The sequence below is a fragment of the Vibrio sp. 10N.286.48.B8 genome (genome assembly GCF_003050085.1).
GTDB lineage: Bacteria > Pseudomonadota > Gammaproteobacteria > Enterobacterales > Vibrionaceae > Vibrio > Vibrio crassostreae.
Map to the genome: position 1 here is coordinate 173,015 of NZ_PIGD01000005.1, position 57,671 is coordinate 230,685.

General features: G+C 42.9%; 52 protein-coding genes and 6 tRNA genes (2 of these 58 running past the window's edge). 38 read left to right on the forward strand and 20 right to left on the reverse strand.

Annotated elements, in window-relative coordinates:
- Positions 1 to 107, forward strand: the end of a protein-coding gene (locus CWO08_RS08355) for a polysaccharide biosynthesis tyrosine autokinase (protein WP_108020249.1). Its footprint begins 2,065 nt before the window's first position; the window shows 107 of its 2,172 coding nt (coding positions 2,066-2,172); its start codon lies beyond the left edge, outside the window; the stop codon is at positions 105 to 107.
- A 210-nt stretch (positions 108 to 317) separates the two neighbouring features.
- Here CWO08_RS08355 and CWO08_RS08360 read toward each other — a convergent pair whose 3' ends face one another.
- The 3 genes from CWO08_RS08360 to CWO08_RS08370 all read right to left on the reverse strand — a co-directional run bounded on the left by CWO08_RS08360 (position 318) and on the right by CWO08_RS08370 (position 1,967).
- The gene (locus CWO08_RS08360) at positions 318 to 653 is read right to left on the reverse strand and encodes a hypothetical protein (RefSeq protein WP_108020250.1); all 336 of its coding nucleotides are present in this window, start codon (positions 651 to 653) and stop codon (positions 318 to 320) included.
- 247 nt (positions 654 to 900) lie between these two features.
- Positions 901 to 1,482, reverse strand: coding sequence for an N-acetylmuramoyl-L-alanine amidase (locus tag CWO08_RS08365; protein ID WP_375071282.1), 582 nt, complete (start codon positions 1,480 to 1,482; stop codon positions 901 to 903).
- An 11-nt stretch (positions 1,483 to 1,493) separates the two neighbouring features.
- Positions 1,494 to 1,967, reverse strand: a complete 474-nt coding sequence (locus CWO08_RS08370) for a hypothetical protein (RefSeq protein WP_108020252.1) — start codon at positions 1,965 to 1,967, stop codon at positions 1,494 to 1,496.
- 286 nt (positions 1,968 to 2,253) lie between these two features.
- Between CWO08_RS08370 and CWO08_RS08375 the strand changes: the two genes are divergently transcribed.
- The 14 genes from CWO08_RS08375 to wecA (CWO08_RS08440) all read left to right on the forward strand — a co-directional run bounded on the left by CWO08_RS08375 (position 2,254) and on the right by wecA (CWO08_RS08440) (position 17,817).
- Positions 2,254 to 3,270 carry a helix-turn-helix domain-containing protein gene (locus CWO08_RS08375; RefSeq protein ID WP_108020253.1) on the forward strand — a complete coding sequence of 339 codons (1,017 nt, stop codon included), beginning with the start codon at positions 2,254 to 2,256 and terminating at the stop codon, positions 3,268 to 3,270.
- Between the two features lie 79 nt (positions 3,271 to 3,349).
- Entirely contained in the window at positions 3,350 to 3,670 is a 321-nt protein-coding gene (locus CWO08_RS08380; protein ID WP_108020254.1) for a hypothetical protein, read from the forward strand.
- A gap of 877 nt (positions 3,671 to 4,547) precedes the next feature.
- The gene (locus tag CWO08_RS08385; protein WP_108020255.1) at positions 4,548 to 5,738 is read left to right on the forward strand and encodes an O-antigen polymerase; all 1,191 of its coding nucleotides are present in this window, start codon (positions 4,548 to 4,550) and stop codon (positions 5,736 to 5,738) included.
- Positions 5,731 to 6,624, forward strand: a complete 894-nt coding sequence (locus CWO08_RS08390) for a glycosyltransferase (protein WP_108020256.1) — start codon at positions 5,731 to 5,733, stop codon at positions 6,622 to 6,624. Before CWO08_RS08385 ends, CWO08_RS08390 begins: the two co-directional genes overlap by 8 nt.
- Positions 6,614 to 7,858, forward strand: coding sequence for a flippase (locus tag CWO08_RS08395; protein WP_108020257.1), 1,245 nt, complete (start codon positions 6,614 to 6,616; stop codon positions 7,856 to 7,858). Before CWO08_RS08390 ends, CWO08_RS08395 begins: the two co-directional genes overlap by 11 nt.
- Positions 7,852 to 9,672: an acyltransferase family protein gene (locus CWO08_RS08400; RefSeq protein ID WP_181360042.1), complete on the forward strand. Its 1,821-nt coding sequence runs from the start codon at positions 7,852 to 7,854 to the stop codon at positions 9,670 to 9,672. Before CWO08_RS08395 ends, CWO08_RS08400 begins: the two co-directional genes overlap by 7 nt.
- A complete protein-coding gene (locus tag CWO08_RS08405) occupies positions 9,659 to 10,705 on the forward strand; it encodes a glycosyltransferase (protein WP_108020259.1) in 1,047 nt (348 codons plus the stop codon). Before CWO08_RS08400 ends, CWO08_RS08405 begins: the two co-directional genes overlap by 14 nt.
- A gap of 38 nt (positions 10,706 to 10,743) precedes the next feature.
- Positions 10,744 to 11,499, forward strand: a complete 756-nt coding sequence (locus tag CWO08_RS08410) for a glycosyltransferase family 2 protein (RefSeq protein WP_108020260.1) — start codon at positions 10,744 to 10,746, stop codon at positions 11,497 to 11,499.
- Positions 11,496 to 12,587 carry an acyltransferase gene (locus CWO08_RS08415; RefSeq protein WP_108020261.1) on the forward strand — a complete coding sequence of 364 codons (1,092 nt, stop codon included), beginning with the start codon at positions 11,496 to 11,498 and terminating at the stop codon, positions 12,585 to 12,587. Before CWO08_RS08410 ends, CWO08_RS08415 begins: the two co-directional genes overlap by 4 nt.
- Before the next feature lie 15 nt (positions 12,588 to 12,602).
- Positions 12,603 to 13,235: a GDSL-type esterase/lipase family protein gene (locus CWO08_RS08420; protein ID WP_108020262.1), complete on the forward strand. Its 633-nt coding sequence runs from the start codon at positions 12,603 to 12,605 to the stop codon at positions 13,233 to 13,235.
- A gap of 166 nt (positions 13,236 to 13,401) precedes the next feature.
- Complete coding sequence (locus tag CWO08_RS08425; protein ID WP_108020263.1) at positions 13,402 to 14,568, forward strand: nucleotide sugar dehydrogenase; 1,167 nt, start codon at positions 13,402 to 13,404, stop codon at positions 14,566 to 14,568.
- Positions 14,569 to 14,578: 10 nt separating this feature from the next.
- Positions 14,579 to 15,583: an NAD-dependent epimerase gene (locus tag CWO08_RS08430; RefSeq protein ID WP_108020264.1), complete on the forward strand. Its 1,005-nt coding sequence runs from the start codon at positions 14,579 to 14,581 to the stop codon at positions 15,581 to 15,583.
- Between the two features lie 185 nt (positions 15,584 to 15,768).
- The gene (galU, locus tag CWO08_RS08435; protein ID WP_108020265.1) at positions 15,769 to 16,635 is read left to right on the forward strand and encodes a UTP--glucose-1-phosphate uridylyltransferase GalU; all 867 of its coding nucleotides are present in this window, start codon (positions 15,769 to 15,771) and stop codon (positions 16,633 to 16,635) included.
- Between the two features lie 102 nt (positions 16,636 to 16,737).
- On the forward strand, positions 16,738 to 17,817 hold the full coding sequence (wecA, locus tag CWO08_RS08440; protein ID WP_108020266.1) for a UDP-N-acetylglucosamine--undecaprenyl-phosphate N-acetylglucosaminephosphotransferase: 1,080 nt from the start codon (positions 16,738 to 16,740) through the stop codon (positions 17,815 to 17,817).
- Positions 17,818 to 18,072: 255 nt separating this feature from the next.
- Here the strand turns inward: wecA (CWO08_RS08440) and wecA (CWO08_RS08445) are convergent, their stop codons facing one another.
- Positions 18,073 to 19,137 carry a UDP-N-acetylglucosamine--undecaprenyl-phosphate N-acetylglucosaminephosphotransferase gene (wecA, locus tag CWO08_RS08445; RefSeq protein ID WP_108020267.1) on the reverse strand — a complete coding sequence of 355 codons (1,065 nt, stop codon included), beginning with the start codon at positions 19,135 to 19,137 and terminating at the stop codon, positions 18,073 to 18,075.
- Positions 19,138 to 19,487: 350 nt separating this feature from the next.
- Here wecA (CWO08_RS08445) and gpmM point away from each other — a divergent pair, with 350 nt between their 5' ends.
- Positions 19,488 to 21,020 carry a 2,3-bisphosphoglycerate-independent phosphoglycerate mutase gene (gene gpmM, locus CWO08_RS08450; protein ID WP_108020268.1) on the forward strand — a complete coding sequence of 511 codons (1,533 nt, stop codon included), beginning with the start codon at positions 19,488 to 19,490 and terminating at the stop codon, positions 21,018 to 21,020.
- A 143-nt stretch (positions 21,021 to 21,163) separates the two neighbouring features.
- On the opposite strand, the gene CWO08_RS08455 is transcribed toward gpmM, so the two are convergent.
- The 4 genes from CWO08_RS08455 to CWO08_RS08470 all read right to left on the reverse strand — a co-directional run bounded on the left by CWO08_RS08455 (position 21,164) and on the right by CWO08_RS08470 (position 23,894).
- A complete protein-coding gene (locus tag CWO08_RS08455; RefSeq protein WP_052880190.1) occupies positions 21,164 to 21,511 on the reverse strand; it encodes a type II toxin-antitoxin system RelE/ParE family toxin in 348 nt (115 codons plus the stop codon).
- A 1-nt stretch (position 21,512) separates the two neighbouring features.
- A complete protein-coding gene (locus tag CWO08_RS08460) occupies positions 21,513 to 21,764 on the reverse strand; it encodes a type II toxin-antitoxin system Phd/YefM family antitoxin (protein ID WP_052880189.1) in 252 nt (83 codons plus the stop codon).
- A gap of 93 nt (positions 21,765 to 21,857) precedes the next feature.
- Positions 21,858 to 22,358: a methylated-DNA--[protein]-cysteine S-methyltransferase gene (locus CWO08_RS08465; RefSeq protein ID WP_108020269.1), complete on the reverse strand. Its 501-nt coding sequence runs from the start codon at positions 22,356 to 22,358 to the stop codon at positions 21,858 to 21,860.
- A gap of 198 nt (positions 22,359 to 22,556) precedes the next feature.
- A complete protein-coding gene (locus CWO08_RS08470) occupies positions 22,557 to 23,894 on the reverse strand; it encodes an MATE family efflux transporter (protein ID WP_108020270.1) in 1,338 nt (445 codons plus the stop codon).
- Between the two features lie 502 nt (positions 23,895 to 24,396).
- On the opposite strand from CWO08_RS08470, the gene CWO08_RS08475 reads away from it, so the two are divergent.
- The 5 genes from CWO08_RS08475 (at position 24,397) to CWO08_RS08495 (ending at position 29,925) form a co-directional block, all read left to right on the forward strand.
- Positions 24,397 to 24,687 (forward strand): co-chaperone GroES, encoded by a 291-nt coding sequence (locus CWO08_RS08475; RefSeq protein ID WP_004741353.1) that lies wholly within the window; start codon positions 24,397 to 24,399, stop codon positions 24,685 to 24,687.
- Positions 24,688 to 24,738: 51 nt separating this feature from the next.
- Positions 24,739 to 26,385 (forward strand): chaperonin GroEL, encoded by a 1,647-nt coding sequence (groL, locus tag CWO08_RS08480; protein ID WP_048607778.1) that lies wholly within the window; start codon positions 24,739 to 24,741, stop codon positions 26,383 to 26,385.
- A 419-nt stretch (positions 26,386 to 26,804) separates the two neighbouring features.
- On the forward strand, positions 26,805 to 27,146 hold the full coding sequence (locus tag CWO08_RS08485; RefSeq protein WP_108020271.1) for a four helix bundle protein: 342 nt from the start codon (positions 26,805 to 26,807) through the stop codon (positions 27,144 to 27,146).
- A gap of 486 nt (positions 27,147 to 27,632) precedes the next feature.
- The gene (locus CWO08_RS08490) at positions 27,633 to 28,190 is read left to right on the forward strand and encodes a VC2662 family protein (RefSeq protein ID WP_017068001.1); all 558 of its coding nucleotides are present in this window, start codon (positions 27,633 to 27,635) and stop codon (positions 28,188 to 28,190) included.
- 256 nt (positions 28,191 to 28,446) lie between these two features.
- Complete coding sequence (locus CWO08_RS08495) at positions 28,447 to 29,925, forward strand: diguanylate cyclase (protein WP_108020272.1); 1,479 nt, start codon at positions 28,447 to 28,449, stop codon at positions 29,923 to 29,925.
- A gap of 106 nt (positions 29,926 to 30,031) precedes the next feature.
- Here CWO08_RS08495 and CWO08_RS08500 read toward each other — a convergent pair whose 3' ends face one another.
- Both CWO08_RS08500 and epmB read right to left on the reverse strand, forming a co-directional pair.
- A complete protein-coding gene (locus tag CWO08_RS08500) occupies positions 30,032 to 30,520 on the reverse strand; it encodes an MgtC/SapB family protein (protein ID WP_055320086.1) in 489 nt (162 codons plus the stop codon).
- Between the two features lie 195 nt (positions 30,521 to 30,715).
- Complete coding sequence (gene epmB / locus CWO08_RS08505) at positions 30,716 to 31,738, reverse strand: EF-P beta-lysylation protein EpmB (protein WP_108020273.1); 1,023 nt, start codon at positions 31,736 to 31,738, stop codon at positions 30,716 to 30,718.
- A 33-nt stretch (positions 31,739 to 31,771) separates the two neighbouring features.
- On the opposite strand from epmB, the gene efp reads away from it, so the two are divergent.
- The gene (gene efp, locus CWO08_RS08510) at positions 31,772 to 32,338 is read left to right on the forward strand and encodes an elongation factor P (RefSeq protein ID WP_048661402.1); all 567 of its coding nucleotides are present in this window, start codon (positions 31,772 to 31,774) and stop codon (positions 32,336 to 32,338) included.
- A gap of 663 nt (positions 32,339 to 33,001) precedes the next feature.
- Here the strand turns inward: efp and frdD are convergent.
- The 4 genes from frdD to frdA are packed head-to-tail and all read right to left on the reverse strand — an operon-like array spanning position 33,002 to position 36,373.
- Positions 33,002 to 33,388, reverse strand: coding sequence for a fumarate reductase subunit FrdD (frdD, locus tag CWO08_RS08520; protein WP_052880182.1), 387 nt, complete (start codon positions 33,386 to 33,388; stop codon positions 33,002 to 33,004).
- 12 nt (positions 33,389 to 33,400) lie between these two features.
- Complete coding sequence (frdC, locus tag CWO08_RS08525) at positions 33,401 to 33,784, reverse strand: fumarate reductase subunit FrdC (RefSeq protein ID WP_108020275.1); 384 nt, start codon at positions 33,782 to 33,784, stop codon at positions 33,401 to 33,403.
- A gap of 1 nt (position 33,785) precedes the next feature.
- Positions 33,786 to 34,550 carry a succinate dehydrogenase/fumarate reductase iron-sulfur subunit gene (locus CWO08_RS08530; protein WP_009847917.1) on the reverse strand — a complete coding sequence of 255 codons (765 nt, stop codon included), beginning with the start codon at positions 34,548 to 34,550 and terminating at the stop codon, positions 33,786 to 33,788.
- Positions 34,550 to 36,373 (reverse strand): fumarate reductase (quinol) flavoprotein subunit, encoded by a 1,824-nt coding sequence (frdA, locus tag CWO08_RS08535; protein WP_048661406.1) that lies wholly within the window; start codon positions 36,371 to 36,373, stop codon positions 34,550 to 34,552. Before frdA ends, CWO08_RS08530 begins: the two co-directional genes overlap by 1 nt.
- 451 nt (positions 36,374 to 36,824) lie before the next feature.
- Between frdA and epmA the strand changes: the two genes are divergently transcribed.
- On the forward strand, positions 36,825 to 37,796 hold the full coding sequence (gene epmA / locus CWO08_RS08540) for an elongation factor P--(R)-beta-lysine ligase (RefSeq protein WP_108020276.1): 972 nt from the start codon (positions 36,825 to 36,827) through the stop codon (positions 37,794 to 37,796).
- A gap of 42 nt (positions 37,797 to 37,838) precedes the next feature.
- Here epmA and CWO08_RS08545 read toward each other — a convergent pair whose 3' ends face one another.
- From CWO08_RS08545 to rsgA, 5 genes are all read right to left on the reverse strand, one after another.
- Positions 37,839 to 38,726 (reverse strand): DMT family transporter, encoded by an 888-nt coding sequence (locus CWO08_RS08545; RefSeq protein WP_108020277.1) that lies wholly within the window; start codon positions 38,724 to 38,726, stop codon positions 37,839 to 37,841.
- Positions 38,727 to 38,887: 161 nt separating this feature from the next.
- Complete coding sequence (locus CWO08_RS08550) at positions 38,888 to 40,768, reverse strand: methyl-accepting chemotaxis protein (RefSeq protein WP_107899581.1); 1,881 nt, start codon at positions 40,766 to 40,768, stop codon at positions 38,888 to 38,890.
- A gap of 527 nt (positions 40,769 to 41,295) precedes the next feature.
- Entirely contained in the window at positions 41,296 to 42,711 is a 1,416-nt protein-coding gene (locus tag CWO08_RS08560) for a DASS family sodium-coupled anion symporter (RefSeq protein ID WP_108020278.1), read from the reverse strand.
- 308 nt (positions 42,712 to 43,019) lie between these two features.
- Positions 43,020 to 43,931 carry an archaetidylserine decarboxylase gene (gene asd, locus CWO08_RS08570; protein ID WP_108020280.1) on the reverse strand — a complete coding sequence of 304 codons (912 nt, stop codon included), beginning with the start codon at positions 43,929 to 43,931 and terminating at the stop codon, positions 43,020 to 43,022.
- Between the two features lie 125 nt (positions 43,932 to 44,056).
- Positions 44,057 to 45,112, reverse strand: a complete 1,056-nt coding sequence (rsgA, locus tag CWO08_RS08575) for a small ribosomal subunit biogenesis GTPase RsgA (RefSeq protein WP_048663217.1) — start codon at positions 45,110 to 45,112, stop codon at positions 44,057 to 44,059.
- Positions 45,113 to 45,262: 150 nt separating this feature from the next.
- Here rsgA and orn point away from each other — a divergent pair, with 150 nt between their 5' ends.
- The 7 genes from orn to CWO08_RS08610 all read left to right on the forward strand — a co-directional run bounded on the left by orn (position 45,263) and on the right by CWO08_RS08610 (position 46,730).
- Positions 45,263 to 45,808 carry an oligoribonuclease gene (gene orn, locus CWO08_RS08580; protein WP_010434065.1) on the forward strand — a complete coding sequence of 182 codons (546 nt, stop codon included), beginning with the start codon at positions 45,263 to 45,265 and terminating at the stop codon, positions 45,806 to 45,808.
- A 180-nt stretch (positions 45,809 to 45,988) separates the two neighbouring features.
- Positions 45,989 to 46,064 (forward strand) — tRNA-Gly (locus CWO08_RS08585).
- A 53-nt stretch (positions 46,065 to 46,117) separates the two neighbouring features.
- Positions 46,118 to 46,193 (forward strand) — tRNA-Gly (locus CWO08_RS08590).
- Between the two features lie 49 nt (positions 46,194 to 46,242).
- Positions 46,243 to 46,319: transfer RNA gene (locus CWO08_RS08595), tRNA-Met, on the forward strand.
- A 56-nt stretch (positions 46,320 to 46,375) separates the two neighbouring features.
- A tRNA-Gly gene (locus CWO08_RS08600) sits at positions 46,376 to 46,451 on the forward strand.
- A gap of 70 nt (positions 46,452 to 46,521) precedes the next feature.
- Positions 46,522 to 46,598: transfer RNA gene (locus CWO08_RS08605), tRNA-Met, on the forward strand.
- 56 nt (positions 46,599 to 46,654) lie between these two features.
- A tRNA-Gly gene (locus tag CWO08_RS08610) sits at positions 46,655 to 46,730 on the forward strand.
- 632 nt (positions 46,731 to 47,362) lie between these two features.
- Here CWO08_RS08610 and queG read toward each other — a convergent pair.
- The gene (gene queG, locus CWO08_RS08615) at positions 47,363 to 48,523 is read right to left on the reverse strand and encodes a tRNA epoxyqueuosine(34) reductase QueG (RefSeq protein ID WP_048661594.1); all 1,161 of its coding nucleotides are present in this window, start codon (positions 48,521 to 48,523) and stop codon (positions 47,363 to 47,365) included.
- Positions 48,524 to 48,763: 240 nt separating this feature from the next.
- On the opposite strand from queG, the gene tsaE reads away from it, so the two are divergent.
- The 8 genes from tsaE to hflC all read left to right on the forward strand — a co-directional run.
- Positions 48,764 to 49,228 (forward strand): tRNA (adenosine(37)-N6)-threonylcarbamoyltransferase complex ATPase subunit type 1 TsaE, encoded by a 465-nt coding sequence (tsaE, locus tag CWO08_RS08620; RefSeq protein WP_004735870.1) that lies wholly within the window; start codon positions 48,764 to 48,766, stop codon positions 49,226 to 49,228.
- Positions 49,222 to 50,937: an N-acetylmuramoyl-L-alanine amidase gene (locus tag CWO08_RS08625; protein ID WP_102478976.1), complete on the forward strand. Its 1,716-nt coding sequence runs from the start codon at positions 49,222 to 49,224 to the stop codon at positions 50,935 to 50,937. Before tsaE ends, CWO08_RS08625 begins: the two co-directional genes overlap by 7 nt.
- Before the next feature lie 51 nt (positions 50,938 to 50,988).
- Positions 50,989 to 53,211 carry a DNA mismatch repair endonuclease MutL gene (gene mutL, locus CWO08_RS08630; RefSeq protein ID WP_102478975.1) on the forward strand — a complete coding sequence of 741 codons (2,223 nt, stop codon included), beginning with the start codon at positions 50,989 to 50,991 and terminating at the stop codon, positions 53,209 to 53,211.
- Between the two features lie 97 nt (positions 53,212 to 53,308).
- Positions 53,309 to 54,241, forward strand: a complete 933-nt coding sequence (gene miaA, locus CWO08_RS08635) for a tRNA (adenosine(37)-N6)-dimethylallyltransferase MiaA (protein ID WP_048661597.1) — start codon at positions 53,309 to 53,311, stop codon at positions 54,239 to 54,241.
- Between the two features lie 193 nt (positions 54,242 to 54,434).
- A complete protein-coding gene (hfq, locus tag CWO08_RS08640) occupies positions 54,435 to 54,698 on the forward strand; it encodes an RNA chaperone Hfq (protein ID WP_017059927.1) in 264 nt (87 codons plus the stop codon).
- 44 nt (positions 54,699 to 54,742) lie between these two features.
- Positions 54,743 to 56,050 carry a ribosome rescue GTPase HflX gene (hflX, locus tag CWO08_RS08645; RefSeq protein WP_017059928.1) on the forward strand — a complete coding sequence of 436 codons (1,308 nt, stop codon included), beginning with the start codon at positions 54,743 to 54,745 and terminating at the stop codon, positions 56,048 to 56,050.
- Between the two features lie 27 nt (positions 56,051 to 56,077).
- Positions 56,078 to 57,280, forward strand: coding sequence for an FtsH protease activity modulator HflK (gene hflK / locus CWO08_RS08650; RefSeq protein ID WP_048661598.1), 1,203 nt, complete (start codon positions 56,078 to 56,080; stop codon positions 57,278 to 57,280).
- A 2-nt stretch (positions 57,281 to 57,282) separates the two neighbouring features.
- Positions 57,283 to 57,671: the 5' portion of a protease modulator HflC gene (hflC, locus tag CWO08_RS08655; protein WP_102478974.1), read on the forward strand. It continues 589 nt past the right edge of the window; only the first 389 of its 978 coding nucleotides appear in the window; the start codon lies at positions 57,283 to 57,285; its stop codon lies beyond the right edge, outside the window.

A 57,671-nucleotide genomic window follows, 5' to 3' on the forward strand; every position in this document is an offset into this window, starting at 1 on the left:
CAGGCATCGAAGTGAAAGGCGTTATCTTCAACGCCATCGAGAAGAAAGCATCAAGTTCATACGGCTACGGTTACTACAACTACGCATATGCGAGCGACAAGAAGTAAAGGCTAAAGAGCAGTAACGAGATGCGAGTAATCGAGTATCGAAAAAATAAGAGCTAAAGAGCTGAAAGGCAGATACGAGATGAGAGTGGCGAGATACGAAAAGCGCCACTCGAATCCGCTCTTCATCTCTTTATCTTTTCGTTACTCGTTTACCCGCTACCCGCATCTATTCTTTTAAGCTCTTCGCATCCCGCTACCCGTCACTCGTATCTACTTTTTTATAACCCCTCCCGTTAAATACAATCCAATCGCCGCTAACACCGGATAGCCAAACGCCTCATTGGTCATTTCCCCTAATGGCTTCCAATCGTAACCGTGCATACAGCCCAGAATCACCATCACATGCAATGCCACATAAGGAATGGTGAACAACAACACAATGTATCGCTGTACCAACTTAAAAGGTTCATACGCTTTAAGCAGTGCCAGCTTGTGCTTCGCTTTTTCTTCATCAGTAAAAAACATCGCATCTCCTGTGTTGGTGATTGCATCTAACCCTTTGTTAATGGAAGACTGGCTCCCAAATATTCTTCCGAACAATGTCATACTGCTCCTTGGTTGATTGATTGGCTTTGACCGCATGTATAGCCTTTGACTGTATAACCCTCTCACTCTTCATCTCTGCTTTCCCGCTCTTCCTGCTTTTCGCATCTCGTTTACCCGAATCCCGCATCCGCTCTTAGTCTCTTCGCATCCCGCTTACTCGAATCCCGCATCCGCTCTTAGTCTCTTCGCATCTCGCTTACTCGAATCCCGAATCCGCTCTTTAAGCTCTTCGAATCTCGCTTACCCGTCACTCGCATCCGCTCTTAAGCCTTTCGCATCCCGCATCTGCTCTTATCTTCAAAACAGGACACGCTTTATTCACGCCCCAATCTTTATGCCCCTTAACATTCTCATCTGAAATTAAGAACTGCTCTTGCAGTGCAGTCATCAAACCAAACAGCGCCTTACGCTGCGCAAGTGTGAAGTTGTCTTCTGGTTGCAGCTCAGCATTACAGCCACCGACCAAACAAATCCCAATATTGCCCTTGTTGTGTCCTTTCACATGCGCGCCGGTTTGCGATAGCGGCCTGCCAAGTTCAACATCCCCATTACGACGAATAACAAAGTGATACCCCACATCGCGCCAGCCTTTCTTTTTATGCCATCGACGAATATCGGCTACGTCTACATCTTGCTGTGGTGGCGTGGCGCTGCAATGCACCGTAATAAATGAGAATGCCGGGCAATGAGGCAAACGGAGTAGAACCGAAACGAGACTGAAGGAATAGGGCGCGAGTGAAAAACAAGGCTCTAACGAAGGACTTCGCTCTTCCGTGCTAGCCCGCTCTTCCGAGTCAGCCAGTTCTTGTGAATCAGCAGACGCTTGCAAGCCAGGCGCTTCTAACGGCTGGTTTGGAACTCGATCAGTTGCTGGTGGAGTGTTTGACAAAATAAATCCTCGTGTTGTTGTAAATAGGCGATTAAAGACGTTGATAACGATTCTTTTAAATTAGGGTGCAGCGCGACGTGTTGTCGCAAACTGGTGGCTAAGGTTTTGGCATAACCAGAGTGGTGGCTTACATAGCGTAAATACATCACGCAATAACCTAATGGTTGGGCGCGCCGTGCTCGGCTGATCATCCAACAAATATCCTCATAGCTGGGGGCGTCACCGCATTCATCCTCATTTAAATAACAACCTTCCGTTTGGCTTTCTTTATAACCGCCGGCTTCATAGCTCAGTACTTGGCCAGACCCATCGCTATCACTAAAAAATAACGGCTGGCGCGACGGATTGAGGGGATCAGCTCGGCACTCGATGCTCGCCATGCGGGGTTGATACGCTGAAATAAAAAGAGAAACTATCGCCTTCATTAAGCACCTTATTGCTGTATGGGGAGGGCAATGTACTTCAACATTCTTGATTGGGGTTGGCGGTAATAGCGCGAAAACGGCGGAACACAGAAAAGTGAGAGGTGCTTCGAAAAGCCATTGCTTAATAAGGTTGATGTTGCATATCTATCCGAGGCGATTAACCAAACATCTTTTCTTACAACTTATCGCATAGGCCTTTCGCCCCTAAAGCGCCAAAAAGTGTTGTTAATGCCCTTTATATCAATGGATTTCTGTACGAATGATCATTTAACAAGGAGCGTTAACCATGTGTGTTTCTCTTATTCTTTCTTTTATCCCATTAAAAACCGGCTCGCCCATCAGCAAGTTGGTGCTATTAAAACTGGCTGACAATGCCGATGCGCGCGGCGTGTGTTTTCCTTCCCTAAATTACTTAGCGCAATATTGCGAAGTGTCGGTAAGAACCGTGAAACGACACGTTAACGAATTGGAAAAACAAGGGTTTGTGAAGCGGATAAAGCGCTTTGATGATTCAGGACGCCAGCGCAGCAATATCTATCAGCTGCGCCTACCCAGCGACAGTCACATTCAGCAGGCCGATTTAGGCCAAGCAGATAGAGATTTAGATCAAACTGACCATTCAGACACTCCCCTAGGTGACTCAAGATCCAACACGGGGAGTGATCATCCTGCACACATAATCTTTCATAAAGAACATAAAACAGAGTTGAGCTTGAAAAATGGCATCTTAGATGACACCGATGTACTTGATCCTCCAAGCGGTTCTGAACAACATGAGCTATCGACATCTGAAACCAAAAATGAAGCCGTGATTCACCTGCTCACCCAAGAGGGCAGCGCGCCGATTTATCATGAATTCACCACCATATTAGAGCGCACCTACCCCAAGTTAGATGTGCTGCAAGAACTGCATGCCATGCAAGCCTGGCTGTACATCAACCCCGATAAGCGCAAACCCTTTGAGCACATTGGTCATTTTGTGAATGGCTGGCTAAGAAGAAGCGCCCAAGCCAAGGCGAAGCGAGACTCATCACCAGTCTTTAAGCAAGCACAAGCGGTGAAACCCTCAAAGAAAGCTAAATCAAGAAAAGCCGTAGGATCAACAAAAGCAGATGCGCCCACAACTGCTTCAAACCAAGCGCAGCCTATCAAAAGCAATCAAGCCGAAAGCAAATCTCAAAACTCCACACCTGTTTCTCAAGCCCTAGCGGACTACAAAGCCAAAAGCACCACCAATCCGTTCGAAGCGCGTATCAAGGCCCTCGTTCAATCCAAATCGCCCGGCACGGATTCTAAAAAGTGACCATTCGATTTTTCACAGACCCAACGCGAATACAAACAAAAAACGTCAAGATACAAAAGTAGAATTAGGGAGAGGGCAAATGGACGATACCAGCCTAAAAACACTGACAACGGAAGAAAAAGTAACCATTTTAGAAAAAGAGATTGCGCGAGTGGAAGGGCGCATTGGCGAGTTCTTGAAACTGCTGGTTGACCACTACCCACAAGGCCTAACACGCACCGAGATTAAAGCGCTATTGGCGGTAAACAATAACCCGAGCTTCGTCTCGCTGTATAGAAACGGCAATATTTTCATTGATATAGAAAAGCGCTACTGCGACGCAGCACAAGAAAACCGATACCACATAGGGACTCAGTATCTACAAGACGTACAATGCTCCCGCTGGGTCAATGCTTTGTGAGGCACTTGTCAGAATGAGTTAAATTGCAAACTGGTCAATATGCACTTGATTTGCTAGACTACGCAGCAAATTAAAACCGTATGAAAACCGCATAAAGCGAACAAATTATGACTATTGCCTGTAGGAGCCAAACCTAAGGGCGGTAGCGTACCTAAATGCAAGGGTGGCAAGTTAGTTAAGTCAAAAGCGCTACAAGCCACAGAACGGCGGTTTTTTGCGGCCTATTGGGGCGGTTTAAGAAAGTAAGCAAAATCTAGGATTTATAAGAGACTGTCTCAAAATGAATAAAAAGTGTCTCAGCTGAAGCTTTATATCCTAGTCCAATCTGGCTAAATTTCATTTCGATTTTCAGAAAGTTGTGTTTTCAATTGAGTAGCATGATAATTATTCTCTACAAAGTTTCGTTTTTTCTTAAGCTCATCCTCCCTTAGATTCTATTAGGTAGGATAGCATTGAAAACTACGTTAGACACTAGTTTTGAAGGAGATTGTAGAGAGTAATTAAGTGAGAGTTTGATCGTGATAAGACACATGGCTTTAAATCTGCTGATGGGAGAAACTGACTTTAACGCTGAGATCGAAATAAATAAGAGAAAAGCGAACCCTAGTAATACCGAACTGTCGTAAGTTATTTTAGGGTAAAATGCTTCGTGATTTCGCTCCGATAATAAGAGGAGCATATAGAAATTTTTTTGAAATTAAGGTTAATGTGATCTAACAATGAAATCCCGTTAAGGTCGATAGTGAAATCTTGAATTTACCTTCGAATTATAAAATTCAATCAAATAAGGGAATTTGTGCTGTACACAATAAAAATATCATTATTAATATTGCTTTTTATCTTAACCTATTTATTAAGGTGTAATAAATCACGCCAAATGGTTGCGCCAATTTATTGGTTGCTATTTTGGTTTATGCTTGCAGTCGTAAATCCCTTGTCTTTGGTATATTCCCCCAACGAATCCTATCTGTATATCTATATGTCTATATTGCTATTTGTGGTTGGTAATATATCAAGCAAGAAACATCTTATACTATTAGATAGAAGTTACCTTTCTAGAGAAGAAGATAATTTAAATAGGATAGCAAGTAAACTAGTTCTAATTATTGGTCCTATTATTGGATATTTGAGTTTTAAAGCCGTACATCTTATAAGCACTATGCCTTTATATGCATACAGAAGAACTGTATATACTGAACCTGAACTATTAATGGGAATAAAGCAACTTTTCCCACTTTTTCAATTGTTTATTGAGGGTGGAATTCTGCTATTATTATTAATTGCTTTTCAACAGTTGTTTTATAGTAAAAATAAAAAGTTAATAATATACTGTTTTTTCTTTGCTTGTATATTTTCAATTATATTCCTTGGTCGATATTCAATATATAGAATTCTTGTGTTGTCACTAATTTTCTCATTGTCTTTTTCTAAGGATTTAAAAAGTATAGGGAAAACAGTATTAATATCATTTTTAGTTGGTTCAATGCTAATTGGTTTTTCTATTTATAGAAGTAATGGATTGTTTGGTATTACTCAGGTTTTTATAAAACATATTATCGGATATCATTCTTTCGGGTTTAGCTTATTTGAGTATTATTATACCAACTCTGCTGAATATATCAGTCGTACATGGTTGGGTGGTTCATTATTTGGAAGCATATCTTATATAATATTTAAACCAATAGATGCAATTTTTAATATTGGAAGTTATCTACAAAGTCAGGATTATATCTCACAGGATAATTTTATTTATCTCGGTACATATATGGTTGGTGAAATATCAGTTGATTTGTTGGCAAATGCTTTTTATACACTGTTTACCGATTTATATAGAGACTTTTCTTGGCTAGGGGTGTTTCTATTTTATCCTATTGGCCGTTTTACCACATACTTGCAAGATAGGGTCAGGTTAGAAGATCCAATTGCTATTTTAACGCTAATGTATTTGATATTCATATTAACCTTCATGATAATGAAAAACCCTTTTGTTAGACATGAAATATTTTTGCCGACTATATATGTTATATATAAAGTTATAATAACTAAGAAGAATTTTAAATATGTATGATTTTTGTTTCGTTTGTGCAGTCCTCAACAGAAAAAACGATATTGTAAGATATGTGAATAGCATGCTAAATCAATCTTATGATAGGAATAAGTATATAGTTGTCGTTGTAGACAATGGTTCGGATGATGGAACATTAGAGTTACTAAATAAATTTAAAAATGAGAAGAATTTTATAGTATTAGATGGAAGTAATGTTAAGGGGAGCCCGTATTCAGCTAGAAACTTGATAATTAAGAACTATACTGCCAAAAATTATTGTTTTATGGATGGGTACCCCGATAGTTCTTATTTGGAGAATGCAAGTAATCTTGAGCTAGAAAAATCACTAGTTGCTGGTGAAATAATTATTGAGGTCAATGAAAAATCTTCTACTTATGAGTTGTATGATTCTATTTTTAATTTAGATAATGAAAAGATCGTATCTAAGTTCAATAGAGCACCTACAGGTAACCTTATAGTCAATCAAATGGTTTTTGATTCTCTTGGACATTTTAATGAAAACATACGTTCAGGTGGAGATATGATTTATACATCTAAAGCTGTAAAAGAAGGCTTTAGATTAGAGTTCAATCCTAGTTTACGCTCATACTATTTTTCAAGAAATAAAGAACAGCTAATTAAGAAACAAAAACGAGTTGCTTTAGGGCAGGTTGGGATATGGATAAGTGAGCAAAAAGAATGGAAGTACTTTATTAAATCAATAATTAAAATGGTGCTGCCAAACAATATTATTACTACTTATCAATATATTGAAAAACGCTCAAGTATTACGTTGAGGAAAAGGCAAGTATTTAAACTGATTATCTTAAATGAGAATCTTAGAATATTGATGGCTTATCATAATATAAAAAATTTCTTGCTAAAGATAAGTAATAATGAAAAGTAAAACCATAAACACAGGCATATTTTTACTGGTCGAAAAGCTTACTAAAATTATATCGTCACTAATAATTATTTCTCTAGTTGCTAAATCCTACGAACTAAAAGAATTCGGTAATTATGCTTACCATATGGCAATATTCACAATATTTTCTATGGTGATAAACTTCGGTTCAGAACAAATGATAGTGTATGAATCGTCTAAATACAAAAAATTTCAATTGTCAGATTATTTCTTTTTGAGGCTATTTAGTGCCATAATTTGCTCTATAATATTAAAGATATTGGTGCTATTAGATTTTGTAAATGCTAGTTATTACACTATTTTTTGTATTTCGTTTTTATCACAAACCATTTATGTAATGATTCCTTATTATCAAGGATTAATGAACTATAGAAACACATCTATAGCTGTTTCTTTAGCTATAGTATTATCGCTCATTATGAAGTGTTACCTAGTAGTAGTAGATGATGCCCTTAATATAAGTTTGCTAATTACACTAGATACTTTATTCATATCAACAGGACTATCGTTAATATATTTTTTTGATAAAAATATAATTATTAGATTTTATTTTTTTAATTCAAGAAAAATAAAGAAAATAGCTATAAATTGTTTTCCATTATTTGTAAGTGCAATAGGTATTATTATCTACGCTCGATCAGACCAAGTGATAATTAAACATCTAATGGACGATGCATCTACAGGTTTATACTCATCTGTTATAAAATTGAGTGAAGTCTTTACATTTATTTTGCCTATCGGTGTTAATCTATCATTATCAATAGTCGCAAAGTATTTAAATAAAGATAAAGATAAAAGTAAACATTATTTAATGCTATTTAAAATTTCAAATATCTATGCGTTATCTTGTATAATATTTCTTTATTTTTTCAATGAAAGTATAATTTTATTGTTATATACAGAAGAGTTTTTACAGGCGGTTAATATTCTTTCAGTGTACTCTGTGTCATTGTTGTTTATGTCAATGGGCAGCATGTCTAATGTATGGTTAATAGACAAAGGCTTACAAAAATATAAAGTCTATAGGGTCATATTTGGGGTTGTACTTAATATTGCCTTGAATCTAGTATTGATACCTAATTACGGTTTGATCGGAGCGGCTATCGCTACCGTCATTTCTCAGTTTTTTTCTTCTTTTGTAGCAAATTCATTTACTAAAGAAACAAGAAGTTTGTTTTTCTTACAATTGAATTCTTTAAAGGTTTACAAGTGGTAAAGTTAATATATAGACCAGATATCGATGGTCTTCGTGCACTAGCTGTTTTATCTGTGGTAATTTATCACTTTGACCCAAATATTATACCGGGTGGTTTTCTAGGAGTTGATATATTCTTTGTTATCTCTGGATATTTGATAACAAAAATAATTAGTCATGAAGCTCAAAATAAATCCTTCAATTATAGAGATTTTTATTTGAGAAGAATTAAGCGCATTCTTCCATCTTTCTATACTGTTCTAATTATATGTTTAATTATTTCTGCATTTTTATATGAAGAATCTGATTTGAGAAGTGTGATAAAGGCAGCGCTATCTTCTGTCTTATTTATTTCAAATGTTAACTTTGCTATAGGATTAGACTATTTCTCCCCTAATGCTCTAGAACAACCACTATTGCATTTTTGGTCTTTATCTGTTGAAGAGCAATATTATTTCTTAATTCCTATTTTAATCACATACTTCATCGGAGTTAAAGGAAATTTAAGAAGTATATCAATTATTTTTTCCATTTTATTTATTGGTTCAATATTATTTGCAACCTATTTAACTCTTCAGTCTGAGTATGAATCCATTTCATATTATTTATTACCAACAAGGATGTATTCAATGCTTATTGGTAGTTTAGTTGTTTTTTGGCGATTAGATCAGATTACAATTAAAAAACCAGATATTGTTTGCTTATTAGCATTACTTTTTTTACTCGCCTCTCTTTTTCTAATTGATAAATCATTTTTATTTCCCGGGATTGGAGGACTAGTACCAATAGTTGCAACCGCTGTGTTAGTTTCTTTTGGTAATTGTAAGGGGCTGCATAGTTTATTACTTTCGTCGCGTATAGCTACAACAATTGGAAAAGTATCATTTACATTATATTTAGTTCACTGGCCGGTGATGAGTTTTGCGAGATATATTTTAATGCGAGATATATTTACCTTATATGAAGCCGTGATTCTAGCGTTAATAATTATATTCTTCACTTTTGTAGTATACTTTTTAGTAGAAGATAGAATTAGAAAATATAATATTAGCTTTAAAAGAGCGACTATTCTTTTATTTATACTGCCAAGCTTTATTGTAGTGTCAATGTGTTTTTCTATTTACTTTGGATGGTTCAAACAAAACGAAAATTTAGACATTACTACTTATGACAATGACATAAGCATTTGTCATAATAAAAAAATGGACACATGTATAATTGGTGATGGAAGTACTAATATCGCATTCGTTGGAGATTCTCATGCGGCACAATACGGTTACCTATTAAAAGAGAATACTTATTTATATGATTGGTCAATATATTTCCGTTCTTCTAGTTCATGTCCGGCAATATCGACGATGGATAGTAGTAGAATTAAAAATATAAATATTAGAAATCGCTGTGATGCTTTTAAAGCAGAGCTAAATGATATATATGATAAATATAATACAGTTTTTATCTCACAGAAATGGGATTCATACTTGGATACAACTATGGGAGTGACTGAATTAGATAATTATCTAAATACTAATAAAAGTAAAATAATTATATTAGTGACACAAGTTCCTGAATATGAGCATGATGTTTTACGTGCTCATAAGTTTGCCAAAGAGAATACTAAGACTGAAGGTTACTTGATCGCTAATAAAGAGCTTGAAAGACTTTCGAGAAAGTATTCCAATGTATATTTGTTAGATACAGCCAAATATTTTAATGGTATTTCAAATGGTATAAATAGAGGTGTTCCTCTTTACAGAGATTCTCATCATATTAATGTAGAAGGTGCAAAATATTTGTCATCTAAATTTAGAGGTCCTTTAAATGAAAGTTATTAGCGTTGATTTTAACCCGATACTTTATAAAGGAGGGATCGCAAGTTTTAATCAGAGACTTAGTGATGCATTTGGAGATGACATTTATTTTATCACTTACTTTAGTGGGAATCGAATCCTAAGAAATGAAACGAATTTCCACTTACCTAAAAAGATATTCAAATTCGTTAATGCATTATTTAGGTATAATTTTTCTTCTTTTTTACTATATATTAAACTTTTGACGATAAGCGAAAAGAGTCAAATTACACTTATATTAAATTCGCCTTCTTTTATTAAAATATTGCCAGGGGGATTTAAAAAAATAATACTGGTTCAACATCAAGACAGTCAAACTATGTGGGAGAACCGTTCCGGTTTTAATAAAAGTAAGCGCTTATTAGAGAAATGTAAGGCTCGATTGACATATTTAGTATCTCTTACTGAAAATGATAAAATAGAATTTCACTCTAGATATAATATCCCTTTTAATAATATCATAGTGATAAGTCATTGTGCTGGTATTGAAAAGTTATTATCTAGTAAAGAGAAAAGTAAAAACATTTTGATGATGTCAAGGCTAGATAATAATCAAAAAAGAATTGATCTAGCTATACAAGCTATGACCAAACTGCCTGACTGGACATTGAATATTTACGGTATTGGAGAGGATGAGGTACTTTTAAAGAAAATCGTATCTCAGTTAAGGTTGAATAATGTTAAATTCCATGGCCTTAGTGAAGATAAAATGTCTGCGTTTGATTCAAATGCTATACATATAATGACCAGTGATTTCGAAGGATTTGGTATTTCTAATATAGAAGCTCTTACAAGAGGACTACCTCTCATTATTCGGGATACTTTTCCTGCTTCTAGAGAAATAATCTCGAATAATAATGGTATTTTACTGCATGAAAACTGGGATGAAAATGAGTTTGTGAACTCTGTTAGAGAACTATACACCAATTATAGTGATTTTTCTGATAATGCTCTACGTAGCTCTGAAAAATATACTTTAGAAAAATTCAAAGCTAAGTGGATAGAAATTTGTAAATAATAGTACATGTATAATTTAAATGATTGGATGTGAAACCTATGGATACATTAGTATCAATTATAACGCCGACTTACAATGCAATTGAGTTTATCGAAGATACATACAACTCCATATTAAACCAGTCTCACACCGAGTGGGAGTGGTTAGTTACAGATGACTGCTCACATGATGGTACCTATGAATTACTTTTGAAATTATCAGGAAAGGATAATAGAGTTAAGGTTTTCCGAAATGAAAAAAATTCTGGTGCTGCTGTAAGTAGAAATAACAGTATTTCTCATATTCGGGGAGAATACTTTGCATTTATCGACTCCGATGACCTCTGGTCTACGACTAAGTTGGAAAAACAACTTAGTTTCATGATTAGTAATAATGTAGAATTCACATTCACAGCATTTGAGATGATCGATGAATCAGGCCTTTCTTTAAATAAGACAGTGGATACGCATTTAAACAAAGCTCTAGATTATCATGATATGTTGAAGAAAAAAGCAACACTAGGGTGTTCTACGGTTATGCTAAAGTCCTGTCTTTTTAAAGATCTTCGAATGCCTTTAATAAGAACGGGACAAGATTATGCGTTTTGGCTTAGTATCCTAAAGCTCGGGTATTCCGTTTACCCGATTAATGATGTGTTAACTAGCTATCGTATAGTTAAAAATTCAATATCTAGAAATAAAATAAATAAGGCACAAAGACAATGGCAAATATATAGATCACATGAGAACCTCAATTTAGTTAATTCATTATATTGCTTTTCATTTTATGCATATAGAGCGGTGTTTAGAAAATGAAAAGATTTGAAGTCTTGGATTCTTTTCGAGGATTGTGTGCAATTGCTGTAGTTTGTTTCCATATAAGAGTACTAGAAGGGTTTACAGAGCTGCCATTTTTTAGAGGTAGCGCGATTTTAGTCGACTTTTTCTTTGTGCTTAGCGGCTTTGTATTGACTCATGGTTATGCTTCGAAAGCTCAGATTACGTTTAAGAAGTTTCTCCTGTCACGTTTTTTCAGACTCTACCCGCTTCATTTTTTTACGTTAGTCACGATTATTTTATTTGAAGTGATTAAATACACGTTCTTTCACAAATTTGGCTGGAGTTTTAATTATGAACCTTTCACAGGAAAAACTTCGTTGAGTCAATTTATTCCAAACTTACTTTTGATTCAGTCTTGGTACCCTGGTTTTGAATCTTTAAGCTTTAATTATCCTTCTTGGAGTATTAGCGTCGAGTTTTACTTGTATATTATTTTTTATTGTACGCTTTTTTTTACCGGAATTAATAGAACAATACTTTGGGTTTTAATATCTTTGTTAGCCTTTGTGTCGATTTTTTACGCTATAGATTTTTTAACGATAAACTCGTTACGAGGACTAACTTCATTTTTTGGAGGGGCGTTAGTATATTTGATATACGAAAAATCCCCTCAACCTAACTTAAGTTATAGGTATGCAACTATTTTCGAGTTTATGTGTATTGTGTTGTCTATATTATTAGTTGGTTCAGAATTTAGCTTGCGACAACCCATAGCGATATTTATGTTTATTGTTGTTGTTTTTGTGTTCGCCCAAGAAAAAGGTGCAGTTTCAAATATATTGAGAAAGAAATTCTTTATTAATTTTGGTAAGCTGTCATATTCAATTTACATGATCCATGTCTGCTTACTTTTTATATTAAGCTATATTATGTTATTAATTAAAAAAATAATGGGTGTAGACTTTACTCAGACAATAGATGGCGTAAGATTTGTTAACTTTGGTGGTTGGATATCGAACTCAATATACGCGATTATGACTTTGTTTTTTGTTATCATTATGTCTAATTTTACTTACAAATATATAGAATTGAAGTTTAGTTCTATGGGGAAAAGGTTTTATTAATTGAGGGTTTAATAGGTGTTGTGGAAAAAATTATTAATTTTTATTATTTTACCGGTTTTTTTGCTGTCTAAAAATTATATTTCAGATATTTATAGAGCAATGAAAGTGTGCAAACATGATTTAGTTAAAAATTATAAATTTTTTCATGATAATGATGTTGTATTTCTAGGCGACAGTATTGTTTACCAAGGATGTTGGCATGATTTTTCTTCTGATTTAAGTCTGCACAATATGGGCTATCCTGGTGCCACATCAGATTTTTTGTTAACGGTGTTAGAACCGATTAAAAGAATTGGACCTTCAAAAGTAATTTTGATGTTTGGTATTAATGATATCGCGAATAATTTTGATATAGAGAACACGTTAGTAAATTATGAAAAAATCGTGCTTTCATTATTAGACATGGATATCGATGTTATAGTGGTTTCGACGTTATACACTGAGATAAAAGAATGGAACCTCCATGTATATAGTTTAAATGCTAGGCTCGAGAAAATGGTAAAAAAATTAAATTTAACTTATATTGATGCTAATAGGTCGTTATCTAAGAATAATAAGTTATTAGAATATTACTCTACAGATGGAGTTCATTTGAACTCAAAAGGGAATAAACTGATAATAAAATCAATTTCTAAAGTGATAATTTGATTTTCATAGGATTATATATAGCGAGTGTCTAGAATTCACTCAGTTATTTAAATGGTACAATAAATTATTTTAAATATTTAAAATATGTTTTTTTGAAATTTTTACTACAGTTAAGTATCGAGAGTTCAGGTCTCTTACTACTTTTAATTTTTAAGTTCGGATGATTATGAAAATTGCTATTGCTGGTACAGGCTATGTCGGTCTGTCTAATGCGATGCTGCTTGCTCAGCATCATGAAGTCGTTGCGGTAGATATCGTGGCTGAAAAAGTAGAGATGCTAAATAACAAGCAGTCTCCGATTGTGGATACGGAAATCACCGATTTCTTGACCAATAAATCGCTTAGCTTCACCGCGACGCTTGATAAAGAATTGGCTTACTCCAATGCGGAATACGTCATCATCGCTACACCGACAGATTACGACGTTGAAACAAACTATTTCAATACTTCATCTGTTGAAGCAGTAATTAAAGATGTGATGGCGATTAACCCAAATGCAGTGATGGTGATCAAGTCGACCGTTCCTGTGGGTTATACCGCGAGAATTAAACAAGAGCTAGAGTGTGAAAACCTGATGTTTTCACCTGAGTTCTTGCGTGAAGGCAAAGCGTTATACGATAACCTGCACCCGTCTCGTATTGTGGTGGGTGAACGCTCTGAGCGCGCGACAGTATTCGCGAACTTGTTGTTAGAAGGCGCGGTTAAAAAAGACGTTGAGATCCTGTACACCGATTCAACAGAAGCCGAAGCCGTAAAGCTGTTCTCTAATACATACTTGGCACTTCGCGTCGCTTACTTTAACGAGCTCGATACTTATGCTGAATCTCACGGTTTAGATACACGTCAAATTATCGATGGCGTCAGCTTAGACCCTCGCATTGGTTCGCACTACAACAACCCTTCATTTGGTTACGGTGGCTACTGCTTACCAAAAGATACCAAGCAACTGCGTGCAAATTACTCGGATGTGCCAAATAATATTATTGGTGCCATTGTTGACTCGAATACCACACGTAAAGATTTTATCGCCGATTCTATTATCAAAAGAAACCCAAGACGCGTTGGTATTTATCGATTAGTAATGAAATCAGGTTCTGACAATTTCCGCGCTTCAAGCATTCAAGGCATTATGAAACGCTTGAAAGCAAAAGGTATTGAAGTAGTAGTATTTGAACCTGAGTTTAAAGAGAAAGAGTTCTTCCGTTCGTTAGTGCTAACGGATTTCGAGCAGTTTAAGTCAAGCTGTGATGTAATTGTCTCAAACCGCATGGCGCAAGAGCTAGCGGATGTTAAAGACAAAGTGTATACGCGCGATCTATTCGGTTCAGATTAAGGAAGAAGTGATGAAATATTTGGTAACAGGCGCTGCGGGTTTTATTGGCAGCGCTGTGGTAGAACAGTTAACGGCGAAAGGACATCAGGTTGTTGGTGTAGATAACCTGAATGATTACTACGATGTCGCTTTGAAAGAAGCGCGTCTAGCGCGTATTCAGCATACCAATTTTAAATTGGTTCAGTTAGACATTGCCGATCGCGATGGTGTAGCTAGCTTGTTTGAAGCGGAGCAATTTGACCAAGTGATCCACTTAGCTGCGCAAGCGGGAGTTCGCTACTCTATTGAAAATCCACATGCTTACGCCGATTCAAATTTAGTCGGTCATTTGAACATTCTTGAAGGTTGTCGTCACAATAAAGTGAAGCACTTGGTTTATGCCTCTTCAAGTTCAGTATACGGGTTGAATGCTAAAACACCGTTTGCAACGTCAGATTCGGTGGATCACCCAGTTTCATTGTACGCAGCGACCAAGAAGTCGAATGAGCTGATGGCGCACAGCTATTCGCACTTATACGATATTCCAACCACAGGCTTACGCTTCTTTACCGTGTATGGTTCGTGGGGCCGTCCAGATATGGCACCGTTTATCTTCACTAAGAAGATTCTTGATGGTGATACCATTGATATTAACAACAACGGTGACATGTGGCGTGATTTTACCCACGTCAACGATATTGTTGAAGGCGTGGTGCGCATCGCTGATGTGGTACCAACACGTGATAATGATTGGACGGTAGAAGCGGGCTCTCCAGCAACCAGCTCTGCGCCTTATGCTGTTTATAATATTGGCCACGGTTCTCCGATCAGTTTGATGGATTTTGTTAAGGCGATTGAAGACGAGCTAGGTATTGAAGCGAAGAAAAACTTCAGAGAAATGCAGCCTGGTGATGTTTACCAAACCTATGCTGATACCCAAGACTTGTTTGCAGCAACGGGTTACACGCCTAAAGTTACCGTTAAAGAAGGCGTCGCTGAGTTTATTCAGTGGTACCGCGAGTTCTACAACAAGTAGAGTTTCAAGTCTCCACTTGTAAACGACTCGGTTTGTTCCAAGTAATACCCTGTCTACCAATAACACCTTCTGATACCTAAAGTGCCTCATTCCATACTGGTTTGAGGCACTTTTCTTCGTTATATCTGTTTTATCCGCAATATTTTTATATATACGTCAGTTAATAACACATAAGAATTTAAATAATGATCAAACACTGCTTATTCCCTGCAGCCGGTTATGGCACGCGCTTTTTACCTGCAACTAAATCCATGCCAAAAGAAATGATGCCTATCGTTAACAAGCCGCTTATTGAATACGGCGTTGACGAGGCGATTCAAGCGGGCATGACCAGCATGGCCGTTGTTACTGGCCGTGGTAAAAGCTCGTTAATGGATCACTTTGATAAGAACTACGAGCTTGAGCACCAAATCCAAGGCACCAATAAAGAGCCTTTATTGGATGATATTCGCTCTCTGATTGATTCGGCTCAGTATACGTTTATTCGCCAACGTGAAATGAAAGGGCTAGGGCATGCCATTTTAACCGGCAAAGAACTGGTGGGTGATAACCCATTTGCGGTTGTTCTGGCTGATGACCTTTGCATTAATGATGACAAAGGCGTGCTAGCACAAATGGCTGCGCTGTACCGTCAGTTCCGCTGCTCCATTGTCGCGGTAGAAGAAGTACCAGAATCTGAAACGCATAAGTACGGTGTGATTGCCGGCGAGCACCTAAGTGATGACCTGATTCGCATTACCGATATGGTCGAGAAGCCAGAGCAAGGTACAGCACCAAGTAACCTCGCGATCATTGGGCGCTACATCTTAACCCCAGACATCTTCGATATTTTGGAAGAAACGCAGCCGGGTAAAGGTGGCGAAATCCAAATTACGGATGCGCTGTTAGATCAAGCCAAAAATGGTTGTGTGATTGCGTACAAGTTTAAAGGTAAGCGTTTTGACTGTGGTAGCGTCGATGGCTATATCGAAGCGACGAACTACTGTTATAAAAATGTCTACCTGAAAGGCAGCAAAGCAGAAATGGATCAAACCGCTACTGAAAAGGTTTAGCGCATATAAATTCGATGAATTGCGATAGTTTTTATCTTTATTGCTGTCGCTTGATTGTTCCACTGAATCATCTTTTTCTAACAATCCCCAAGGCTTTAACCAATGTCACTGTTTGAATACTTTGTCGAACTTTCCCTGTTCTTCTTTCTCTCCTTTTCGGTGTTGTACTGCATGCGTAAAGTGGGCTATGCCGTTGGCTTAGTCGATAAACCGAATGCCAGAAAACATCATGAAGGTGTGGTTCCTCTGGTGGGCGGGCTCTCTCTCTGCATTACCGTGTTGTACTTCCTTTACGTGAATGCGGCCGAGTTCAAAAGGGTTGAGGTAGCGGCAGCGTGCTTAACGGTATTGGTATTGATTGGGGTAGCCGACGACCGTTTCGACATCAGTTTTAAGCTCCGAATGGGTGTGCAAGCCATCTTAGCTCTGATCATCATGAACTACACGGGGTTAACCCTTTCTCATGTCGGTAATGTGTTTGGATTGGGGGTGCTGGACTTCCCTGTGGTGCTCGATAGCATTATTACTGTCATCGCTGTGATCGGTGCCATTAACGCCTTTAACATGGTCGATGGTATTGATGGGCTACTGGGTGGTTTAAGCATGGTGGTATTTGCATCGTTAGGTGTGGTTTTCTTTGCCTATGAACTCGAGTTTTATACCTTTTTCATGGCAGTGATGGTGGTGATCTTATTGCCCTTTGTTCTGTTTAATTTGGGTTATTTGGGCAAGCTACGTAAAGTGTTTATGGGCGATGCCGGTAGCATGATGATCGGCTTCATTGTCATCTGGGTTTTAATTGGCGGAACGCAATCTGAAGAGGGGCCTTATGTCATCCGGCCTGTGACCGCCTTGTGGTTAATCGCAGTGCCTTTGATTGATATGATGGCCATTATGATCCGTCGGATTCGTAAAGGACATTCTCCGTTCCACCCTGACCGCGAGCATTTTCATCACATTATGCAACGCATCGGTTTTACGCCTCGAGAGTCTTTAGTGGTGATTTGCTTGGTGCAATTGGCCTATTCAACACTGGGATTACTAGGCGAATACTTCCAAGTACCAGAATACATTATGTTCTACATCATTGTGGCGTGTTTCTTATTGCATACTTACTGGATGACACACTCGTTTAAGATGGCCAAGATAGTAAGAAAGTGGAAGAAGTTAGAAGCGAAATAGTTTGATGTGTCGTTAACGGACAAGTCTACTATCGCAGTGCTTAGCTGGGTAAATTAGAGAGTTAGAGAGTTAGAGAGTTAGAGAGTTAGAGAGTTAAGTTACAATAGCTTAAGCTAAGGAAAATATAGAAAAGGGCCCAATCTCAATATGAGGTTGGGCCCTTTTTGCGTTTAGCTTGAGAAGTTTTAGACTTGAGTGCTTTTGCTCTTAATCATCTTCAATTGAAAACCTAAGCCATTAATGCACTTCTAATCACTAGTACACTTTTTCTGGAAGGTTACGCCAACTTCTAATCCAGCTTGTGATACGCCAAACATAGCTCATGGCTACAGTGTATGAAGCAAAACACATCATAAACAGGATGAACATGGTCGATTCAGCAATCTCTAGGAACTCGCCGTAGATACCGAGCCCTGCGAAGCTACTTGCGATAGCGCAAATGATGGCGAGTGTTTGGCGCGACGTAAAGCCAAGGCGTTGGAAAATGTGGTGTAGGTGTTCTCTGTCGGGTTTGAAAGGGGAGTCACCGCGGCGTACGCGTCTGAACATGATCGCAGCCATGTCCATTAGAGGAACTGCAATTAACCATAGTGCAGTTATTGGTCGCATCATGGCTTCTGATGGATCTTGGCTTGCGCCCAGCAGTAACCAAATCACAGTAAATCCAATCATCATGCTGCCAGCATCACCCATGAAAACTTTACGCTCGCGCCCCAGAATACCGAGATTCATTAAGATATAGGGAATGGTCGCGGCAATGAATACAGCACATAAGTAAGCTAAGCCGTGTTGACTGTCGATTTTAAGCAAAATTGCGATACCCGCAAAGGTTACAATAGCAAGCCCGCCTAATAAGCCATCAATGCCATCGACCATATTGAACGCATTGATAGCACCAATTACCGCGAGTACCGTGACTACAGGGCTCAGGAACCCTAAATGCAGCTCTCCGGTCCCAAGCAGGTTACCAATGTTCTCTAGTCGGATATCGGCGAAATACATCATGCAAATGGAGAGGAGCGCTTGAACTACAAGTCGTATCTTGAAGCTGATATCGAATTTGTCATCAAGAGCGCCGATAAAAATCAGGGCTGCGATAGAGGCCAAAAAGAGCTGGCTATGGGGGATTACATCGGGGTGCGTGACGATAAACTGGCCTATCGATAAACTGATAGCAATACCCCCGACAAGTGGGATTGCGCCCTTGTGCAGCTTTCTTTCATTGGGTTTATCTACTAAGCCGACGACTTTCGCTACTTTTCGCATCAAAAAGAGTGAGGAAAAGGAGAAAAAGCCAACAAATGATAGCTCTAATAACATGATGAACTCTAGCCAGTTTTTGTAAGAATTTTATTTGCGTGTATCTTACGTTAAAACTATCAATATGTACACTCAGTTGAGTATGTTTTGTTCGCTGTTTTTTGAGTGTGATATTGGGTTTTAGTATGTAATTCAGTGTTAATACAGAATTACGACAGCGGTATTTTCCCCAATACTATTGCTCAAGGTTTATACGATGCTTAAACATAAAATGACGCTTTTTTTCACATTCGATCATCCTACCTGCGCCCTTTCTTGATCTTCCACTACAGTTTTGACTGTAAACTGTAGTAAAATTACGCTAATTTGTTTTTATACCGATTTATTTTGAATTGAACGAGGTCAGTCCTATGTCAGCTAAGAAGCCAATGGCTCTAGTGATCCTTGACGGTTACGGTTACCGTGAAGACAACCAAGACAACGCTATCGCGAACGCTAAAACACCAGTATTAGACGGTCTTATTGCTAACCAACCTAACACGCTAATCTCGGCTTCTGGCTTAGATGTAGGCCTACCTGATGGCCAAATGGGTAACTCTGAAGTGGGTCACACCAACATTGGTGCGGGTCGTGTGGTATACCAAGATCTTACTCGTATTACTAAGTCAATTTCAGACGGCGAGTTCGGCCAAACTGAAACGCTGGTTAACGCTATCGACAAAGCGGTTAAAGCTGATAAAGCGGTTCACATCATGGGTCTTATGTCTCCAGGTGGCGTTCACTCTCATGAAGATCACATCTACGCGGCTGTTGAAATGGCAGCAGAGCGTGGCGCAGAGAAAATCTACCTACACGCTTTCCTAGACGGCCGTGATACGCCGCCACGTAGCGCAGAAAATACACTAGCACGTTTCCAAGCGTTGTTCGCTAAACTGGGCAAAGGCCGTGTTGCTTCGCTTATTGGTCGTTACTACGCAATGGACCGTGATAACAACTGGGATCGCGTTCAAGAGTCTTACGACCTACTGACTCAAGCAGAAGCTGAGTTCACATTCGACACAGCAGTAGCTGGCCTAGAAGCGGCTTACGCTCGTGACGAAAACGATGAGTTCGTAAAAGCGACTGAAATCAAAGCGGAAGGAGAAGAGTCTGCCGCTATCGTTGATGGCGATGCGGTTATCTTCATGAACTACCGTGCTGACCGTGCGCGTGAAATCACACGTGCGTTTGTGCCTAGCTTCGACGGTTTTGAGCGTAATGTATTCCCAGCGATCGATTTCGTGATGCTGACTCAATACGCTGCAGACATCCCACTTCTATGTGCATTCCCACCGGCTTCTCTAGAGAACACCTACGGTGAATGGCTATCGAAAGAAGGCAAAACGCAGCTACGTATCTCTGAAACAGAGAAGTACGCGCACGTGACGTTCTTCTTCAACGGCGGTAAAGAAGACGAGTTTGAAGGCGAAGAGCGTCAGCTTGTTGCTTCTCCAAAAGTCGCAACGTACGACCTACAACCAGAAATGAGCGCGCCAGAGCTAACTGAAAAGCTTGTTGCAGCGATCAAAGGCGGCAAATACGACGCTATCGTGTGTAATTTCCCTAACTGTGACATGGTTGGCCACACTGGCGTTTATGATGCAGCGGTTAAAGCGGTAGAGTCGCTAGACGAATGTCTGGGCAAAGTGGTTGAAGCAATCAAAGAAGCTGACGGCCAACTGCTAATCACAGCGGACCACGGTAACGCGGAAATGATGGTAAACCCAGAAACGGGCGGCATCCACACAGCGCACACTAACCTACCAGTGCCACTTATCTACGTAGGTAGCAAAGACGTTGAGTTCAAAGAAGGCGGTAAACTGTCTGACCTAGCACCAACGATGCTTTCTCTGTCTGGTATTGCTATCCCGGCTGAGATGTCTGGTGATGTGATCGTTAAATAGTTGTTTGGCTCAGCGGTTCACGTTGAGCTTTAACGATTTTGAAAGCCCGCACTTCAAAGTGCGGGCTTTTTTATAGATGCGAGATACGAGTAAACGAGATGCGAAGAGCTTAAGAGCAGATGCGAGATACGCAGAGCTAAACGTTATTTGTAGAGTATGCAGTGTTGAATGAGCAGTTGTTCTAAGTTTTGTTTTTGCAATGCGATCACATCTACAATGACTCTCGTTTCTTTCGGATGAGCTGACGGTAACGTTCGATAGATAATACGAAAACGATCGAGGTGAAATTCGCGAAAGTTTTTCACTCCAAGCTCTAGTAAAGAAGGGGCAATGTTTGCAGCATGAGGGTTATCAGAGACTAAGGCTTCAAATCGGTCGAGAAGAGCTTCTATGCGTTCAATAACAGCCACTTCACTAGAATAATCACTTAAGTAATTAATTAAAGCATCAAGTAGTTGCTCAAAGGTGTCTGTGTACTCGATGGTTGTCATATTATTGAACCGACTGCTTACGCTTTGCCAGTTTATCTCGAATCTGAGAGCCGGAGTTTACTCGGCCATGTTTTTCATCATCAATAGAAAACGACAATAGTTTCATTAGCGCTATAGCTTCATCTCTTCGCTTTCGATCTTCATAAGATTCAATCGTATAAGCGGGCTTACCATTTTGAGTAATGGTCATAGGCTCAGATAAATCGAGGTTAGCCGCGTGCTTTTTTAAGTAACTTATAGTTTCGGTGGACATTATCATCATCTCTTAATGTAGAGGTTTAAATGTAGACTATATTTAGTCTGGTGACAACGACGCTTCTTGATGGTGAAACTTTATATTATTGATCTAGCGAGATAAGGTTTGCTTCTTTTTATTTAAAACCGAACGCTCGAAATCCAGTAACCACTCTTTACGGTTCATGCCGCCGGTATAGCCGGTTAATGTTCCATTCGCGCCGATGACTCGATGGCAGGGTACAACAATACTAAATGGATTCTTGCCGTTCGCACCACCGACTGCCCTTACGGCTTTTGGGTTGTCCATTCTCTTTGCTTGTTCGCCGTAGCTGATGGTTTCGCCATAAGGAATGGTTGTTAAAGCCTGCCAAGCGGCTTTTTGAAAGTTAGTGCCTTTTATCGCTCTTAATGGCAAATCGAATTCTGTACGTTTTCCTGCGAAGTACTCATCCAACTGTTTCGTCGCCAGTTGGCAAAGGTCATCTGGATTGCTAGTAATGAGTTCTTCGTGATTTATATGGTCAATTTCAATAATCGACACACCATCGCTCACAATGAGCATCTTGCCAATCGGTGCGTCATAAAGCATTTTGTAAGTGGTGTCTTCCATGTCATCTTCCTTCTTCTAGTCTCTTTCTGCTCTCAAGCTCTTCGAATCTCGATACCCGAATCTCTCACCTGCTCTTAAGCTCTTACATCTTTTCGCATCTCGATACCCGAATCTCGTATCTGCTCTTAAGCTTTTACATCTTTTCGCATCTCGATTACTCGCATCCCGCATCTGCTCTTATATCTTTTCGCATCTCGATTACTCGCATCTCGAATCTTTCTCTACTTGAAGTGCAAAACAATACCCTGAAATACCACCCATTATGTTTCCTAAAGCTAGGCCAATAAACAGCCCTTCTACGCCATCGATTTGGCTACCTACCCAAGCAAACGGCAAGGTAAATACAAACAGGCGCATGAAGCTCCATTGAAAGGCTTTGAGCGGTTGATGCATGGCATTCATTGCACTAATCAGCATCATGATAATTCCTTGGAAGCCATAGCTAAACGGGACAACTAACAAGTAATGCCACAAGATGCCTCGTACAGATTCTTCTTGAGAGAACAGGGCGGCCAAAGGGATGCTCAATGGCACCATCATTAAGAAAATCAAACCTTGGAACATCACGGCGAAGCGCATGCTTAAGAACAGAGCTTTGAAACTACGTTGTGGATTATTAGCGCCAAAGTTCTGCGCCATGAAAGGCGTTAGGGCCGAGGTCAAGGACATCAACACAATGATAAGAATCGATTCAATACGCTGGGCAGCGCCGTAAGCCGCCACCGCTTCTGTCCCTTGTTTGGCTAACATCATCATGATAATGGCGCCAGCAAGTGGGTTAAGGGCATTGGAAAGGGCTGCGGGTGTGCCAATGGTTAAGATCTGTTTCCAGTCATCGATGATGTTTTTTAGCTTAGGCGGAGCAAGTAGCTTTTCTCGTATGGTTAATACATACAGTGAGCCGCACAATGCACCAAACCAACTGAATCCGCTAGCAATGGCTGCGCCCTGAATCCCTAATTCAGGGAAGGGGCCGTAACCAAAGATTAATAGGGGATCGAGAATGCCGTTAATCAGGCCGGCCAGCATCATAATCTTGGCGGGTGTTTTAGTATCACCACTGGCTCGTATTGCACTATTACCTGCCATTGGAATAACAAGCAGTGGAATGGCTAAATACCAGACTGTCATGTATTCAGATATTAGTGGCAGTAACTCTGGTTTTGCCCCCAATAAAGCAAACATGGGTTCAAGCGTAACTAGCCCCAGAGTTGATGCAAAACCAACAAGAAGCACCGCAAGTAATAAACCGTGACAAGTAAAGCGAGCCGCATTTTGCGCGCAACCTTGACCGAGTAAACGACCAATACAAGTGGAAAGGCCGATGCCAATCCCCATGGTGATGCAGTTGATGGCGAAGGTGATAGGGAAGGTGAAGCTCACTGCTGCAAGGGCTTGTGTGCCCAGTAATGAGATAAAGAAGGTATCGACGAGGTTAAACATCAAGATCGCCACCATACCGAATATGGTCGGTATGGTCATGGTACGCAATGTACTCTCAATTGGGGCGGTTAATAGCCCGTGCTTATCTTGCATGTAAAACGCCAGCTGAAACGAAAGGAGTAGGATAAACAGATGCGGGCGGGAAGGGAAGAAAAGCAGATGCGAGTAAACGAGATTCGGGATGCGAAGAGCTTGAAGAGCAGATACAAAGAATTAGATGAGGGTAACGGGATGCGAGATACGAAAAGCAAAAACAAAGAAGGTTAGCTACTCGTTTACTCGAATCCCGTCACTGCTCTTATTCTCTTCGCCACTCGCTTACCCGAATCCCGCAACTGCTCTTATTCTCTTCGTTTACTCGTTTACCCGCGTCTCGCATCTGCTCTTACATCTTTTCGAATCTCGATTACTCGCATCCCGTCACTGCTCTTATTCTCTTCGTTACTCGATTATTCGCATCCCGTATCTGCCCCTTAGATCACAATTTTTCCCTTTCACCCCTTGGGTTCTTCCACATCGCCCCAACATACTCTTTAACCCCATGCCAATCGTGGCAACTATCAAATTAAATGGAAATTATCAGGAGATCTGACCGATGAATATCCGTCCTCTACACGACCGAGTTATCGTTGAGCGCCAAGAAGTTGAATCTAAATCTGCTGGTGGCATCGTTCTAACTGGTTCTGCCGCTGAAAAATCAACTCGCGGTGTAATTCTAGCTGTTGGCAAAGGCCGCATTCTAGAAAACGGTTCAGTACAACCATTGGACGTTAAAGTTGGCGACACTGTTATCTTCGCTGAAGGCTACGGCACTAAGTCTGAAAAAATCGACGGCAAAGAAGTTCTGATTATGTCTGAAAACGACATCATGGCGATCGTTGAGTAATCCGACCCATAAAACTGAACTGATTGAATAAAGAATTTAAAGGAAATAAAGATGGCTGCTAAAGACGTTAAATTTGGTAACGACGCACGTATTAAAATGCTAGAAGGTGTAAACGTTCTGGCTGACGCGGTAAAAGTAACGCTAGGTCCTAAAGGCCGTAACGTTGTTCTAGATAAATCATTTGGCGCACCAACGATCACTAAAGATGGTGTTTCTGTTGCACGTGAAATCGAACTTGAAGACAAGTTCCAAAACATGGGCGCACAAATGGTTAAAGAAGTGGCTTCGCAAGCGAATGACGCAGCGGGCGACGGTACTACTACAGCAACAGTTCTTGCACAAGCAATCATCACTGAAGGCCTAAAAGCCGTAGCTGCTGGCATGAACCCAATGGATCTTAAGCGCGGCATCGACAAAGCGGTTATCGCAGCAGTTGAAGAGCTTAAAGGCCTTTCTGTTCCATGTTCTGATACTAAAGCTATCGCTCAAGTAGGTACTATCTCTGCGAACTCGGATTCGACAGTAGGTAACATCATTGCTGAAGCGATGGAAAAAGTAGGTCGTGATGGCGTAATCACGGTTGAAGAAGGTCAGGCTCTGCAAGACGAGCTAGACGTAGTTGAAGGCATGCAGTTCGACCGCGGTTACCTATCTCCTTACTTCATCAACAACCAAGAAGCGGGTTCTGTTGATCTAGAAAGCCCATTCATTCTGCTTATCGACAAGAAAGTTTCGAACATCCGTGAACTTCTTCCGACTCTAGAAGCAGTAGCTAAGGCATCTCGTCCACTTCTTATCATCGCTGAAGATGTAGAAGGCGAAGCGCTTGCAACTCTCGTTGTGAACAACATGCGTGGCATCGTTAAAGTGGCTGCTGTTAAAGCACCTGGTTTCGGTGACCGTCGTAAGTCTATGCTGCAAGATATCGCTATCCTAACGGGCGGCACGGTTATCTCTGAAGAGATCGGTCTAGACCTTGAGAAAGTAACGCTAGAAGACCTAGGTCAAGCTAAGCGTATTACTATCACTAAAGAAAACTCAACCATCATTGATGGCGCGGGTGATGAAGTGATGATCCAAGGTCGCGTTTCTCAAATCCGTCAACAAATCGAAGATGCAACTTCAGACTACGACAAAGAAAAACTTCAAGAGCGCGTAGCGAAACTAGCTGGCGGTGTTGCAGTAATCAAAGTTGGCGCTGCGACTGAAGTTGAGATGAAAGAGAAGAAAGACCGCGTAGAAGACGCACTTCACGCAACTCGCGCTGCAGTTGAAGAAGGTGTGGTTGCTGGTGGTGGTGTTGCTCTTATCCGCGCTGCATCTAAAGTGGCTAACCTTGAAGGTGACAACGAAGAGCAAAACGTAGGTATCCGCGTTGCGCTACGTGCAATGGAAGCACCGATTCGTCAAATCACTAAGAACGCAGGTGATGAAGAGTCTGTTGTTGCTAACAACGTTCGTGCTGGCGAAGGTAACTACGGTTACAACGCGGCGACTGGCGAATACGGCGACATGATTGCAATGGGTATCCTAGATCCAACTAAGGTGACTCGTTCTGCATTACAATTCGCAGCATCAGTTGCTGGTCTTATGATCACAACAGAAGCGATGGTGACAGACAAGCCTCAAGATTCAGCTCCTGCAATGCCTGATATGGGCGGCATGGGCGGTATGGGTGGCATGGGCGGTATGATGTAATCATCCCTCGCTATTCATAGTGAAATTGAAAACGGAGGCTTCGGTCTCCGTTTTTTTATGGAGCAGATACTTAAGATCAGATACGAGATGCGAGTAATCGGGATGCGAAGAGCTTTAAAGGCAGATACGAGATGCGAGTAATCGGGATACGAAGAGCTTGAAAAGCAGATTCGAGATACGGGTAATCGGGATACGAAGAGCGTAAGAGCGGATACGAGATTCGAGTAAGCGGGATACGAAGAGCTTGAAAAGCAGATGAGAGGTGCGAGTAATCGGGATGCGAAAAGATTTAGAAGGTTAGAGCAGATATGAGATTAGAAAAGATGAAAGGATAGAAGTCTCGAACTTTGGTTCTTTATTAATACTTTTCTACGATGTTCTTTTGAGATGATTAGTTTTTCGGTCTTTAGGTAGAAATTGTGCTTTATAGAAAACTTGATGTTTGGCAACGAAGTCGACAGCTATCGATAAACGTTTATCGAGTAATGTCTATGTGCAAAGATTTTGGTTTCAAAGATCAGATTACTCGCAGTGCTTTATCTGTACCTAGCAATATCGCAGAAGGCTGTGAGCGGAAATCTCTGAAAGAGCGTAAGCACTTCTTTGCAATCGCTAAGGGGTCTATAAGTGAATTTGCAACTCAAGGTGACATAGGCTCTGAAGTTGGGTTCATTTCCAAGAGCGTTGGTGAGCAATGGCAATCGGAAGCATTTCAAATCTCACGCATGTTAGGAGCTTTAATCAAGTCACTAGAACAATAACTTCCTTTGCTTTTCGCATCTCGTTTACTCGCATCCCGCATCTGTTTTTATCTCTGTTCTTTGCCTTTCGTATCTCGTTTACTCGAATCCCGCATCTGCTTTTATCTTTGCTCTTATTCTTTTCGCATCTCGCTACTCGTATCTCTCATCCGCTCTTATTCTTTTCTCATCTCGTTCACTCGAATCCCACATCTGTTTTTATCTCAGCTCTTTGCTTTTCGCATCCCGTGCACTCGAATCCCGCATCTGCTCTTTGCTTTTCGCATCTAGTTACTCGTATCTCTCATCCGCTCTTATTCCTTTCGCATCTCGTTTACTCGAATCCCGCATCTGCTCTTAATCATTGCTCTTTTTGATTTACCGTCTTATATTCAACAGTACAGTTATGACATTGGTCTAACATGGATAGCTGTTGAATAAAGGATAATAAATGCTTGATTGAAAATGGATTAATCAAGTCAACAATAAGTCAGTGGAGACTCCCCAATGAAAAAACTACTTTCAGTACTTGCTGTGTCGGCAGCAGTAATGGCACCAGCGGCATTCGCTTCTTCGCCTGTTATGTTTTCAACGATCAACGGCTTCAACGCACCTGATTCAGATGCGGTTGGCGGTGTACGTTTAGCTCTGCTTCACGGACAAGTAAACGACCTTAAAGGTGTTGATCTTGCGGTTGTTGGTATGTCTGAGACGCAAACAACAACAGGTGTGAACCTGGGTATCTTCGGTGCATCAAAAGTGAACCAAGAAATGACCGGCGCATCTCTAGGTTTCTTCAACTGGAACACAGGTAAAACAACGGGTGTTAACCTTGGTGCAGTGAACATTACCAATGATGTAAAAGGCGCGAACGTGAGTTTCGTCAACTACTCAGAAGGTAACACTATGGTTGATGTTGGCGCTGCGAACCTTTCAGAAGTGTCGACGGTTCAGGTTGGTATCTTCAACAAAACCAACAAAATCGAAGGTGTACAAGTTGGCCTGATCAACTGTGCTGATAACGGTTTCTTCCCGTGCTTCCCGATTGTAAACTTCGCTAAATAAAGCGGTCGTTTAGCCTTTAGTTCTACTATTGGCGAGCGATGTTTAGTTGGCGTATTAGCTTTTATTTAGCGCATTAGCGTTTAAAAGCTAAGCCTATCAACGCCTAAACCCTTGTTTAGGCGTTATTACATTCAATTCCACAACCAAGATAAACTTCTCAAACCACCTGATAAGCATATTGTTTTATATTTCCTATTGCAGTATTTTTACTTATAAGTACAATGTGCGATAAATTCCCAATGATGATTTATATGCTTTGATTAACCACCATACCATCGATTTTAAAAAGGCTTTTTTAAGTCTGACCGCCAGTTTTTTAGTAGTTTTGAGCTTGTTGCTCGTTGATTCAGCGGAAGAATCAGATAAACAGTATGGAATCGAAAACCAAGGCGTGACACGCTCTTTAGCGGAGCTCACACAGATCATAAATGCGCTTGAGTACAACATCACTGCGCTTTATCCACTGCATGGGGATACCTACGTATTCTCGCATGACAAAAAGATTGAAGGTGAGACGTGCTACTTCACTAGTGAGGAGCAACATGCCCCTCGTTTTGATTTTATGTTCTCTGGCCCTCGCGAGATGTGTAACCCGAAATCGGACCTTTATACCGAAGCGGGTAAGCGTTTGTTTATTGCGCCTACCATGGCCTATTTCGCCAATACCATTGATACCATCTCAGCGATCTACTTCATCTCGAAAGAGAAGTTTATTATCTCTTCCCCCTCTGATATTGCCCAATATATGAAAGGTGATACGTTCGACTCTGTCGTAAATAGCCGACCATATTGGATCAATACGGTTCGCTTTGGCCTATCGCAAGGCAAAGACCAAGTGGTGTATACCGGCCAATACGATGATTATCTGACAGGTCAAAAAGTGGTGACCTTAACCAAAGGGATCTACGTTAATGGTGAGTTTAAAGGGGTATTGGGTGTCGATGGCTATGTCTCTAACCTAGTATCAAACCCTACCCATGGCTATAAAGTCACAAGTACGCAAGGCGCAAACAAATACGGCTTTATGGACTTTACCTATTCTAAGCCTCTGTATGTTGATGACATTAACACCCAGCTATATCTGAGTATTGTAGAAGATAAGAGCGAGCACTTTCTGCATGTATTGGAGATGGAGAAGATTCAGCTTTCGATACTGTTGGTTTTGTATCTGCTCTCGGTTTTATGGCTATGGCGTTTCTATACAAGACAAGAGCACCAGCGTTTAAATGCCCTAGCAATGCGCGACCCATTAACCGGCTTGCTGAATCGACGTGGCTTTGAAACCCGATTACTGGCGCAAGATGAAGAGCCGATTATTGGTGTTGGCGTGTTTGATATCGATGATTTCAAAGTCGTTAATGATCAATATGGTCATAAAGTGGGGGACGAGGTGATTTGTCATGTTGCTCAGTTGATGCTGAACAGCGTTAGACAGCAAGATATCGTGGCTCGATTTGGTGGTGAAGAGTTTGTTGTTGCGATTACGGGTGAATCATCAGAGTTGCTTTCATCGATCTTTGAGCGAATTAAAAACGACATTAGCCTACAGAGTTATCGATGTCCAACGGGTGACAAGATAAATATCTCTGTCTCTGGTGGCGCGACGCTCTACTCTTTGTACAAATTCGACAGTGTTGGGCACTTGTGGGAAAACCAGAGTATTCGCGCTTGCGACGAACAGCTCTATAAGGCAAAGGCTGCGGGCAAGAACCAGGTGTGTATTCAGGTGTATTAAGCGCTTTCGTAAAAACTTAAAGCCTAGTCGTTTGACTAGGCTTCTTTTTTGTCTAATGAATTGTGTCTAAGCAATTGTCTTTAAGAAATTGCACCTAAGATTAGGATTATTTTTTCGCGCGACCTTTTCTCATCCACTTTTGGTGAACACCACGACGCAGGCTCTGGAAGCTATTTTCCACCTTGTCGACACCAAGCAGAATCACTAGCGCCATTAGCGTGATAATGACTGATTGAGAAAGGTGGCCAAGTGCGATCATCATACCTAATGCAGCGAGCACCCAGATAATCGCGGCTGACGTGACTCCATGAATCTTGCCATCCAGTGTCATCATTACCCCTGCGCCAAGGAAACCCACCCCAGTAATTATCTGCCCAAGCACACGAGCTTGATCGAGCGTATTAGGGGAAAGGCTAATCGCCATGGTGAGGAAGAAGTAGGTGCCGCTGATGATCAGAATCGATGTCCTGATCCCTACCGGTTTACCGCGTGTTTGTCGCTCGATGCCGATTAACGAACCACACAGCATGCATACTGCAAGACCTGCCCAGCTAAAGGGGGCAAGGTTGAGAGTTTGTTCTATAAATTGTGTCATATCACCCCTCCTAAAAATTTAGAATAGAGCCGAGTATGCTAATAATAGACCGGACGATCGAACAAAAACTTTTTGTCTTAACGATTGATAAAGATGACTTAAAGTCTAGCAGCCGATGTTGTTAAGGTGAAGCTAGGTGAGTTTTTCTTTTGTCGCTTCTTGATACTCAAGAAGCGACCAGTGCTCGAGATAGAGTTATTCAATGTGTAGGTCGAGTGGTGTCTTGCTGCTGCGTCCGCCAATCTCTCGGGTTAACTTAGGTACTAGGTAGCCAGAAACCTCAGAGATTAATCCCTTAAAGTGATGCTTGGCTTCTTCATCTGAAATATAGAAATGAGCAGCGCCCTGAACCTTATCAAGCACATGCATATAGTAAGGTAAAACACCGGCATCGAATAGTTTTTCGCTTAATTCTTTCAATGAGTTAGCGCTGTTGTTTACACCTTTAAGCATCACGCCTTGGTTGAGCAGAGTCGCTCCAGTTAGTCTAAGCTTATGGAAGGCTTGCTTGAGTTCAAAGTTGATTTCATTGGCATGGTTAATATGGCTGACCATGACCACATTGAGGCGAGTTTGCGCTAACAATTGGCACAGCTCATCCGTTACTCGAGCTGGAATCACAACTGGTAATCGGCTATGAATTCGAACGGTTTTCACATGTGGAATTTGTTCGATAGCATGAATCAGCCATTCTAGTTCGCTGTCTTTGGCCATCAGTGGATCGCCACCCGACAAGATAACCTCGTTGATCTCTGGGTGAGCCGCCACATAGTCGAGGCTGGTTTGCCAAACAGACTTCGAGCCCTTGTTATCTTGATAAGGGAAGTGACGACGGAAGCAGTAGCGGCAGTTAATCGCACAGCCACCTTTCACTATCATCAGTGCACGATTTTTATATTTGTGCAGTAAGCCCGGGATTGCGTTCTCTTGCTCTTCTAGGGGATCGGCGGAGTAGCCTTGGTGCACCTCAAACTCTTCACTTAGCGGTAAAACCTGTCTTAGCAAAGGATCGTGTGGGTTGCCTTTTTCCATTCGTTCGACAAAGCTAAGAGGTACCCGAAGTGCAAATAACTCACGAGCAGCAAAGCCTGCTTGCCACGGTGTTGGGTCTATTTCCAATGCCTCAAGCAGTTTTGTCGGGTCAGAGATCGCATTCGATAGTTGTTTGAGCCAGTTTTGCTCAACAGATTCGACTTTTCGGGTTATGATATGCGGCATTGAAATTAACTCAAAGATGTGGAAGAGAAAATCATGGCGTCAGTAAGCACCAATGAATTCAAAGGCGGTTTAAAATTCATGTTAGATAACGAGCCTTGCTCAATTATCGACAATGAATACGTTAAGCCAGGTAAAGGCCAAGCGTTTAACCGTGTAAAACTTCGTAAACTGCTGTCAGGCAAAGTGTTAGAGAAAACATTCAAATCAGGCGAAAGCTTTGAGCTTGCAGATGTTGTTGACGTTGAACTAGGTTACCTATACAACGATGGCGAATTCTATCACTTCATGAACAACGAAACATTTGAGCAAATCGCAGCAGACGTAAAAGCAGTTGCTGACTCTGCAAAATGGTTAGTTGAAAATGACGTTTGTACTCTAACGTTGTGGAATGATAACCCTATCACAGTAACTCCACCAAACTTTGTTGAGATCGCAGTAACAGAAACCGATCCTGGCCTTAAAGGCGACACACAAGGTACTGGCGGTAAGCCTGCAACTCTAGCAACTGGCGCGGTAGTTCGCGTACCTCTATTCATCGCAATCGGTGAAGTTGTTAAAGTTGATACTCGTACTGGCGAATACGTTGGTCGTGTGAAGTAATTTGATTGTGCCCATCTTGTTTTGGATGGTTCAGTACAATGAAAAAGGTCGCTCATGAGCGACCTTTTTTGTATCTGGCGGTCAGGAAAAGCAGAAGGGCAGATTCGAGTAAGCGAGATGCGGGATGCGAAGAGCTTAAGAGTAGATGCGAGTAAGCGAGATACGGGATACGAAGAGCGGAAAGGGCAGATGCGCGTAAACGAGATGCGAGATACGAAGAGCTTGAAGGGCAGATGCGCGTAAACGGGATGCTAGATACGAAGAGCTTGAAGGGCAGATACGAGTAAGCGAGATGCGCGATACGAAGAGCGGTAAGGGCAGATGCGCGTAAACGAGATGCGAGATACGAAGAGCTTGAAGGGCAGATGCGAGTAAGCGAGATGCGAGATACGAAGAGCTTGAAGGGCAGATGAGAGTAAGCGAGATGCGCGATACGAAAAATAAAAAAAAAGCAGAGCTGGATAACCTAGCTCTGCTTTCGCTTTTCTGCTCTTAAGCTTTTCGCATCTCGATTACTCGAATCCCGCATCTGCTTTAAGCTCTTCGATACTCGTTTACCCGAATCTCGAATCTGCTTTTAAGCTCTTCGAATCTCGATTACCCGAATCTCGAATCTGCTTTTAAGCTCTTCGAATCTCGATTACTCGAATCCCGTATCTGCTTTTAGATCATAAAGATGAAAATAACAGACAATGCGCTGATTAGGCCTGCAAAGAAGTAGCAGCCCACTTTACCTGCAACGCCGACGTGGAATTTCAGGTCGTGCATGCCGTGGTGAAGACGGTGCATTGCGTGCCACATTGGCAGTGCTAGCGTACCGATGATGAATAGCGCACCGATGATGCTGGTGGCGAACTCAGACACACGCTCGTAGCTCATTGCGTCCGCATCGATGATGCCCATTGGCACTAAGATACCCAACACTAGAATCGTGATCGGTGTGATCATCGCGAACCAAGTACCGCCAGCGCCAAATAGGCCCCACCAGATTGGCTCATCAGAGCGTTGTGGATTGTGGTTAACAGGTTTTACTTTGTAATTTGTGTTCATAACGAAAGCTCCTTACACCACAACAAGAACGATTAAAGAAATAAAAGCCACCGCTGCCCACTGGGTCAGTACGATGATTCTTTTATCAACCAATTTGCCTTTAAGGCGTATTGGCATTACTTGAGGCATCATGCTGAAGAAGGTCTGAGCGTGCAGTAAGCTGCCTAGCAGTGCTACGATGTTGATACCAACAACGATAGGGTTAGCCATAAAGCTCAACCAAGCTTCCCACGCTTCAGGGCCTTTCACTAGCGAACCCAAACCGAAGGTTAGGAACAGAGTGAATAGAATCAAAGGCAGTACAGTCGCTTCACGTAGCATGTAGAAGCGGTAGAACGGATGGTTGCTCCACCACGTTCTCTTCATCTCACGAACATAAGGCTTACGATTGCTCATATTATGCCTCCTCTGCTGTTTTTACTTGCGATCCGTCTGGCTTGAACATCGAGATAACGAAGTCCATTGAAGACTCAACTTTACCTTGGTTCACTGCCGCTGCTGGGTCTACTTTCTTCGGACATACGTCAGAACAGTAACCTACAAACGTACAGCCCCAAGCGCCATTGTCGCCATTGATAAGCTTCATACGTTCAGCTTTACCATTGTCACGGCTATCTAGGTTGTAGCGGTGAGCAAGAGCAAGTGCCGCAGGGCCAATGAACTCAGGGTTTAGACCAAACTGAGGACACGCTGCGTAACACAAACCACAGTTGATGCAGCCCGCGAACTGTTTGTACTTCGCCATTTGCTCTGGAGTTTGGATGTTAGTACCGTCTTCTGGCTTGCGGTCGTTACCAATGATGTATGGTTTGATTGCTTCAAGGCGCTCGATGAACGGTGTCATGTCGACAATCAAATCTTTTTCGATTGGGAAGTTAGCTAAAGGCTCAATCTTGAAGCCATTCGGGTAGTCACGTAAGAAGCTTTTACATGCCAGTTTTGGCACGCCATCAACCATGATGCCGCAAGAACCACAAATCGCCATACGACAAGACCAACGGTAAGACAGGTCTTTATCTAGGTTATCTTTGATGTAACCGATCGCATCAAGTACTGACATGGTTTCATCAAATGGCACTTCAAAGGTTTGAAAGTGAGGTTCTGCATCGTGCTCAGGGTCATAACGCAGGATTTCAATTTTTTGGATTCGATTCGCTGACATTATGCTTGCTCCTCTTCGCTCTTCTTCGCATTCTCTTCTGCTGCTTTTTCAGCGGCAGCGGCTTTCTCGGCTGCTTCACCGTATAGACGAGCTTTAGGTTGAGATTTAGTAATCTTAACGCCGCTGTAGTCGATGGTTGGTGCTGCATCTTCGTTGTAGAAAGATAGAGAGTGTTTCAGGAAGTTCACGTCATCACGTTCTGTGCAGTTGTCGTCTAGACGTTGGTGTGCACCGCGAGACTCTTTACGAAGGATCGCTGAGTGAACCATCGCTTCTGCAACTTCAAGGCCGTAACCCACTTCGATAGCGTAAAGTAGGTCAGTGTTGAACACTTTGCCTTTGTCTTTAATGCTGATCTTCTTGTAGCGCGCTTTCAGTTCAGTGATTTTGTCGATGGTCTTTTGCATCAAGTCTTCTTGACGGTAGATACCACAACCCGCTTCCATGGTGTGACCCATTTCAGTACGGATATCAGCCCAGTTCTCATCGCCTTCTTGGTTTAGTAGACCGGCGATGCGATCTTCAACCGCTTTCACTTGCTTAGCGATAGACTCTTCATTCCAGCCTTTGAATTCAGCTGCACGTTTCACGGCTTCTTCACCGGCTACGCGACCAAATACTACAAACTCAGCCAGAGAGTTAGAACCTAGGCGGTTTGCACCGTGTAGGCCAACTGAAGCACATTCACCAACGGCGAATAGGCCTTTAATGCGAGTTTCACAGGTACCGTTAGTTTCAATGCCACCCATGGTGTAGTGAACAGTCGGACGAATTGGAATTGGCTCTTTTGCTGGGTCTACGTTTACGTACGCTTTTGCCAGCTCACAGATGAACGGAAGACGCTCTTGCAGATACTCTTCACCCAGGTGGCGAAGGTCAAGGTGTACGACATCACCAAGAGGGTGCTTGATGGTGTTGCCTTTCTGCTGTTCGTGCCAGAATGCTTGAGAAACTTTGTCACGAGGACCCAGTTCCATGTATTTGTTTTTCGGCTCGCCCACTGGAGTTTCAGGGCCCATGCCGTAATCTTGTAGGTAACGGTAGCCGTTCTTGTTGACGATGATACCGCCTTCACCACGACAACCTTCGGTCATCAAGATGCCAGTGCCCGGTAGGCCGGTTGGGTGGTATTGAACGAACTCCATGTCACGCAGTGGTACACCGTGGCGATAAGCCATTGCCATACCGTCGCCCGTTACGATGCCGCCGTTAGTATTACAGTGGTAAACACGACCTGCGCCACCGGTTGCTAGAACAACAGATTTTGCTTTAATCGTAACAAGCTCACCTTCAGACATATGAATCGCGATTAGGCCTTGTACTTCGCCATCTTCAACGATCAAATCCACCACAAAGTACTCATCAAATCGTTTGATTGTGTCGTACTTCATCGAAGTCTGGAACAGAGTATGAAGCATGTGGAAGCCGGTTTTATCCGCTGCGAACCACGTTCTCTCTACCTTCATACCGCCGAATCGGCGTACGTTTACTTCACCGTTTTCTTTACGACTCCATGGGCAGCCCCATTGTTCCATTTGGATCATTTCGCGAGTCGAGTTTTCAACAAAGTATTCAACAACATCCTGTTCACATAGCCAGTCGCCACCGCCAACAGTATCGTTGAAATGGTTATCTAGGCTATCTTCGTCTTTAATTACCGCTGCTGAACCGCCTTCTGCTGCTACCGTGTGCGAACGCATTGGGTAAACTTTAGAAATCAGTGCTACTTCCAATTCAGGATTAGCTTCAGCTGCTGCAATTGCTGTACGAAGACCAGCGCCGCCTGCGCCGATGACTGCGATATCTGTGGTAATTGTCTTCACAGTTATTCTCCAGTGTGATGCGGAGTATTCCGCTTGTTATTATAAAAAGCTTATTTAGAGAGCAGTAAACGACATCAACCGTTCATCACCCCTAAGCCTTAAGTGGTAAGTTCAGTGTAAGAGAGGAAGGTATTCGAAAAGTTGATGCATTTGGGTTTTTAGGTCGGTAGTGCATATGGAGGCATAGAATTTATAGGTTATGTGACTGCAATCACGGCAATGAATTGTTGATAACGATTAGCCCACAGGGCTTGTGTTAACGGCTTGTTGAGTATGATTTTTGTTATCAATGTGGATGTGAAAGCTGTATTGATAATTGTATTGTAGAACGTAATTTTCTGGCTTCATTAAGGCAACATTTTGCTTTCATCTATAGAAAGATAGAAGCTTACAAAAGAGGCGAAAGGTGGTAATTTCCGTCGCCTAGAATTCAGTAATATGGAACTTAATAATGCACTCAACATGGCAACCAGCCGCAACCATTAAGCAGTTAAAGCAACGTGCTGATATCCTTAATCAAATCCGTCAGTTCTTTGCTGAGCGAAACGTGATGGAAGTGGATACGCCTGCGATGAGCCACGCCACGGTGACGGACGTGCATTTACATACTTTCAAAACTGAATTCGTAGGGCCGGGTTATGCGCACGGTCAGCCCCTGTTCTTTATGACTAGCCCTGAGTTTCATATGAAACGTCTATTAGCGGCGGGCAGTGGCTGTATTTACCAAATTTGTAAGTCTTTCCGGAATGAAGAAAATGGCCGTTACCACAACCCTGAGTTCACCATGTTGGAGTGGTATCGCGTCGGTTTTGATCACCATGACTTAATGGATGAAATGGATTTGCTGCTACAGCAGGTACTTAAATCGAGTTCAGCAGAGCGAATGACTTACCAACAAGCCTTTATCGACGTGTTAGGTGTGTGTCCGCTTGAAGATTCGATGGATACGCTAAAACAAGCCGCAGCAAAACTTGGGCTCAGCGACATAGCTGACCCTGAAGAAGATCGTGACACCTTGCTGCAGTTGCTGTTTAGCATCGGGGTTGAAGCAAAGATTGGCCAACAAGTGCCAGCCTTTGTTTATGACTTCCCAGCCTCACAAGCGGCATTAGCTAAGATTAACCCCGAGGATTCGCGAGTGGCGGATCGCTTTGAGGTGTATTTCAAAGGCATCGAATTAGCTAACGGTTTCCATGAGTTGGATAAACCACAAGAGCAGCTCAAGCGCTTTGAAGATGACAACGCCAAGCGTATTGAGGTGGGCTTATCGCCTCAGCCGATTGACCATCACTTGATTGAGGCATTAAAAGCGGGTTTACCAGATTGTGCGGGTGTTGCTTTGGGTATCGATAGGCTGATTATGCTGGCTTTGGGTTACGACCACATCGATGATGTGACCGCTTTCCCGTTCCCACGTTCTTAGCTTTTTGTTTTTTTACTGAGAGCTAATAGCTCTCAGTTTCCATCAGCTGACCAGAATACCAGTACCCACTACGGCAACAATGGCACCGATCCAAGCGTAGGCATTTGGCCTCTGTTTGGTGTACAACCAGAGTATTGGTAACAACATGATTGGCGTGGTCGAAGATAACAGTGCGACCATACCGACATTGCCTTCCTGCAACGCATACAAAATCAGTGTCATTCCCACGGCCATCGCTAAAAAGCCATTAACCGCAGTAATTGCGAATATTTGTTTATTCATTGGATTGATCGCGCGTGAAAGTTTAGCGCCTGTTAAACGAAACAGCGAGTGAGCAACAAAGGCGGTGATCATTCGAATGGCAGAGGCTGCAATTGGGTCGATACTGGTTTGCATCACGGGTTTGGCAATAATGCCGCCCAATGCTTGGCAGATCGCGGCGGTGATTCCCAACGCAACACCAATCCACACCGTGCCCTTAATGGTTTCTAATTGGTTGTTCGCTTGTCCACGACGACCAAAGAAGATTGCGGTTAATACACCACTGAACACCAAAGTCGAGCCAATCAGCTCAACAGAAGTCATGCTTTCGCTAAATAGGAAGTAACCGAGAATCGCCGAGAACACGGCGTGACAAGAGAACAGCAAACCCGCTTGGCGCGGTCCCATTCGGTTCAGACAGGCAAATAGGGCGGTATCACCAATGAATATACCAATCAGGCCAGACAGCATCATTGGCGTGACTAGATTGGCTTCGACAGTTGACCAACCTCCGGTAAACCAAGCCATACTCGATAAGATGATTGCGGTACAACCCATTCGCCAGCGGCTGTAGGCGAAAGAACCTAAGTGCTGAGCAGGCTTTACTGACATTAGGCTCGCAATGGCCCAAAGAAAAGCGGCAGCTAGAGCCAACCATTCGAATCCCATCTGAATAACATCCTTGTGTCTGGGATAAATTAGCTCATCAATATGCATTAAACCGAACTGAGAACAAAGTGATTCTTATGAAAAGGGTCACTTTGTTTCAGCTATTGGTTTACGTCAGCTGCCTCTCGGTGGTGTGGTTTACTTACTTTGCGTGAGGTGAGTTATACCTTAAAGCGCTCCACATCTCGGCGCATCGACTCGGCAGCGCTACTCATTTCATTGGAGCTATTACGGCTGCTTTCAGCTTGTTGTGCTAGGTCGTCAGAGGCATCTTTGATCCCTTGCGTATTACGGCTGATGTCTTCGCTTACCGCGCGTTGCTCTTCTGCAGCACTAGCTATTTGCAATGCCATGTCGTTGATTTCAGTGATGGCTTGCGTGATTTTAGAGAGGCTGCCATGAGCTTGCTCTGCGAAGCCAACGCTATTCTCTGCCAGTTGGGTGCTGGTGGTCATGCTTTCAACGGCATGTTCGGTATTCTTTTGCAATGTATCAATCATCACGCGGATTTCTTCCGTTGAGCCATGCGTTCTTTGGCTTAACACTCGAACCTCGTCTGCGACAACGGCAAAGCCACGACCTTGTTCACCTGCACGCGCGGCTTCAATTGCAGCATTCAGTGCCAATAGGTTGGTTTGCTCGGCAATGCCTTGAATAGTTGACAGGATTTGGTTGATGCTTTGCGCGTTGTTTTCCAGTTCTCGGATGACATTGGCCGCGTCTTCCACTTGGGTCGCAAGACTAGTGATGGCATCGCGGTTCTGTTGAATTACTTCTTGGCCGTCATTACAAGCGGTTGCAGAGGCTTGAGAAGCTGATGCGGTTAATTCGGCATGGCTCGCCACTTCGGCTGCGGTGGCCGACATCTCATGAATCGCGGTCGCAATCTGGTTGATATCGTTTTGCTGGTTCTCAACTCGAATGGAGGATTGGGTCGCCAGTTGGTTGGCCTTTTCGGCATGATTGTTAAGATCGTGGCTGTGCTCTATGACGCCCTTCAACATGCTTTGCATCTGGCTTAAGAATTGGTTTACAAGCTCGGCCAGTTTGCCTATCTCATCCATACGCGTGATATCAATACGTTGAGTGAGGTCACCTCTACCTTGAGCGAGTTGAGTCAGCGCTTCTGATAAGGTTTGTAATGGAGAAAGCAGGCGGTTGATCACCATTGTGCTCGCAATCGAAATGACGATGTACAAAACCAAAGAGGTTAGGGAGATGAATTGAATCGCATCAGAGACCGCAGAGAACGCCATTTTCTTATCGATAACAATACCTAACGACCAATCGGTATTCGGGACATTGGCAATGTAGACCAGTTTATCCCCTTGGCCTGGCCAAGTTAGCGTGGTGATCGTTTGGTCTTGGATCAATTGCGACACTTTGTTTGCAGTGAGTCCTGGGTTCAAACTGGTTAGTGGTTTCTGACTTAGCTCTTCATCCGTGTAGGCAACGATGTTGTTGTTACCATCCACTAAAAACGCAAAGCCATCGTTATCCAGTTTTACATTGAGAACCGTATCAATAATGCTGGTGACGGTTAAGTCTGCTGCGAGGACACCTTGTCTTTCACCGTTGAATGCTTTCGCAAAGCTGATGACAATGCTGCCATCGAAGTCTTGATAAGGCTCGGTAATGATGAGGTTTGATGTTGCGTTGGCATCTTTATACCAAGGGCGGGTGCGTGGGTCATAGCCTGCTGGCCAATCTTCACCTTTATCGCCATACGCGATAGTGCCATCGCTGAATCCCGCATAAACAGACAAAAACTGCCCGGCTTGTTTGGTGATCAATAACTCGCGGTCAGAATTACTATTGCTTGAAATAGTCGGCTCGTTAGCAAGCATCATATCGCTGCGAGTTGAGAGCCAATCGGCAATATAATTGGTAGTACCGACACTGACATTTTTCATTTCTTGGTTGATCGCGACTTCAGTCTCTTGAGTCAGCTGATTAACCGATATCCAAGCTTGAGCGCCACTCACGACGGCAATAATGACCGCAATTGCGATCTGAATTTTAAATTTAATAGTATGTCTCAAGGTCCATTCCTCTCTATTAGACAAAAAACTAGGGCGTGTTGACCTTTCGCGGTTAAATTTTGTTCGAGATAAAAGCGTTTTAATCGCGGCGAGGGGGAAGTAGCCTAGTCATTCTAAGCAAATCTCCCTCAACAAAGAGTAAAACGCTTTTAGCCGAACCCTTTGGGCAGCGTTTGCTGGTCATTTCTACTACGTTATCGGCTTCTCATGTAGGCTTGCTACACATTAAAGCCTCTGCCTTGTATAAATACCCAGCAATTCGCTGCAAAAATCAGCTCGAAAGGTCAATACGCCCTAATGACAGTGACGTACTTGATGGTGAATTAATGTGTCTCTGATGCGTGTATATTGCCGCTGTCTCGGTAGTATTAAACGTGTTTAAAATCAAAAATCTAAAATGAATCATCGCTATTTTTAATAAACCGTGAAGTAGAATCACAATTATCTATCGATAAAAAAACTGATAAACCCACCAGATAGCGAAATCACGATTGCTATCTGATGGACTGTAGTGAGGCGTTAACGTGCTAGGTGATGATAAACAGCGCGAGGTAAACCATCAGCAAGCCGACAATACCCAAGATGATACCCATCTTAGCCATGTCTTTGCTTTCGATAAGTCCGGTTGAGTAAGCCAGTGAGTTTGGTGGTGTCGATACTGGAAGAATCATGCCGAGTGATGCTGAGAAGGCAACTACAACCAGCAAGCCTTGCAGGCCACCAATCGCAACTAGGCTTTCCATTGAAGCACCAATCGCAGCGGCTATCGGCATCAGTAAGTTGGCGGTAGCGGTGTTTGACATGAAGTTCGCCATCAACCAACACACGATAGATAGCGTGAGAACTACGGCTGCTGGAGAGAGCGACTCATAGTCAATCGCGTGTGCTAACGCTGCTGCTAAACCTGTCTTATCAAGCCCGATACCAATCGCAATACCACCTGCAACCAGCCACAACACGTCCCAGTTAATCAGCTTGAGCTCTTCTTTGCCCATGATGCCTGTAAGAGTGAAGACAGCCAGTGGAATGATAGAGACCACATAAGTGTTCATGCCATGCAGCTTGGTGGTCATCCACAATAAGATGGTCGCAGCGAAGGTGATATAAACCACAATCGCTCGCCAACTCTTTTTGAATTGTCCATCGAGCTTAAGCACCATGTTCTTCTGCTTGGAAGGAAAGATTTTCTGAAGAAGGAACCAAGCAATGGTGAGTTGGATGATCACAAAGGGTAAGCCCATCATCATCCAGCTCAGGAAGTCGATGGTGTTTTCACCGGTTAGGTATTGTAGTGCGATGGCATTGGGTGGCGTGCCGATCGGTGTCGCGATACCACCAGTATTTGCAGCGATTGGAATACACAACACGAGCGCTTTGATCCCCATGTCGCCTCTTGGTGCAGAAGCCACGATAGGGCCGAGCAGTGCCAGCATCATGACTGTGGTAGCGGTATTAGACATGAACATAGAGAACACTGCGGTGATCAACATTAAACCCAGCATGATGAAGCGCGGCTCAGTACCAAAAGGTTTCAACAGTACTCGAGCTAGGTTGTTATCGAGTTCGTATTTAGATGCAGAGATCGCGAGTGCGAAACCACCCATGAATAGAATGATGATTGGCGATGAAAATGCACCGAATATGTCGGTATATTTGATTAACTCGCCGAGTTCGTGTCCTGCGGGTGGATTTCTAAATAGGTGTAAGCCTTTGTCAGAAATCATTACCAGCTCAAGTGCAATGATCAAAATGGAAGTGGCGAAAACCGGAACAGGTTCAAGCACCCACAGCAGAGCTGCCAATAAGAATATCGCCAACAAGCGGTGTTGAATCAGCGTGAGATCATCGATTGGTATTGAATCTATCGGCATGAACAACACGCCTAAGGGAATCGCAAAACAAATCAACAGCTTGACCAGAACGCCAACATTGAGTTTAGGCATGTACAAAGACCCTATGAATAAAATATCTTCAAATAGAGTAAGTTATCTGGATTTTTGGTACTTGGAGACGGGTTGTAAAATCGAAAAGTTGTTTAAGGTTTCGACAGTTGTTTTGTTTTTGGTCAATCTTTTATTTGGGCAATTAGAGGCAAGAGTGAGAAGCAACTGCTGGCTGGGCTTGAGGTTTGAAAGCTTGGGTTGTTAGAGCTGAGTAGCAAATGAATTGGTAGAGTTAAGAAAAAGGCGCGTTTTTCTCTAAATATAGAAAGATAACGCGCCTTTAAAACTAAATGAGTTAACTCAAACCGTTAAGCTTGGTCGGTGTTCTCTGCTGAATCCACAGCTTCAGTCTCAACTTCTTTACCAGCAATGTGCGCGAAAGGGGTACCAAGAACGGTTTTCTCACCATTTTGCATCGTGTCGTCAAACTTGATCGCATCTTTAGCGAACAGGTTGATAACAGTTGAACCAAGCTTAAAGCGGCCCATCTCTTCACCTTTCTTCAAGATGATGGCGTTATTGCCTTGTGCTGGGTAATCCCATTTGTAAACCGAGTTACCACGCGGTGGCGTGATGGTGCCAGCCCATACTTGCTCGATGCTGCCTACGATAGTTGCGCCAACCAACACCTGTGCCATTGGGCCAAATTCCGTATCGAAGATACAAACCACACGCTCGTTACGTGCAAATAGGTTTGGAACGTTCTCTGCCGTTAATGGGTTAACTGAGAAAAGATCACCCGGAACGTAGATCATCTGGCGTAGTGTGCCGTCGCATGGCATATGCACGCGGTGGTAATCACTTGGAGACAGGTAAAGTGTTGCGAATTCGCCGTCTTTAAACTCATCCGCTAGCGCTGCATCACCACCCAATAGCTCGCGAGCTGAGTAGTCATGGCCTTTAGCTTGAATCAGTTGACCGTCAGTAATTGGGCCAAATTGGCTTACACGTGCATCTGCAGGGTGAACAATAACAGACTCGCCTTCAGCGATAGGGCGCATGCCTTCTTTCAATTCACGCACGAAGAATTCATTGAATGTTTTAAAGTGTTTTGGATCGCTATGCAGAGCTTCATCCATGTTCACTTTGTATTGCTTGATGAACCAGTTGATGATCGCTGTCGTTAAGCCGCCCGCTTTAGCAGATGCCAGTTTACCGACTAGACGAGTCAGTCCATGTTGTGGAATCCAGTACTGCAATCCAACTTTAATCTTATCCATTGTATTAATTTTCCAATGCTAATTGTGTTTCAATTAAATCTGTCGATGACGGTTTAGGGCGCGAGATGTTACTTAAATTCGCGCCAATTGTCAGTAAATGCACACATTTGTTCACAAAAACGCGATTAGAGATCGGCTTTTTTGTTGCGTGAATACTGACGGTTATCTTTGTTACTCGCCATGCTTTCAATGATGCGGTGGTAGTTGTCGAAACGTAATCGACTGATCTTGCCGTTTTCTACCGCTTCGCGCAGGATGCAGCCTGGGTCATCGTTGTGTTTACAGTCGCGGAATTTACAACCGCCAAGGTAAGGCTTGAACTCGATGAAGGCTTCAGTGATTTCATCGGCTTCTAGGTGCCATAGGCCGAATTCCCGAACTCCTGGTGAATCAATCAGATCACCACCAGAAGGGAAGTGGTATAAACGAGCTGCCGTGGTGGTATGTTGGCCAAGACCTGAGTTCTCAGAGACTTCGCCCTCTTCAATGTCGAGCGTTGGCATCAATGCATTCACTAGGCTTGATTTACCCACACCTGATTGACCAACAAAGATGTTGATACGGTCTTTAAGTTCAGCTTCTAGCTCTTTGATGCCGTAGCCAGACTCTTTACTCACGAACATCACTTTGTAGCCGATCTTCTCGTACTCTTTAAGTGTTTCACGGTATTCAGCAATCTGCTCATCAGTCAGCAGGTCGACCTTATTCAGCACAACAAGCGGCGCGATGTTCACTGTTTCTGACGCGATTAAATAGCGGTCGATAATATTAAGTGATAGCTCTGGTAACACAGCCGATACGATAACCATTTGGTCAACGTTCGCAGCAACCGGCTTTAGGCCATCGTAGTAATCAGGGCGAGTCAGCATTGAAGTTCTCGGTTCAACCGCTTCCACAACTCCAGAAATGCCGGCCATGGATTCTAAGCCTGCGCGCCAAGTCACTCGGTCACCAGAAACTAAAGTCTCGATACTACGGCGTAAGTTACAACGATGAACTTCGTTAGTTTCAAGATCTTCGATATCGGCATGTTGGCCAAAGCGCGTAATTACGAGTCCGCTTTTGGTTCCACCAAGCATGTTCTCATCCCACTGGATAGAATCTTCTTTCTTGAGTCGCTTGTTCTGGTTGCTACGTACTCGACGTACTTGACCTTTGGTTAACTTCTTTTTTTTAGCCACAATTTTTCACTTAACACATCTAACTTGATGATTGGGGACTCAAACTGGATGTTGCTGGTACCACATGATTTCGATGGTCCTAAAGCTAGTTTGAGTATAGTTATTTGGGTATAGTACCTCTTTTACACATAAACAAATAGGCGACGCCTTATGTCCTTTAGCGATCAGAACCTTATTTGGGTTGATCTAGAGATGACAGGACTTGATCCTGAAACTCATAAAATCATTGAAATTGCTACTATCGTTACTGATAGTGAGCTTAACATCCTGGCTGAAGGACCTGTTTTGGCTATTCACCAACCTCAGAGTGAATTGGACAAGATGGACGAGTGGTGCACAACGACTCACACTGGTAGCGGTCTCGTGAAGCGAATTCAAGAAAGCACCGTTTCAGAGCAAGATGCCATCCAACAAACGATTGAGTTTCTTGAAAAATGGGTACCAAAAGGTAAGTCACCGATTTGTGGTAACAGCATTGGTCAAGACCGCCGTTTCCTATACAAGCACATGCCTGAGTTGGAAGAGTACTTCCACTACCGTTATGTTGACGTTAGCACTCTGAAAGAGCTGACTCGTCGTTGGAAACCTGAAGTGTTAGATGGTTTTTCTAAGTCGGGAAGTCACCTTGCGTTAGACGATATTCGAGAGTCGATCGCCGAGCTGCAGTACTACCGAAAAACGATTATTAACATCTAGTCGAATAAAATGATCACGTTTATCTAACTTTTCAGGGACATAAGAGCTGTTTTTTTTGCAAATCTGTGTGCTTTTACAGCAGTTGAGTAAAAAGTTTCGTAATTTTGCATTAAGGACTTGCATCACAAAAAAATGCTCTTATAATTCGCAGCCCTGAACGGCGAAAGACGTTTTCAGATTGCGATACTAGCTCAGTTGGTAGAGCGCAACCTTGCCAAGGTTGAGGTCATCGGTTCGAACCCGATGTATCGCTCCAATTTGTAGGTTATGGCGAAAGCGGTAATCGAAAGGTGAGAGACCTTTTATAATGCGATACTAGCTCAGTTGGTAGAGCGCAACCTTGCCAAGGTTGAGGTCATCGGTTCGAACCCGATGTATCGCTCCAAATTAGCCTTTTTAAGGCAAGAGTCATTGACTTAAACAATGCATCCGGACGCGGGATGGAGCAGTTTGGTAGCTCGTCGGGCTCATAACCCGAAGGTCGTCGGTTCAAATCCGGCTCCCGCAACCACATTACAGTTAAGCGCTATCTGTTGCCCAAGGCAGTAAGAGCAGCGACTAACTAATGCGATACTAGCTCAGTTGGTAGAGCGCAACCTTGCCAAGGTTGAGGTCATCGGTTCGAACCCGATGTATCGCTCCAAATTCTCTCTCACGCTTTATGCTGAAGATGAAAATGGTTTAGTCTCATTGTCTTAAACAATGCATCCGGACGCGGGATGGAGCAGTTTGGTAGCTCGTCGGGCTCATAACCCGAAGGTCGTCGGTTCAAATCCGGCTCCCGCAACCACATTACAGTTAAGCGCTATCTGTTGCCCAAGGTAGTAAGAGCAGCGATTAACTAATGCGATACTAGCTCAGTTGGTAGAGCGCAACCTTGCCAAGGTTGAGGTCATCGGTTCGAACCCGATGTATCGCTCCAGCTTTCTTCTAAAAAGCTACTAAGACTCTTTAAACCACCGTGTTTTTCTTTAGATCACAGAGTTTAAAGGCGACCTTAAAGGTCACGCTCTTTCTTTAATGCTGCGAAGCATAATCCCCCCAAAAAGCAAATAATCCTCCATCATGGTGGATATTTTTTTGTCTTAAATTTTTCTTAGCAACTGGAATGCTAGTAAACATCAGGTCTCTGAAGCAGACACTTGAGGTTTTTCACATCTATAAACAGACTTATCCACAAAATGTTAGGTGTGGATAACTTGGTTGATAAAGTTATTTCAGGCTTAATTCTCTACCTATCCCTAAAAGATCTTTCTTGTTTTCAATATATTAGATGAACTGTGGTGATCGTAACTTATTGTTTTTTATCAAGTTGGATGATTATCTTGGATTTGATAAAAGATCGTTAACTTGTTGTTTTTTGATCTTAATCATTTATCGGTACTGTGTTTAACTTTGCGCGGGTGTCGGAAGTTTACGAGAGTTCTGAATTTTTTCCACATTGCTAGAATTGAGAACAAGGTCAAACATTGTTCTAAAATTATGTGCAACGAGTTGTCTTAAATGTTGGACTGTTAGTGGGGGCTCGCCTGCCATACATTGGTATATAAAGCGTTAAGCGTCTCTTGGTAGTCCTTTCTCAACAATACGTATCAGTCTGTGCTTTTTGGTGGAGATTTTGCTGTTACTTTTTTGCACACAGTTATCTTGTTGCACGCCGCTAGCGTTAGGTAACTGTTGTAGTTGTTTATTCAAAGCCCACTCAATATGGACATCTAGCATTTCGTTTTTGCCTTGATGGGACTCCAGGGTTTCAACAATGCGTTGTTGAAATGGCGCATTGCCCATTGCAACAAAGATATTGCGCAACCACTGGGTGTGGCCGATACGTCTTATTGCGGAGCCTTCCATTTTCTTTAGGAAGGTCGCTTCGTCCCAACTTGAAAGTGCAACCAGGTCAGCCTCTTGGAAGTCTTCTCTGCGGTGAAAGTCGGTTTGTTCTGTGAGTTCGGCATGACGGTTCCATGGGCAAACTAACTGACAATCATCACAACCGTAGATACGGTTACCAATGGCGTCTCTAAACTCTTCCGGGATCACACCATCATATTCAATGGTTAAGTACGATATACATTTGCGCGCATCCACCACGCCATCATCAATAATGGCACCCGTTGGGCAAGAAGTGATACATGCGGTGCATTTGCCGCACTCATCGACACTGGGTTCATCCGTTGGAAGAGGGATGTTAACTAACAGCTCCCCGAGAAAGAACCAAGAGCCAGCGTCTTTATCAAGAATTAATGAGTGTTTACCTGTCCAACCCAACCCTGCTTTTTGAGCGAGCGGTCTTTCCAAAATAGGCGCTGAATCAACGAAAGGTCGTGAGTCTAAACCTTCGACCTCTTTTTCAATTCTTTGTCCCAGCTTTTTCAACTGGTTACGGAACAATTTGTGATAGTCGCGGCCTAAAGAATAGCGGCTGATGTAGCCTTGAGTAGTATCGCTTAGGTTAGAGGCAAACTGAGCTTCCGGTGGTAGGTAGTTCATTCGAGCGCTGATCACTCGAATTGTACCAGGGTGAAGTTCATCAGGGCGTGCACGCATCATCCCATGCCGAGCCATCCAATCCATTTCGCCGTGGTGACCCGCATCTAGCCATGCTTGAAGGGGGGCTTCGTGTTCACTTAAATCAATATCGCAGATGCCAACTTTTTGAAAGCCTAGCTCTTTTCCCCAGATTTTAATTTTTTCAGCAAGATGGTCTAGATTCATGGCTTAATTCTTATTTTCTCTGTTTTACAATTAGAGATAAGGCTAATTAAAATTAGGTTCGGCAAAAATGGGGGCGGATCTTAACGGATCTTAGTGGTGTTGACCAGAACAGACGCGTTTTGAGCAGTATTTTTCATAGAACTTACACTTGAGTGCTTGTCTCCCAAAAGCATCACGGTTTACTATTCTTGTTCTTTTGATTTTTATATAGTCAACGATCGATTTTTAGAGAACGTATTCATGAGCACGAAACAATTTACTTTGAAAGATGAACAAGCAACGATTCAATTAGGAACGGAGCTTTCTAATCTTTGCTCACAGCAGACGACGATTTATCTGCATGGTGATCTTGGCGCAGGTAAAACGACCTTCAGTCGTGGCTTTGTAAAAGCACTTGGCCATCAAGGAAATGTAAAGAGCCCAACGTATACTCTAGTCGAACCTTATCAACTTGCCGATTGGCAGGTGTACCACTTTGACCTTTATCGCCTAGCCGATCCTGAAGAGTTAGAGTTCATGGGAATTCGTGACTACTTTACTCCGGATGCTATCTGTTTGGTTGAATGGCCTGAGAAAGGTTATGGGATGCTACCAGAAGCCGATTTGGATATTGATATTCGTTACCAAGACGATCACCGTATTGTTTCTTTAACCGCTAATAGTGAATACGGACAGCGCTTACTTAGTCAGTTGGAGTTATGTTGATTTCTAAACGCCTTATTTCAGCAGTGGCCATAATGGCTGCTGTTTTTTCTATACTGTTTTCTTCACTTGTTTCTGCAAACTCACTGAAAAGTTTAAGGGTTTGGCCTTCTCCAGAAGAAACTCGTGTGGTGATCGACTTAAAATCAGAAGCGGACTTTAGCTATTTCACCCTGAGTAGCCCGAGTCGTTTAGTGGTCGATTTAAAGAACACTAATCTTGCGACTAAGTTACCGGTCGTGGTGAAAGATAGCCCTGTTCTATCTAAGATTCGTAAGAGTTCACCGCCAGACAAAAACACCTATCGCTTGGTTTTTGAATTAAAGAAGTCGTCTAAAGCAGAGTTGTTCAAACTGAGCCCGACTCCGGGTGGTCAGTATGGGCACCGTTTGGTGATCGACTTACCTCATGGTGCGGCAAGTAAAGCGACGTCGAAGCCGAGTAAACCAACGGTGAGCAAAAATATTAATCAGGTTAAACGTCAGAAAGACATTCTGATCGTGATTGACCCTGGTCACGGTGGTGAGGATCCAGGCTCTATTGGTCCAAGTCGTAAGTATGAAAAGAATGCGACTCTGAGTATTTCTCGTAAGCTTGCTGCACAGTTGAATGCGGTTCCTGGGATTAAAACTCGTATGACCCGTAACGCCGACTACTTTGTAAACCTTAACCGACGTGTCGCGATTGCTCGTGAAAACGAAGCTCATCTGTTTATCTCTATTCACGCGGATGCTTTTACGACCCCTCAACCAAGAGGTGGTTCGGTGTTTGTGTTGAATACTCGACGCGCCAATACGGAGATCTCGCGCTGGATCGAGAACAAAGAGAAACAGTCTGAATTACTCGGTGGTAGCGGTGCGGCTTTCACTGGCAATATTGATGATAAGAACGTAAACCAAACTCTGCTTGATTTGCAGTTCAGCCACTCACAGAAAGAGGGCTATAAGCTTGCAACAACCATTCTGTCTGAGATGGGTAAGGTTGCTAAGCTTCATAACAGTAAACCAATCAATACCAGTTTGGCGGTATTACGTTCACCACAGATACCATCGGTCTTGGTCGAGACGGGCTTTATTTCGAATCCGACCGAAGAGAAACTGCTCTTCCAACGTTCGCACCAAGATAAATTGGCACGAGCAGTGACCAAAGCGGTCGTTAAGTATTTGAAGGCTAACCCGCCAGAAGGGATTATCTTGTCTAACGCAACGTCATCAACCGGTAGCGTGAGCCAACATAAAGTGTCTCGTGGTGAGTCTTTATCGGTGATTGCGAGTAAATATGGCACCTCGACGCAGACCTTGATGAAACTCAACAATCTGAAATCGAGCAGCCTAGCGATCGGCCAAGTGCTTAAGATCCCAAGCAGTGCTTCAGGCTCATCATCAAGCAGCGCAGTGAAAACTAAGACCATCACTCACACGGTTAAGTCTGGAGAGTACCTAGGCAAGATAGCCAGCCGTTACAAAGTACGGGTGGCAGATATCAAACGTGAGAACCGCTTGAAGTCTGAAACCGTTAGAGTGGGTCAGAAGCTACGTATTACGGTTGAAGTGAAAGATGTCCCTCTGCGTAAACATAAAGTCGCAAGAGGTGATTATCTCGGCAAGATTGCTTCTAAGTACGGCGTGAGTGTTAACAGTATTCGCCAAGCGAATAAGCTACGATCTGACAGCCTAGCGGTGGGGCAGGTGTTGATTATTCCGCACAAGTAAGCTTTTTAACGCAGACATGTTTCCATCAATGGCAGTAAGGTAGCTATAAATATGACGATCAAAATACTGCCAGCTCGATTAGCTAACCAAATCGCAGCGGGTGAAGTGGTAGAAAGACCAGCTTCTGTTGTAAAAGAGCTGGTTGAGAACAGTTTGGATTCAGGTGCCACACGTATCGATATCGATATCGAGAAAGGTGGCGCTAAGATGATTCGCGTTCGTGACAACGGCAAGGGCATCGTTAAAGATGAGCTCGCCTTGGCGCTGAGCCGTCATGCTACCTCTAAGATCCATACCCTTGATGACCTTGAGGCGATCGTCAGCCTCGGTTTCCGTGGTGAAGCGCTGGCGAGTATTAGTTCAGTTGCGCGCTTAACCATGACTTCACGCCCTGCTACTCAAGATCAAGCTTGGGCAGCACACAGTGAAGGCCGTGATATGCAGGTGAAACTGCAGCCTGCGGCGCATCCCATTGGTACTTCGGTTGAGGTGTTGGACCTGTTCTTTAATACGCCAGCACGCCGCAAGTTTTTGCGTACTGAGAAAACCGAATTCACGCATATTGATGAACTGCTTAAACGCATCGCATTGAGTCGCTTTGATGTGACGATCAACCTCCGTCATAACGGTAAAATGATTCGTCAGTACCGCGCTGCCAAAACACAAGTTCAAGCAGAAAAGCGAATCGCAGCGGTATGTGGCAATCCTTTTGTTCGTCATATGCTTAAGATTGAGCTAGAACATCAAGGTCTAAAACTTCATGGCTGGATCACCACGCCAGAAGGAGCAAGACAACAAAGCGATCTACAATACTGCTATGTGAACGGTCGTATGATGCGCGACAAACTGATCAATCATGCGATTCGTCAAAGCTATGAGACCAGCCTACGCCCAGACCAATTTGCAACTTATGTGTTGTTCATTGAGCTAGACCCGCATCAAGTCGATGTGAATGTTCACCCTGCAAAGCATGAAGTACGTTTCCATCAAGCGCGCCTTGTGCATGACTTTATTTACCAAGCATTGAGTGACGGTTTAGCACAGAGCAAGCAGATCGATGCGGCGCCTATTAATCAATCCGCTTTCCACCAATCAGAAGCCCCTAATTATCAACAGAATAGTTCGGTGCCTGAAGTGGAAGAGACGACGAGTTTTAGCGCTTCAGTAAGCGATGCCCCAGCTCATTCGGAACAATCGCAGGTTTCTGAAAGAGTGCGACATGCGATTGAGCAGACGCCAGCCTACCCAAGAAAAGCCGAATCTGAGCAGGTTTATGATAACTCTCAGCACAGCGTTAATGATGGCGGTCAGCACTATAGCTCACCAGAAAACCGAGGTTCATCGTCTAGCAGAAGCTCTTCAACCAACTTAGATTCGTCAACTAAGATGAGTTCAGCTAGCACAGGCTCGTCGGCTCGTGAAACCAGTTTTACCGGTTCTCCTCGCCAAGAGTGGATAGAGTCTCGACCTGTTCCGAGAAAAGAAAAAGAACCCAACCAACATCATGCTGAACCCGCGCCCTCAAAGCGCGAAGTTAAGGCCTATAAAGAGCTTTTAAAAACGCCAGACTTTGATGAGCACACCGTGGATCTCACCCCTCCTCAAGAACAGGTGGCACAAACAGCGCCAACAGAAGCTAAGCCTGCCCAACAGAATCCCGTTAACTCGAAGCCAAGAGCACCTGTAACGGACTTGGGCAAAGCCGTCTCGATTGTGGAACGTCAGTATCTGGTGATGGGTAATAAGAACGGCAGTGTGTTGGTTTCTTTGGCTAAGGCTGAATTGTTGCGTGTTGTTGGTCAGCTTGATACTCGAGGGGGGGCGTTAAAAAGCCAACCACTATTGGTGCCCTTATCGATTAAGCTTGGCAGTGAGCTTGTCGAAGTTGCGAAGGCGTTGAGCCAAACACTGGCATTACTGGGGATTGAGCTTAAGGCGCGAAACAGTGAGGCGGTAATGGTAATGGGCGTACCTTCTCCTTTAAGGCAGCAAAACTTACAAATTCTGATCCCAGATCTGTTATCTTACGCGGCTTCATTAAATGCTCAGATTGTCGATAATCACTCGGCTAATGTTTCCAGTGACCTGTTGCCATCATTGGTTAACTGGATCGGGATTCAAACCGCACAAGTAAAAAGCGACTACACTTTATCTGAAGCGGTTCAACTAGTTGGGGAACTTGAACAACTTTGGCATGGTCTACTTCCATTAGATGATCCTGAGTTTGTTAATCCTATCGACTTTTCAGCGACTATAGCCGCGTTTACGGTTTAATTTTTTCGCGACGACATTTGTCTTTTTAGCTGAATACGTCGCGACACAAAGCCCTTTGCTAAAAAGCGCTAAAACAGAGAAGCAAATACAAAATATCATGACTGAAAAATTACCTTTAGCGTTGTTTTTAATGGGCCCAACGGCGTCAGGAAAAACAGATTTAGCTATCCGCTTACGTCAGAAATACCCAGTAGAGATCATCAGCGTCGATTCGGCACTTATCTACAAAGACATGGATATCGGCACCGCTAAACCGGATGCGCAAGAGCTTGCACTTGCACCTCATCGCTTGATTGATATTTTGGATCCAAGCGAAGCATATTCTGCGGCAGATTTTCGTCGTGATGCGATCAATGAAATGAATAAGATTGTAGCGGAAGGCAAAATTCCGCTACTTGTTGGTGGCACAATGCTTTACTACAAAGCATTGTTGGAAGGTTTATCGCCATTACCCGCAGCGGATCAAGAGATTCGTAAGCAGATTGAAGCGGAATCTATCGAACAAGGTTGGCAGGCATTGCACGATCAATTAAGAGAGATAGATCCCGTATCCGCTGAAAGAATACACCCAAATGATCCACAAAGGCTTTCAAGGGCATTGGAAGTTTACCGAATTTCGGGTAAAACATTAACAGAGCTAACTCAAACGAAAGGCGATAGCCTGCCATTTCGTGTAAAACAATTTGCAATAGCTCCCAAGGAAAGGAAAGAACTCCATCGCCGTATTGAGCTGCGTTTCGAGAAGATGATAGAAGCAGGATTTGAAGAGGAAATGAAGGCGTTGCACGCCAGAGAAGATCTTCATCCTGAACTGCCATCGATCCGATGCGTTGGTTATAGGCAGATGTGGGATTATTTAGACGGTAATTGTGATTTAGACGAAGCGGTTTTCCGTGGTGTTTGTGCAACCCGTCAGTTGGCCAAGCGACAAATCACCTGGTTGCGCAGTTGGGATGATTTAACTTGGTTAGATAGCGAAAACATTGATCAAGCGTTAGAAACTCTTTCAGATGCAATAGCATCTGATTAGTATTGCTGTGTATAATGTGATCGCTTTTGCGTGAATATACTCTGGAAAGGATCCGTTATTGAGGCTTTTAAAAAATCACAGCCTTTCAATAACAACGGAGTTTTTTTATTCATTTAGCTCAGATGCAAAGGCCGCACCTTTTTGTGCACCACTAGCTAAATAATTACAACAAAATACAAATAAGGAAAATAAAATGGCTAAGGGGCAATCGCTACAAGACCCATTCCTAAATGCACTCCGTCGTGAGCGCATTCCAGTCTCTATCTATCTTGTCAACGGCATTAAGCTGCAAGGTCAGATCGAGTCTTTCGATCAATTCGTGATCTTATTGAAGAACACAGTAAACCAAATGGTTTACAAGCATGCGATTTCTACTGTGGTACCTGCACGTGCAGTTAGTCACCACAGCGGCGAGCAACGCACGCCATCTGATCGTCCAGAGAAGACTGAAGATTAATCGTTCAATTGATACAGCTTACGCTGTAATAAGGAGTTGGTTGCTTGTTTGACCGTTATGAATCCGGCGAGCGAGCCGTACTTGTTCATATCAACTTCACGCAAGAGGGAGAGTGGGAAGACCTAAGTGAATGTGAAATGCTGGTCTCCTCAGCGGGGGTAGAAACGTTACAAGTGATTACTGGTAGCCGACAATCCCCACTCCCTAAATACTACGTTGGAGAAGGTAAAGCCCTAGAAATCGCACAAGCTGTTCAGCTAACCGGTGCTGAAATTGTGATTTTTAACCACTCCCTATCTCCTGCCCAAGAGCGAAACCTCGAGCAATTGTGTAAATGTCGTGTGATTGATCGCACGGGTTTGATCTTAGATATCTTTGCACAACGTGCGCGAACTCATGAAGGTAAGCTACAAGTTGAGCTCGCTCAGCTTCGTCATATCTCTACCCGATTGATTCGTGGTTGGACTCACCTTGAAAGGCAGAAAGGTGGTATTGGTCTTCGTGGTCCAGGTGAAACTCAACTGGAAACCGATCGACGTTTGTTGCGTGACCGTATAAAGGCAATACTGCGTCGTTTAGCGAAAGTCGCTAAGCAGCGTGAACAAGGACGACGTGCTCGTAATCGAGCTGAAATCCCAACAATTTCTTTGGTTGGTTATACCAACGCAGGGAAATCAACACTTTTCAATCGCATCACAAGTGCGGGTGTTTATGCGGCAGACCAACTGTTTGCAACCTTAGACCCAACACTACGTAAGATTGATTTGGCAGATGTCGGTCCTGCAATTCTCGCAGATACCGTAGGTTTTATCCGTCATCTACCACACGACTTGGTCGCTGCGTTCAAGGCAACATTACAAGAGACGCAGGAAGCTGACATTTTGTTACATGTTGTTGATGCCAGTGATGACCGTTTTCGTGAGAACATTCAGGCTGTTCATGAAGTATTAGAAGAAATCGATGCTCATGAAGTGCCAACCCTTGTAGTCATGAACAAAATTGACTGCATGGAAGACCAAAAACCTCGAATTGAAAGAGACGAAGAGGGCGCACCTCGCGCTGTTTGGGTTTCTGCAATGGAAGGAGAAGGTATTGAACTGCTGTTTGAAGCTTTAACTGAGCGTTTAGCTAGCCAGATGGTTCAATTCCGGTTGTGTATTCCACATCAACATCAGGGCCGTATTCGCAGCTTATTCTTTGAGATGAAATGTATTCAACAAGAAGAGTATGATGAAAATGGTAACTTGTTGATAGATATCCGAATGCAACAAATAGATTGGTCTAAACTTGAAAAAAGAGAAGGGGCGCTCTTAGGTGACTTTATCGTTACCAAAGAGACTGCTACAGTATAACGTCATATCAAATGATGGAGCTTTCTAATGGCGTGGAATGAGCCTGGAAATAATAACAACGGCGATAATAACGGCCGCGATAATGACCCTTGGGGTAATAAAAATAATCGCGGCGGCCGAGATCAAGGACCGCCAGATCTAGACGAAGTGTTTAGTAAACTAAGTCAAAAGTTAGGTGGCAAGTTTGGTAAAAAGGGTGGCAACGGTAACGGGCCATCTATCGGTGGTGGCGGTGCAATTGGCTTTGGTGTCATTGCCGTTATCGCGATTGCTATCTGGTTCTTCGCTGGTTTCTACACCGTTGGCGAAGCAGAAAGAGCAGTAGTACTTCGACTGGGTCAATTCGACCGTATCGAAGAACCTGGTCTTAACTGGCACCCACGCTTCATCGATGAAATCAAAGATGAGCAGCTAGTAAACGTTCAAGCGATTCGTTCTCTACGCGCGTCAGGCACCATGCTGACTAAAGACGAAAACGTTGTGACCGTTGAAATGGGTGTTCAATACCGTGTTTCTGACCCATACAAGTACTTGTATCGTGTAACTAATGCGGATGACAGTTTACGCCAAGCAACCGATTCTGCGCTTCGTGCGGTAATTGGTGACTCACTAATGGATAGTATCCTAACAAGTGGTCGTCAGCAGATTCGTCAAAGCACTCAAGAAACGTTGAACCGTATTATTGATAGCTACGACATGGGTATTCTGATTGTTGACGTGAACTTCCAGTCAGCACGTCCACCTGAGCAAGTGAAAGATGCATTTGATGATGCTATCGCGGCTCGTGAGGATGAAGAGCGTTTTGAACGTGAAGCTGAAGCTTACCGAAATGATATTCTTCCAAAAGCAACAGGTCGTGCTGAGCGTTTGAAGAAAGAAGCGGTGGGTTACTCAGAGCGCACAGTTAATGGTGCTCTAGGTCAAGTAGCTCAGTTCGAGAAACTGCTACCTGAATACCAAGCAGCTCCTGAAGTAACACGTAACCGTATGTATCTAGATACAATGGAAAAAGTGTACTCAAGCACATCGAAAGTCCTGATTGATTCTGAATCAAGCGGTAACTTGCTATACCTACCAATTGATAAGCTAGGCGCACAAGGTGGTTCTCAGTCGGGCACTCGCCCTGCAAAAGCACCATCAACTTACGATCAAATTGAATTAGAAAAACAAGCGGATCCAAAGTCTAGCACTCAAACTCGTTCAGACAGTTCACGTCAAGGGAGATACTAATAATGCGTAAATTAATGATCCCTGTATTAGTTGTGACGATTGCCCTTCTATTGATGTCACTGTTTGTGATTCAAGAAGGCGAGCGTGGCATGGTAATTCGTTTTGGTCGAGTTCTCGATGACAACGGCGTATCACGAATCTATGAACCAGGCCTGCACTTTAAGCTGCCACTGTTTGATCGCGTAAAAGTACTTGATGCTCGTATTCAAACGATGGATGGTCGTTCTGACCGTTTCGTAACGTCAGAGAAAAAAGACGTTCTAATTGATACCTACGCAAAATGGCGTATTGCTGATTTTGGACGTTTTTATCTGAGTACTGGCGGCGGCAATATCATGACGGCAGAAGCACTTCTTGAGCGTAAAGTGACAGATGTTCTTCGTTCTGAAAT

What these genes read in the sequence shown, in the direction of transcription:
- CWO08_RS08360 (WP_108020250.1), bottom strand. Translation starts at nt 653, where the DNA reads ATGACATTGTTCGGAAGAATATTTGGGAGCCAGTCTTCCATTAACAAA.
- CWO08_RS08370 (WP_108020252.1), bottom strand. Translation starts at nt 1,967, where the DNA reads ATGAAGGCGATAGTTTCTCTTTTTATTTCAGCGTATCAACCCCGCATG.
- CWO08_RS08375 (WP_108020253.1), top strand. Translation starts at nt 2,254, where the DNA reads ATGTGTGTTTCTCTTATTCTTTCTTTTATCCCATTAAAAACCGGCTCG.
- CWO08_RS08380 (WP_108020254.1), top strand. Translation starts at nt 3,350, where the DNA reads ATGGACGATACCAGCCTAAAAACACTGACAACGGAAGAAAAAGTAACC.
- CWO08_RS08385 (WP_108020255.1), top strand. Translation starts at nt 4,548, where the DNA reads ATGGTTGCGCCAATTTATTGGTTGCTATTTTGGTTTATGCTTGCAGTC.
- CWO08_RS08390 (WP_108020256.1), top strand. Translation starts at nt 5,731, where the DNA reads ATGTATGATTTTTGTTTCGTTTGTGCAGTCCTCAACAGAAAAAACGAT.
- CWO08_RS08395 (WP_108020257.1), top strand. Translation starts at nt 6,614, where the DNA reads ATGAAAAGTAAAACCATAAACACAGGCATATTTTTACTGGTCGAAAAG.
- CWO08_RS08405 (WP_108020259.1), top strand. Translation starts at nt 9,659, where the DNA reads ATGAAAGTTATTAGCGTTGATTTTAACCCGATACTTTATAAAGGAGGG.
- CWO08_RS08410 (WP_108020260.1), top strand. Translation starts at nt 10,744, where the DNA reads ATGGATACATTAGTATCAATTATAACGCCGACTTACAATGCAATTGAG.
- CWO08_RS08415 (WP_108020261.1), top strand. Translation starts at nt 11,496, where the DNA reads ATGAAAAGATTTGAAGTCTTGGATTCTTTTCGAGGATTGTGTGCAATT.
- CWO08_RS08425 (WP_108020263.1), top strand. Translation starts at nt 13,402, where the DNA reads ATGAAAATTGCTATTGCTGGTACAGGCTATGTCGGTCTGTCTAATGCG.
- CWO08_RS08430 (WP_108020264.1), top strand. Translation starts at nt 14,579, where the DNA reads ATGAAATATTTGGTAACAGGCGCTGCGGGTTTTATTGGCAGCGCTGTG.
- galU (WP_108020265.1), top strand. Translation starts at nt 15,769, where the DNA reads ATGATCAAACACTGCTTATTCCCTGCAGCCGGTTATGGCACGCGCTTT.
- wecA (WP_108020266.1), top strand. Translation starts at nt 16,738, where the DNA reads ATGTCACTGTTTGAATACTTTGTCGAACTTTCCCTGTTCTTCTTTCTC.
- wecA (WP_108020267.1), bottom strand. Translation starts at nt 19,137, where the DNA reads ATGTTATTAGAGCTATCATTTGTTGGCTTTTTCTCCTTTTCCTCACTC.
- gpmM (WP_108020268.1), top strand. Translation starts at nt 19,488, where the DNA reads ATGTCAGCTAAGAAGCCAATGGCTCTAGTGATCCTTGACGGTTACGGT.
- CWO08_RS08455 (WP_052880190.1), bottom strand. Translation starts at nt 21,511, where the DNA reads ATGACAACCATCGAGTACACAGACACCTTTGAGCAACTACTTGATGCT.
- CWO08_RS08460 (WP_052880189.1), bottom strand. Translation starts at nt 21,764, where the DNA reads ATGTCCACCGAAACTATAAGTTACTTAAAAAAGCACGCGGCTAACCTC.
- CWO08_RS08465 (WP_108020269.1), bottom strand. Translation starts at nt 22,358, where the DNA reads ATGGAAGACACCACTTACAAAATGCTTTATGACGCACCGATTGGCAAG.
- CWO08_RS08470 (WP_108020270.1), bottom strand. Translation starts at nt 23,894, where the DNA reads ATGCAAGATAAGCACGGGCTATTAACCGCCCCAATTGAGAGTACATTG.
- CWO08_RS08475 (WP_004741353.1), top strand. Translation starts at nt 24,397, where the DNA reads ATGAATATCCGTCCTCTACACGACCGAGTTATCGTTGAGCGCCAAGAA.
- groL (WP_048607778.1), top strand. Translation starts at nt 24,739, where the DNA reads ATGGCTGCTAAAGACGTTAAATTTGGTAACGACGCACGTATTAAAATG.
- CWO08_RS08490 (WP_017068001.1), top strand. Translation starts at nt 27,633, where the DNA reads ATGAAAAAACTACTTTCAGTACTTGCTGTGTCGGCAGCAGTAATGGCA.
- CWO08_RS08500 (WP_055320086.1), bottom strand. Translation starts at nt 30,520, where the DNA reads ATGACACAATTTATAGAACAAACTCTCAACCTTGCCCCCTTTAGCTGG.
- epmB (WP_108020273.1), bottom strand. Translation starts at nt 31,738, where the DNA reads ATGCCGCATATCATAACCCGAAAAGTCGAATCTGTTGAGCAAAACTGG.
- efp (WP_048661402.1), top strand. Translation starts at nt 31,772, where the DNA reads ATGGCGTCAGTAAGCACCAATGAATTCAAAGGCGGTTTAAAATTCATG.
- frdD (WP_052880182.1), bottom strand. Translation starts at nt 33,388, where the DNA reads ATGAACACAAATTACAAAGTAAAACCTGTTAACCACAATCCACAACGC.
- frdC (WP_108020275.1), bottom strand. Translation starts at nt 33,784, where the DNA reads ATGAGCAATCGTAAGCCTTATGTTCGTGAGATGAAGAGAACGTGGTGG.
- CWO08_RS08530 (WP_009847917.1), bottom strand. Translation starts at nt 34,550, where the DNA reads ATGTCAGCGAATCGAATCCAAAAAATTGAAATCCTGCGTTATGACCCT.
- epmA (WP_108020276.1), top strand. Translation starts at nt 36,825, where the DNA reads ATGCACTCAACATGGCAACCAGCCGCAACCATTAAGCAGTTAAAGCAA.
- CWO08_RS08545 (WP_108020277.1), bottom strand. Translation starts at nt 38,726, where the DNA reads ATGGGATTCGAATGGTTGGCTCTAGCTGCCGCTTTTCTTTGGGCCATT.
- CWO08_RS08560 (WP_108020278.1), bottom strand. Translation starts at nt 42,711, where the DNA reads ATGCCTAAACTCAATGTTGGCGTTCTGGTCAAGCTGTTGATTTGTTTT.
- asd (WP_108020280.1), bottom strand. Translation starts at nt 43,931, where the DNA reads ATGGATAAGATTAAAGTTGGATTGCAGTACTGGATTCCACAACATGGA.
- orn (WP_010434065.1), top strand. Translation starts at nt 45,263, where the DNA reads ATGTCCTTTAGCGATCAGAACCTTATTTGGGTTGATCTAGAGATGACA.
- queG (WP_048661594.1), bottom strand. Translation starts at nt 48,523, where the DNA reads ATGAATCTAGACCATCTTGCTGAAAAAATTAAAATCTGGGGAAAAGAG.
- tsaE (WP_004735870.1), top strand. Translation starts at nt 48,764, where the DNA reads ATGAGCACGAAACAATTTACTTTGAAAGATGAACAAGCAACGATTCAA.
- CWO08_RS08625 (WP_102478976.1), top strand. Translation starts at nt 49,222, where the DNA reads ATGTTGATTTCTAAACGCCTTATTTCAGCAGTGGCCATAATGGCTGCT.
- mutL (WP_102478975.1), top strand. Translation starts at nt 50,989, where the DNA reads ATGACGATCAAAATACTGCCAGCTCGATTAGCTAACCAAATCGCAGCG.
- miaA (WP_048661597.1), top strand. Translation starts at nt 53,309, where the DNA reads ATGACTGAAAAATTACCTTTAGCGTTGTTTTTAATGGGCCCAACGGCG.
- hfq (WP_017059927.1), top strand. Translation starts at nt 54,435, where the DNA reads ATGGCTAAGGGGCAATCGCTACAAGACCCATTCCTAAATGCACTCCGT.
- hflK (WP_048661598.1), top strand. Translation starts at nt 56,078, where the DNA reads ATGGCGTGGAATGAGCCTGGAAATAATAACAACGGCGATAATAACGGC.